52 protein-coding genes, 2 tRNA genes, 2 pseudogenes and 1 riboswitch (2 of these 57 only partly in view) are annotated in these 56,512 nt (G+C 70.2%); of the genes and pseudogenes, 29 read left to right on the plus strand and 27 right to left on the minus strand.

Going from position 1 to position 56,512, the window contains the following annotated elements; translation table 11 throughout:
- The 3 genes in view from ASG73_RS09245 to ASG73_RS09255 are tightly spaced (at most 38 nt apart) and all read right to left on the minus strand, a layout consistent with a single transcriptional unit that may run on beyond the window.
- Positions 1 to 455: the 5' portion of a dienelactone hydrolase family protein gene (locus tag ASG73_RS09245; RefSeq protein WP_055993835.1), read on the minus strand. The gene continues 97 nt to the left of window position 1, outside the view; only the first 455 of its 552 coding nucleotides appear in the window; it begins with the start codon at positions 453 to 455; its stop codon lies beyond the left edge, outside the window.
- A 1-nt stretch (position 456) separates the two neighbouring features.
- On the minus strand, positions 457 to 2,130 hold the full coding sequence (locus tag ASG73_RS09250) for a glycoside hydrolase family 13 protein (RefSeq protein ID WP_055994521.1): 1,674 nt from the start codon (positions 2,128 to 2,130) through the stop codon (positions 457 to 459).
- A 38-nt stretch (positions 2,131 to 2,168) separates the two neighbouring features.
- Entirely contained in the window at positions 2,169 to 2,573 is a 405-nt protein-coding gene (locus ASG73_RS09255) for a globin (protein ID WP_055993839.1), read from the minus strand.
- A gap of 231 nt (positions 2,574 to 2,804) precedes the next feature.
- Between ASG73_RS09255 and ASG73_RS18635 the strand changes: the two are divergent.
- A pseudogene (locus ASG73_RS18635) lies at positions 2,805 to 3,162 on the plus strand (hypothetical protein); the annotation flags it as partial.
- Position 3,163: 1 nt separating this feature from the next.
- Positions 3,164 to 3,694, plus strand: a pseudogene (locus tag ASG73_RS18390) (DUF222 domain-containing protein); the annotation flags it as partial.
- Between the two features lie 914 nt (positions 3,695 to 4,608).
- On the opposite strand, the gene ASG73_RS09270 reads toward ASG73_RS18390, so the two are convergent.
- Positions 4,609 to 5,541: a mechanosensitive ion channel family protein gene (locus ASG73_RS09270; RefSeq protein ID WP_055994524.1), complete on the minus strand. Its 933-nt coding sequence runs from the start codon at positions 5,539 to 5,541 to the stop codon at positions 4,609 to 4,611.
- A 154-nt stretch (positions 5,542 to 5,695) separates the two neighbouring features.
- Complete coding sequence (pepN, locus tag ASG73_RS09275; protein ID WP_055993848.1) at positions 5,696 to 8,248, minus strand: aminopeptidase N; 2,553 nt, start codon at positions 8,246 to 8,248, stop codon at positions 5,696 to 5,698.
- Between the two features lie 72 nt (positions 8,249 to 8,320).
- On the opposite strand from pepN, the gene ASG73_RS09280 reads away from it, so the two are divergent.
- From ASG73_RS09280 to trmB, 4 genes are all read left to right on the plus strand, one after another.
- Positions 8,321 to 8,926 (plus strand): mycothiol-dependent nitroreductase Rv2466c family protein, encoded by a 606-nt coding sequence (locus ASG73_RS09280; protein ID WP_055993851.1) that lies wholly within the window; start codon positions 8,321 to 8,323, stop codon positions 8,924 to 8,926.
- Between the two features lie 17 nt (positions 8,927 to 8,943).
- Positions 8,944 to 9,411 (plus strand): ribose-5-phosphate isomerase, encoded by a 468-nt coding sequence (locus tag ASG73_RS09285; RefSeq protein WP_055993854.1) that lies wholly within the window; start codon positions 8,944 to 8,946, stop codon positions 9,409 to 9,411.
- Between the two features lie 172 nt (positions 9,412 to 9,583).
- Positions 9,584 to 10,669, plus strand: a complete 1,086-nt coding sequence (locus ASG73_RS09290; RefSeq protein ID WP_055993857.1) for a PP2C family protein-serine/threonine phosphatase — start codon at positions 9,584 to 9,586, stop codon at positions 10,667 to 10,669.
- Between the two features lie 32 nt (positions 10,670 to 10,701).
- Complete coding sequence (gene trmB, locus ASG73_RS09295; protein WP_082567118.1) at positions 10,702 to 11,424, plus strand: tRNA (guanine(46)-N(7))-methyltransferase TrmB; 723 nt, start codon at positions 10,702 to 10,704, stop codon at positions 11,422 to 11,424.
- 36 nt (positions 11,425 to 11,460) lie between these two features.
- Here trmB and ASG73_RS09300 read toward each other — a convergent pair whose 3' ends face one another.
- The 5 genes from ASG73_RS09300 to ASG73_RS09320 all read right to left on the minus strand — a co-directional run bounded on the left by ASG73_RS09300 (position 11,461) and on the right by ASG73_RS09320 (position 15,717).
- Positions 11,461 to 12,036 (minus strand): AMIN-like domain-containing (lipo)protein, encoded by a 576-nt coding sequence (locus ASG73_RS09300; protein ID WP_055993860.1) that lies wholly within the window; start codon positions 12,034 to 12,036, stop codon positions 11,461 to 11,463.
- A 122-nt stretch (positions 12,037 to 12,158) separates the two neighbouring features.
- Complete coding sequence (gene efeB, locus ASG73_RS09305; RefSeq protein WP_268766356.1) at positions 12,159 to 13,445, minus strand: iron uptake transporter deferrochelatase/peroxidase subunit; 1,287 nt, start codon at positions 13,443 to 13,445, stop codon at positions 12,159 to 12,161.
- Positions 13,442 to 14,605: an iron uptake system protein EfeO gene (efeO, locus tag ASG73_RS09310; protein WP_055993863.1), complete on the minus strand. Its 1,164-nt coding sequence runs from the start codon at positions 14,603 to 14,605 to the stop codon at positions 13,442 to 13,444. The genes efeB and efeO overlap by 4 nt, the downstream gene beginning before the upstream one ends.
- A gap of 41 nt (positions 14,606 to 14,646) precedes the next feature.
- Positions 14,647 to 15,501, minus strand: coding sequence for an iron uptake transporter permease EfeU (efeU, locus tag ASG73_RS09315; RefSeq protein ID WP_055993866.1), 855 nt, complete (start codon positions 15,499 to 15,501; stop codon positions 14,647 to 14,649).
- Between the two features lie 142 nt (positions 15,502 to 15,643).
- Positions 15,644 to 15,717: transfer RNA gene (locus ASG73_RS09320), tRNA-Gly, on the minus strand.
- Positions 15,718 to 15,807: 90 nt separating this feature from the next.
- Here ASG73_RS09320 and ASG73_RS09325 point away from each other — a divergent pair.
- A tRNA-Pro gene (locus ASG73_RS09325) sits at positions 15,808 to 15,881 on the plus strand.
- Between the two features lie 93 nt (positions 15,882 to 15,974).
- Here ASG73_RS09325 and ASG73_RS09330 read toward each other — a convergent pair.
- The gene (locus ASG73_RS09330) at positions 15,975 to 16,790 is read right to left on the minus strand and encodes a dienelactone hydrolase family protein (protein WP_055993871.1); all 816 of its coding nucleotides are present in this window, start codon (positions 16,788 to 16,790) and stop codon (positions 15,975 to 15,977) included.
- Between the two features lie 9 nt (positions 16,791 to 16,799).
- Positions 16,800 to 17,321 (minus strand): hypothetical protein, encoded by a 522-nt coding sequence (locus tag ASG73_RS09335; protein WP_055993874.1) that lies wholly within the window; start codon positions 17,319 to 17,321, stop codon positions 16,800 to 16,802.
- Positions 17,322 to 17,486: 165 nt separating this feature from the next.
- On the opposite strand from ASG73_RS09335, the gene tig reads away from it, so the two are divergent.
- The 10 genes from tig (at position 17,487) to ASG73_RS09380 (ending at position 27,727) form a co-directional block, all read left to right on the plus strand.
- Positions 17,487 to 18,854 (plus strand): trigger factor, encoded by a 1,368-nt coding sequence (gene tig / locus ASG73_RS09340; RefSeq protein ID WP_055993877.1) that lies wholly within the window; start codon positions 17,487 to 17,489, stop codon positions 18,852 to 18,854.
- Between the two features lie 122 nt (positions 18,855 to 18,976).
- Positions 18,977 to 20,143: an MFS transporter gene (locus ASG73_RS09345; RefSeq protein ID WP_055993880.1), complete on the plus strand. Its 1,167-nt coding sequence runs from the start codon at positions 18,977 to 18,979 to the stop codon at positions 20,141 to 20,143.
- A gap of 96 nt (positions 20,144 to 20,239) precedes the next feature.
- Positions 20,240 to 20,956, plus strand: coding sequence for a PaaI family thioesterase (locus ASG73_RS09350; protein ID WP_055993883.1), 717 nt, complete (start codon positions 20,240 to 20,242; stop codon positions 20,954 to 20,956).
- A gap of 9 nt (positions 20,957 to 20,965) precedes the next feature.
- Positions 20,966 to 23,233 (plus strand): maltose alpha-D-glucosyltransferase, encoded by a 2,268-nt coding sequence (gene treS, locus ASG73_RS09355; protein ID WP_055993886.1) that lies wholly within the window; start codon positions 20,966 to 20,968, stop codon positions 23,231 to 23,233.
- Positions 23,230 to 23,355, plus strand: coding sequence for a hypothetical protein (locus ASG73_RS18500; RefSeq protein ID WP_268766357.1), 126 nt, complete (start codon positions 23,230 to 23,232; stop codon positions 23,353 to 23,355). Before treS ends, ASG73_RS18500 begins: the two co-directional genes overlap by 4 nt.
- A gap of 208 nt (positions 23,356 to 23,563) precedes the next feature.
- A complete protein-coding gene (locus ASG73_RS09360) occupies positions 23,564 to 24,145 on the plus strand; it encodes an ATP-dependent Clp protease proteolytic subunit (protein ID WP_055994531.1) in 582 nt (193 codons plus the stop codon).
- Positions 24,146 to 24,176: 31 nt separating this feature from the next.
- A complete protein-coding gene (locus ASG73_RS09365; protein ID WP_055993889.1) occupies positions 24,177 to 24,851 on the plus strand; it encodes an ATP-dependent Clp protease proteolytic subunit in 675 nt (224 codons plus the stop codon).
- Between the two features lie 98 nt (positions 24,852 to 24,949).
- Positions 24,950 to 25,531, plus strand: coding sequence for a hypothetical protein (locus ASG73_RS09370; protein WP_055993891.1), 582 nt, complete (start codon positions 24,950 to 24,952; stop codon positions 25,529 to 25,531).
- 140 nt (positions 25,532 to 25,671) lie between these two features.
- Complete coding sequence (gene clpX, locus ASG73_RS09375) at positions 25,672 to 26,949, plus strand: ATP-dependent Clp protease ATP-binding subunit ClpX (protein WP_055993894.1); 1,278 nt, start codon at positions 25,672 to 25,674, stop codon at positions 26,947 to 26,949.
- A 40-nt stretch (positions 26,950 to 26,989) separates the two neighbouring features.
- Complete coding sequence (locus tag ASG73_RS09380; RefSeq protein WP_055993897.1) at positions 26,990 to 27,727, plus strand: hypothetical protein; 738 nt, start codon at positions 26,990 to 26,992, stop codon at positions 27,725 to 27,727.
- Here the strand turns inward: ASG73_RS09380 and valS are convergent, their stop codons facing one another.
- Positions 27,728 to 30,358 carry a valine--tRNA ligase gene (gene valS / locus ASG73_RS09385; protein WP_055993900.1) on the minus strand — a complete coding sequence of 877 codons (2,631 nt, stop codon included), beginning with the start codon at positions 30,356 to 30,358 and terminating at the stop codon, positions 27,728 to 27,730.
- Between the two features lie 86 nt (positions 30,359 to 30,444).
- Here valS and ASG73_RS09390 point away from each other — a divergent pair, with 86 nt between their 5' ends.
- Positions 30,445 to 31,209, plus strand: coding sequence for a lysophospholipid acyltransferase family protein (locus ASG73_RS09390; protein ID WP_055993903.1), 765 nt, complete (start codon positions 30,445 to 30,447; stop codon positions 31,207 to 31,209).
- 10 nt (positions 31,210 to 31,219) lie between these two features.
- Here ASG73_RS09390 and ASG73_RS09395 read toward each other — a convergent pair whose 3' ends face one another.
- Positions 31,220 to 33,034, minus strand: coding sequence for an ABC transporter ATP-binding protein (locus ASG73_RS09395; RefSeq protein ID WP_055993905.1), 1,815 nt, complete (start codon positions 33,032 to 33,034; stop codon positions 31,220 to 31,222).
- Between the two features lie 84 nt (positions 33,035 to 33,118).
- Between ASG73_RS09395 and ASG73_RS09400 the strand changes: the two genes are divergently transcribed.
- The gene (locus ASG73_RS09400; RefSeq protein ID WP_055993907.1) at positions 33,119 to 33,580 is read left to right on the plus strand and encodes a MarR family winged helix-turn-helix transcriptional regulator; all 462 of its coding nucleotides are present in this window, start codon (positions 33,119 to 33,121) and stop codon (positions 33,578 to 33,580) included.
- Between the two features lie 10 nt (positions 33,581 to 33,590).
- Here ASG73_RS09400 and ASG73_RS09405 read toward each other — a convergent pair whose 3' ends face one another.
- The 6 genes from ASG73_RS09405 to ASG73_RS09430 are packed head-to-tail and all read right to left on the minus strand — an operon-like array spanning position 33,591 to position 39,961.
- A complete protein-coding gene (locus tag ASG73_RS09405) occupies positions 33,591 to 34,130 on the minus strand; it encodes an NUDIX hydrolase family protein (RefSeq protein ID WP_055994534.1) in 540 nt (179 codons plus the stop codon).
- Between the two features lie 24 nt (positions 34,131 to 34,154).
- Positions 34,155 to 34,943, minus strand: a complete 789-nt coding sequence (locus ASG73_RS09410; RefSeq protein ID WP_055993909.1) for an ECF transporter S component — start codon at positions 34,941 to 34,943, stop codon at positions 34,155 to 34,157.
- Positions 34,940 to 36,565, minus strand: a complete 1,626-nt coding sequence (locus ASG73_RS09415) for an ABC transporter ATP-binding protein (protein WP_055993911.1) — start codon at positions 36,563 to 36,565, stop codon at positions 34,940 to 34,942. Before ASG73_RS09415 ends, ASG73_RS09410 begins: the two co-directional genes overlap by 4 nt.
- A complete protein-coding gene (locus tag ASG73_RS09420; RefSeq protein WP_156466227.1) occupies positions 36,562 to 37,689 on the minus strand; it encodes an energy-coupling factor transporter transmembrane component T in 1,128 nt (375 codons plus the stop codon). The genes ASG73_RS09415 and ASG73_RS09420 overlap by 4 nt, the downstream gene beginning before the upstream one ends.
- Before the next feature lie 8 nt (positions 37,690 to 37,697).
- Positions 37,698 to 38,657: a hypothetical protein gene (locus ASG73_RS18170; protein ID WP_055993915.1), complete on the minus strand. Its 960-nt coding sequence runs from the start codon at positions 38,655 to 38,657 to the stop codon at positions 37,698 to 37,700.
- Positions 38,657 to 39,961, minus strand: coding sequence for a prenyltransferase/squalene oxidase repeat-containing protein (locus ASG73_RS09430; RefSeq protein ID WP_055993917.1), 1,305 nt, complete (start codon positions 39,959 to 39,961; stop codon positions 38,657 to 38,659). Before ASG73_RS09430 ends, ASG73_RS18170 begins: the two co-directional genes overlap by 1 nt.
- Before the next feature lie 106 nt (positions 39,962 to 40,067).
- A riboswitch (cobalamin riboswitch) is annotated at positions 40,068 to 40,133 on the minus strand.
- Positions 40,134 to 40,428: 295 nt separating this feature from the next.
- On the opposite strand from ASG73_RS09430, the gene ileS reads away from it, so the two are divergent.
- From ileS to ASG73_RS09445, 3 genes are read left to right on the plus strand one after another with little or no spacing between them, the layout of a single operon-like run.
- Entirely contained in the window at positions 40,429 to 43,728 is a 3,300-nt protein-coding gene (ileS, locus tag ASG73_RS09435; RefSeq protein WP_055993919.1) for an isoleucine--tRNA ligase, read from the plus strand.
- Positions 43,729 to 44,097 carry a CidA/LrgA family protein gene (locus tag ASG73_RS09440; RefSeq protein ID WP_235499403.1) on the plus strand — a complete coding sequence of 123 codons (369 nt, stop codon included), beginning with the start codon at positions 43,729 to 43,731 and terminating at the stop codon, positions 44,095 to 44,097. It begins immediately after the preceding gene.
- Entirely contained in the window at positions 44,090 to 44,794 is a 705-nt protein-coding gene (locus tag ASG73_RS09445; RefSeq protein WP_055993921.1) for an LrgB family protein, read from the plus strand. Before ASG73_RS09440 ends, ASG73_RS09445 begins: the two co-directional genes overlap by 8 nt.
- Before the next feature lie 140 nt (positions 44,795 to 44,934).
- Here the strand turns inward: ASG73_RS09445 and ASG73_RS09450 are convergent, their stop codons facing one another.
- Entirely contained in the window at positions 44,935 to 45,441 is a 507-nt protein-coding gene (locus ASG73_RS09450) for an SRPBCC domain-containing protein (protein WP_055993923.1), read from the minus strand.
- Positions 45,438 to 45,773 (minus strand): ArsR/SmtB family transcription factor, encoded by a 336-nt coding sequence (locus ASG73_RS09455; protein ID WP_055993925.1) that lies wholly within the window; start codon positions 45,771 to 45,773, stop codon positions 45,438 to 45,440. The genes ASG73_RS09450 and ASG73_RS09455 overlap by 4 nt, the downstream gene beginning before the upstream one ends.
- A gap of 54 nt (positions 45,774 to 45,827) precedes the next feature.
- Between ASG73_RS09455 and ASG73_RS09460 the strand changes: the two genes are divergently transcribed.
- Positions 45,828 to 46,163, plus strand: coding sequence for a cupin domain-containing protein (locus tag ASG73_RS09460; RefSeq protein WP_055993927.1), 336 nt, complete (start codon positions 45,828 to 45,830; stop codon positions 46,161 to 46,163).
- A gap of 27 nt (positions 46,164 to 46,190) precedes the next feature.
- Here the strand turns inward: ASG73_RS09460 and ASG73_RS09465 are convergent, their stop codons facing one another.
- Genes ASG73_RS09465 through ASG73_RS09485 form a run of 5 tightly spaced genes read right to left on the minus strand, consistent with a single transcriptional unit; the run spans position 46,191 to position 50,721 of the window.
- The gene (locus ASG73_RS09465) at positions 46,191 to 47,003 is read right to left on the minus strand and encodes an ABC transporter ATP-binding protein (RefSeq protein ID WP_156466228.1); all 813 of its coding nucleotides are present in this window, start codon (positions 47,001 to 47,003) and stop codon (positions 46,191 to 46,193) included.
- Positions 47,000 to 48,055, minus strand: a complete 1,056-nt coding sequence (locus tag ASG73_RS09470; RefSeq protein ID WP_055993931.1) for a FecCD family ABC transporter permease — start codon at positions 48,053 to 48,055, stop codon at positions 47,000 to 47,002. Before ASG73_RS09470 ends, ASG73_RS09465 begins: the two co-directional genes overlap by 4 nt.
- Entirely contained in the window at positions 48,052 to 49,071 is a 1,020-nt protein-coding gene (locus tag ASG73_RS09475; protein ID WP_200946742.1) for a FecCD family ABC transporter permease, read from the minus strand. The genes ASG73_RS09470 and ASG73_RS09475 overlap by 4 nt, the downstream gene beginning before the upstream one ends.
- 10 nt (positions 49,072 to 49,081) lie before the next feature.
- Positions 49,082 to 50,116 (minus strand): iron-siderophore ABC transporter substrate-binding protein, encoded by a 1,035-nt coding sequence (locus ASG73_RS09480; protein WP_055993935.1) that lies wholly within the window; start codon positions 50,114 to 50,116, stop codon positions 49,082 to 49,084.
- 56 nt (positions 50,117 to 50,172) lie between these two features.
- A complete protein-coding gene (locus tag ASG73_RS09485) occupies positions 50,173 to 50,721 on the minus strand; it encodes a helix-turn-helix domain-containing protein (protein WP_055993937.1) in 549 nt (182 codons plus the stop codon).
- An 88-nt stretch (positions 50,722 to 50,809) separates the two neighbouring features.
- Between ASG73_RS09485 and ASG73_RS09490 the strand changes: the two genes are divergently transcribed.
- The 6 genes in view from ASG73_RS09490 to ASG73_RS09515 are tightly spaced (at most 19 nt apart) and all read left to right on the plus strand, a layout consistent with a single transcriptional unit that may run on beyond the window.
- Positions 50,810 to 52,408 carry a bifunctional NAD(P)/FAD-dependent oxidoreductase/class I SAM-dependent methyltransferase gene (locus ASG73_RS09490; protein ID WP_082567120.1) on the plus strand — a complete coding sequence of 533 codons (1,599 nt, stop codon included), beginning with the start codon at positions 50,810 to 50,812 and terminating at the stop codon, positions 52,406 to 52,408.
- Positions 52,409 to 52,427: 19 nt separating this feature from the next.
- The gene (locus ASG73_RS09495) at positions 52,428 to 53,870 is read left to right on the plus strand and encodes a bifunctional folylpolyglutamate synthase/dihydrofolate synthase (protein WP_055993939.1); all 1,443 of its coding nucleotides are present in this window, start codon (positions 52,428 to 52,430) and stop codon (positions 53,868 to 53,870) included.
- A gap of 16 nt (positions 53,871 to 53,886) precedes the next feature.
- On the plus strand, positions 53,887 to 54,282 hold the full coding sequence (locus tag ASG73_RS09500) for a DUF4233 domain-containing protein (RefSeq protein ID WP_156466229.1): 396 nt from the start codon (positions 53,887 to 53,889) through the stop codon (positions 54,280 to 54,282).
- A 2-nt stretch (positions 54,283 to 54,284) separates the two neighbouring features.
- Positions 54,285 to 55,112, plus strand: coding sequence for an undecaprenyl-diphosphate phosphatase (locus ASG73_RS09505; protein ID WP_055993941.1), 828 nt, complete (start codon positions 54,285 to 54,287; stop codon positions 55,110 to 55,112).
- Positions 55,113 to 55,126: 14 nt separating this feature from the next.
- Positions 55,127 to 55,561, plus strand: a complete 435-nt coding sequence (gene ndk, locus ASG73_RS09510; protein WP_055993944.1) for a nucleoside-diphosphate kinase — start codon at positions 55,127 to 55,129, stop codon at positions 55,559 to 55,561.
- A 1-nt stretch (position 55,562) separates the two neighbouring features.
- On the plus strand, positions 55,563 to 56,512 hold the 5' portion of the coding sequence (locus tag ASG73_RS09515; RefSeq protein WP_442905366.1) for a rod shape-determining protein. 100 nt of this gene lie beyond the right edge of the window; the window shows 950 of its 1,050 coding nt (coding positions 1-950); its start codon is at positions 55,563 to 55,565; the stop codon falls past the right edge of the window.

A 56,512-nucleotide genomic window follows, 5' to 3' on the forward strand; every position in this document is an offset into this window, starting at 1 on the left:
GGTGTGACGTGGTCCTCGAAGGGGGCCCCGCTCGCCTCCACCGCTGCCCCCAGGGTCGTCACGTCGGGCGGCGCGATCCACGGGTCGTCCTCGTGACGGTGCACCTGGACGGGCACGCCGGACCACTCGTGCCGGGGCGCTGCCACCGAGTGCAGCAGGATCGCGGCGCCCGCTCGGGGTCGTCGCGCGGCCAGCCGCTGCGCGAAGAAGGCGCCGAGGGAGAAGCCGGCGAGCACGGTCTCCGGCGGCATCGTGGCCGCGAGCTCGCGCACGGTCTCGAAGTACTCGGGGTGTGCGTCGCGGTGGGCGATGCCCTCGCGCTCGCCGTCGAAGACATGCCCCTCGTAGAAGTCGGGGACCTCCACCTCGTGGCCACGCCCGCGCAGCAGCTCGGCGAAGGAGTGCACGCCCGGCCGCAGCCCGAGCGCCGAGTGGAGCAGCAGGATCGTCGCCATGTCAGTCGACCTGCGCCCACACGCAGGTGTCGGCCGGGACCTGGCCGTCGACGAGCTCACCCGACGCAACGAGCACCTGCGCGCCCGCGGGCAGAGCGCTCGGCGTCGAGGACAGGTTGGCGACCACCAGGGTCCGCGTGCCGTCCGGAGCCGTCGCGAGGTAGCCGAGCACGCCCTCGCCCAGCCCGTCGACCTCCGCCAGGGCGGCGAGGCCGAGACGGCGCTCCCGACGGAGGGCGAGGAGTGACCGGTAGAGCTCGAGGGTCGAGCCCTCGACCCCGGTCTGCACGTCGACCGCGAGGTCGGCGTAGGACGTCGGCTGGGGCAGCCACGCTGCGCCGGTGTCGTTGAATCCGAGGGAGGCGCCCCCCTTCGTCCAGGCGATGGGGACGCGGCAGCCGTCGCGACCGAGCTCGGCGCCGCCGGTCCGGGCGAAGGTCGGGTCCTGACGGGCGTCGGCCGGCAGGCTGGTGTGCTCGGGCAGCCCGAGCTCCTCGCCCTGGTAGACGTAGGCGCCGCCGGGCAGCGCGAGCATCAGCGTCGTGGCCGCGCGGGCGCGTCGCAGGCCGAGCTCGGCATCGGGCTGGGGGTCGCCGGCGCCGATGCCGTTGGGGCGCGGTGCGCCGACGGGAAGCCCGAAGCGGCTAGCGTGGCGCAGCACGTCGTGGTTGCTCAGCACCCAGGTCGCGGGTGCGCCGACGGAGTCGTTGGACGCCAGGGAGCGTTCGATGACCGCACGCAGCGGCTCGGCCTGCCACGGCGTCTCGAGGAAGTCGAAGTTGAAGGCCTGGTGGTACTCGTCCTCGCGCACGTAGCGCGCCAGCCGGTCGGCCGGCGCCACCCACGCCTCGGCGCACATGATCCGCTCGGGTGCGCCGTAGGAGTCGAGCAGCGTCCGCCAGCTGCGATAGATCTCGTGGACACCGTCCTGGTCCCAGTAGGGCGCCGCGTGGGTGACCTCCATGAGCCCGCCGGGGTGCTTGTCGAAGCTCGGGAAGGTCGGGTCCTTGACCAGCCCGTGGGCGACGTCGACGCGGAAGCCGTCGACCCCGCGGTCGAGCCAGAAGCGCAGCGTCGTCTCGAAGTCGGCGCGCACCTCGCTGTTGTCCCAGTTGAGGTCCGGCTGCGTGGGGTCGAAGAGGTGCAGGTACCACTGGCCCGGTGTGCCGTCGGGCTCGGTGATGCGGGTCCACGCGCCGCCACCGAAGTTGGCCAGCCAGTCCGTCGGCGGCTGCGACCCGTCCTCGCCGAGACCGTCGCGAAACACGTAGCGCTCGCGCTCGGGACTGCCGGGTCCGGCGGCCAGCGCCTCCTGGAACCACGGGTGGTCCGACGAGCTGTGGTTGGGGACGATGTCGACGATGATCCTCAAGGCCAGCTCGTGGGCCCGCCCGATGAGCGCGTCGGCGTCGGCGAGCGTGCCGAAGAGCGGGTCGACGTCGCGATGGTCCGAGACGTCGTAGCCGGCGTCGCGCTGCGGTGATCGGTAGAAGGGGGAGAGCCACACGGCGTCGACGCCGAGGTCGCGCAGGTGCTCCAGCCGCGAGGTGATGCCGGGCAGGTCACCGATGCCGTCGCCGTCGGCGTCGGCCCAGGACCGTGGGTAGATCTGGTAGATCACGGCATCGCGCCACCACGGGACGCCCGCGGAGCTCGCCGGGTGGAGCTGGCGCATGGCGAAGGGGGTGGGCTGGCTGGTCGTGGCGCGCTCCCTCACAGCCGGTTCCCGTCGTCGTCGGCGTTGACCAGCATGTCCGCGGCGCGGACGAAGTAGTCGCGCATCGCGGCGTCGTGGGACTCCGGCAGGTCGAGCGAGTCCATGGCGGCCAGCATGTGCTGCATCCACCGGTCGCGCTGGTCGGGTGTCACCGCGTAGTTGACGTGCCGCATCCGCAGACGGGGGTGGCCCCGCTCCTGGCTGTAGGTGCCGGGGCCCCCGAAGTACTGCTCGAGGAACATCCGCAGTCGGATCTCGGCAGCGCCGAGGTCCTCCTCCGGGTACAGGGCGCGCAGGGTCGGGTCCGTCGCCACCCCCTCGTAGAAGGCGTGGACGAGGCGCACGAAGGTCTCGTGCCCACCCACCTGCTCGTAGAAGGTCTCACCGGGCTGCGCAAACATGTCGGCCAGTCTGGCAGGCGTTCTCGTCGACCTGCCGGCGGCCCGACGGTGGTCGAGGTGGGAGTCGGCAGGGTTGGCCAACCTCGGGTCCGGGATCCGTTGTCGGCGGTGGGTGGCAGGGTGGTCTTGAGGCGACAGCAGGGGTGGTGGGGCGGCGGAGAAGTTGTCCCCACCCCCTCTTGATTCATTCGAACACATGTACTAATTTTGAAAGCAGCGAAGGGGGGCGCGATGACCGATCAGGGGACGACCAGCACGGCGGGTGAGTCTGTGGTCGGTGGCGCGCTGCCTGATCGCCTGGCTGCTGCCTTGGAGGCATTGAGTTCGGCTCGCGCGGAGGGGTTGTCGGAGGCCGAGCTGCTGGAGGTCGTCACGGTGTGCGAGGCGACGAAGGGGGCGGCTGCGGCGTTGCAGGCTCGCGCGACCGCGGTGTTTGTCGAGGGTCGTGACGAGCAGGTCGCTCGTGATCGTGTGGATGGGGTGGTCTCGGCGCGTGAGGCGTCGTGTCGTCGTCGGGGTGCGCGGGCGGAGCTGGCGTTGGCGCGGCGGTGCGCGCCGGGTCAGGCGGATCGGCATGTGGGGTTGGCGANGGTCTCGGCGCGTGAGGCGTCGTGTCGTCGTCGGGGTGCGCGGGCGGAGCTGGCGTTGGCGCGGCGGTGCGCGCCGGGTCAGGCGGATCGGCATGTGGGGTTGGCGAGGGCGCTGGTGCACGATCTGCCGCACACGATGGCGGCGTTGACCAGCGGTGAGTTGAGTGAGTGGCGGGCGACGATCGTGGCCCGTGAGACTGCGTGCTTGTCGCACGAGGATCGGGTCGAGGCCGACCGGCGACTTTCTGGGTGCTTGACGTCGGTGGGGGATCGGGAGCTGGCTGCGGCGGCTCATCGGGCGAGTGCGGATCTGGATGCGGAGGCGTTGGTGCGTCGGCGTCGTAAGGCGGTCGCGTCCAGGAATGTGAGTGTGCGGCCGGCGGCGGATGGGATGGCGTGGTTGAGCGTGCTGGGCCCGTTGCAGGATGTGGTCGGTGCGTTTGCGGCGTTGAAGAAGGCCGAGCAGTCCCGCTACGTCGCCACCGGTGACCCTCAGGTTGATGCGGCGCGTGCGGCGGACGAGCGGGGGCGNGGGATGGCGTGGTTGAGCGTGCTGGGCCCGTTGCAGGATGTGGTCGGTGCGTTTGCGGCGTTGAAGAAGGCCGAGCAGTCCCGCTACGTCGCCACCGGTGACCCGGCCGTGGATGCGGCACGGGCGGCGGACGAGCGGGGGCGTGGGGCGTGGATGGTCGACACCGCCTTGGAGCTGATGTCTGGTCGGTCCGAAGGTCAGGTGCAGCCGGTCGAGGTGGCTCTGGTGATGCGTGAGGAAGCGATCGTGCGCACCGGTGAAGGCCCCGACGACGATGCTGGCTCGGTGTTCTTCCGCAACGGCACGACCGGCGACTCTACCGATGCTGACGTTGCTGGTGACCGGGACGAGGTCGAGGTCCCGGGCTGGGGTGCGATGCCCGGCGCGATGGCTCGTGAGCATCTGCTGCGTCTGTGCGATGCCGACGTGGTTGCGCCGGTTGTGGACTGCACCTGGTGGGAGCGACCTGGTCGCGATGGACTCGAAGCGGCGGCTGTTCAGCGGGGTGCTGCGCCAGTTGGTCGAGTTGCGTGACGCGACGTGCCGGGTGCCGTTCTGCGACGCGCCGATCCGCGACATCGACCACGTCAGCCCGCACGCTGCTGGGGGTGGGACCTCGGCGGCCAATGCGTTGGGTGGGTGTCAGGGACACAACCTGGTCAAGGAAGCGCCCGGTTGGCGAGCAGAGGTCACCTCGACCGGCCTGGATCCCGGCGGCGGCCCCCACGAAGTCACCCTCACGACACCGACCGGCAACGAGTACACCTGCACCGCACCACCGTTGCTGGGGCATGGACGTCCACCCGCACCCGCACCCGCACCCGCCCGGGAGCGCCGGCGTCCATTCGACACCACGAGGTCACCGATCGAGGTGCACTTCGAGGGTCTGATCGACGCAGCGTGATCTGTGTCGTCAGATCTGGTGTTGCCCGGTGCCACCCACCGCAAGCGGCGGCCCGGCGATGCCCTCGCGGTCGAAGGCCTCCTTCACCCGGCGCCGGATCTCGCGCTGGATGCCCCAGTTCTCGTTGGGGGTGCACGTGGCGAAGACACGCACCGTCACCGTGCCGGCCGTGATCGTCTCGACGCCGAGCACCGAAGGCGTCTCGCGCAATACCTCGCTCCAGTGCCCGTCGTCCTTCATGCGGGAGACGGCGGCGGTGATGATCCCGATGACTCGGTCGACGTCCTCCTTGTACGAGAAGGGCAGGTCCACCATCACTGTGGACCAGCCCTGGCTGCGGTTGCCGATCCGGATGATCTCGCCATTGCGCACATACCAGACGACTCCGTCGAGGTCGCGCAGCCGGGTGACCCGCAGCGTGACCTCTTCGACGGTGCCGACGGCCTCACCGGTGTCGATGAAGTCGCCCACGCCGTACTGGTCCTCGAGGATCATGAAGATCCCCGAGAGGTAGTCGCGCACGAGCGCCTGGGCACCGAACCCGAGCGCGACACCGCCGACCCCGGCGGATGCCAGCAGCGGTGCCAGCGGGATCCCGAGCAGCGCCAGCACCGTCAGCGTCGAGACGGTCGCGATGACGATCGTCGCGATGCTGCGCAGCAGCGAGCCCATCGTCAGGGTGCGCTGCCGGTACCGCTCGCTGGCGACGAGCGAGGGCTTGCCCTGGACGCGCTTGTGGTCACGCTTCTCCCGAGAGGCCTCGCTGCGGGCGATCGAGGCCTCGACGGCCTTGGTGATCGCCCGGTGCGCGAGCCACCTGGCCACGACGGCCAGGACGATGGTGACGAGGATCTTCAGCGGCGCACCCAGGAGCCAGTCCGCCGCGGACTCCCACGTCAGGTCGACGGCCGCCGCACCGAGCTGGTTCAAGAAGGAAGTCATCGCCGCAACGCTACCGTCGGCGCACTCGGCTGGCGTGACCGGTCGGGCGGGGGACGAGGCGCGGCCGGCACTCTGCCCCGCCACGGTGCGCAGGGCCCCGACGTGACGGAGGGTGGGCAGCCGTGCCGCCCACCCTCCGTCGTGCCGTCCGTGATCAGGCCTGCGCGTCACGCTCCTGAGCGGCAACTGCACGCGCGACGGCGTCCCGGCTCTCGGCGACGGTGCGCCGCAGACCCGCCGGGGCCTGCTCGTGCTCGTCGAGCCAGGTCTGGGTCGCGGCGAGCAGGTCGGGTCCGGCCAGAGCCATCGGGTAGAAGCCGATGACGATGCCCTCGGCGATGGCGTGCGTCCGTGAGGACCACACCTCCTCGAGGACGTCGTGGTACCGCTGGACGAAGGGGGTGAGCAGCGCCGGGTCGCTCGTCCGGCCGAAGCCCAGCCCGTGTGCGTCGACGACCGAGTTGGGCGTCTCGGTGGAGACGACCCCCGCCTGCCAGGCGGCCTCCTTGGCCTCCGGCGTGGGGATGCTCGCGGCAGCGCGGGCGGCGCGCTCTCGACCAGTGGCGGTGTTGTCCCCCTTCGCCTCTGCGGCAACGGCGCCCGCGTCGACCTCACCGGCTGCTGCCAGGCCGGTGAGCAGTGTCCAGCGCATGTCGGTGTCGACGGCCAGGCCCTCGAGGGAGGCACTGCCGTCGAGCAGGCCGGCCACCAGGGACACGTCGTCGCCGGGGGCGATCAGGCCGGCGTGGCCGGTGACGAGCTGCAGCTGGGCGTCGCTGCCCGGGGCCGCCGCGCGGGCCAGCTCGGAGAGGTGCGTCACGACCTGCTGACGGACCTGCTCGCGGTGAGCAGGAGCACCATAGGTGAGCACCGCGGTCGAGATCTGACCGATGAGCGAGCGCAGCAGCACCGAGTCGGAGAGCCCGTCGAGCACCGGCAGGACCAGCTCGACATAGGCGCGGGCGGCCATCTCGCCGTCGCGAGTCATGTCCCATGCGGAGGCGAGTGCCAGCGACGCCGGCAGGGACTCGGCGAAGGCCGTTGGGTGAGCCAGCAGCGTTGCGAGGGAACGCTCGTCGAGACGCAGCTTGGCGTAGCCCAGGTCGTCGTCGTTGAGCAGCAGCAGATCGGGCTGACGCTGACCCACGAGCTGCGGCAGGGGAGTGTGCTCGCCATCGACGTCGACCTCGATGCGCTCACGACGCTGCAGCGTGCCGTCCACAAGGTCGTAGAGACCGACCGCGAGACGGTGCGGACGCAGCGTCTCGAAGCCCTCGGCGAAGGTCTGCTCGATGACGGCGTCGACGTAGTGACCGCGGTCATCGACCTCGACCAGCGGGCGCAGGGTGTTGACCCCGGCCGTCTCGAGCCACAGCGTGGACCAGGCGCGCAGGTCGCGACCCGAGGTCGCCTCGAGCTCGTCGAGCAGGTCGTCGAGGGTCGTGTTGCCCCATGCGTGCTTGGCGAAGTAGGCGCGCAGCCCGTCACGGAAGGGCTCCCGGCCGACATAGGCCACGAGCTGCTTGATGACGGAGGCGCCCTTGGCATAGGTGATGCCGTCGAAGTTGACCTCGACGTCGGCCAGGTCACGGATCGGCGCGACGATCGGGTGGGTCGAGCTGAGCTGGTCCTGACGGTAGGCCCAGGCCTTCTCGTGCGTGCAGAAGGTCGTCCAGGCGTCGGCCCACTCGGTGGCCTCGGCCTGGCAGGTGGTCGAGGCCCACTCGGCGAAGGACTCGTTGAGCCACAGGTCGTTCCACCACTTCATCGTCACGAGGTTGCCGAACCACATGTGCGCCAGCTCGTGCAGCACGGTGAGGGCGCGGCGCTCGACGAGCGCATCGGGCACCTTGGAGCGGAAGACGTACATCTCGTGGAAGGTCACGCACCCGGCATTCTCCATCGCGCCCATGTTGTACTCCGGCGTGAAGACCTGGTCGTACTTGGTGAAGGGGTACGCGCGGTCGAACTCCTCCTCGAAGAAGGCGAAGCCCGCCTTGGTGAGGGCGAAGAGGTTGTCGGCGTCGAGGTACTGCGTCAGCGACTTCCGGCAGAAGATGCCCAGGGGCACCTCCTTGTCCCGCGAGGTCAGGGAGTCGCGCACGACGTCGTACGGACCGGCCACGAGCGCGGTGATGTAGCTGCTCATCCGCTCGGTGGGGGCGAAGGCCCAGGTCGCCGCAGCATCGGTGCCCTCGACCGGTGTGGGCTCCGGAGTGGGGGAGTTGCCGATGACCTGCCAGTGCGCGGGCGCGGTGACGGTCAGGGTGAAGCTCGCCTTGAGGTCTGGCTGCTCGAAGACCGGGTACATCCGGCGGCTGTCGGGCACCTCGAACTGCGTGTAGAGGTAGACCTCGCCGTCGACCGGGTCGACGAAGCGGTGCAGGCCCTCGCCGGTGTTCATGTACCGACCCGTCGCGCGGATGGTCACCGTGTTGTCGTCGGCGAGTCCGTCGAGCTGGATGCGGTGGTCGGCGAAGATCGCCGCGGCATCGAGCTCGGTGCCGTTGAGCTCGACGGACTCCACGGACTCACCGATGAAGTCGACGAACGTGGCGCTTCCCCCCTTCGCCGCGAAGTGGATGGTGCTGGTCGTCGCGAAGGTCGTCTCCGACGTCGTCAGGTCCAGGGTGATCTCGTGGCTGTCGACGGTGACGACGGCCGCCCTCGCGGCGGCCTCCTCACGGGTGAGGTTCTTGCCGGGCACGTGGTGCTCCTTCGCGATAGACGTTTTCGTCACTCTGTCACAGCCCACGGACACGTCTGAGACGATTGGGCCATGACGTCTACTCCCGTTGAGATGTGGTTCGACCCGCTGTGCCCCTGGGCCTGGATGACCAGCCGCTGGCTGATGGAGGTCGAGAAGGTCCGCGACATCGAGGTCACCTGGTCGCAGATGAGCCTGTCCGTCCTCAACGAAGGGCGGGACCTCCCCGACGAGTACCTCGATCTGATGCAGCGCGGCTGGACCCCCGTGCGGGTCATCGCCGCGGCGCGCAAGGCACACGGTGACGAGGTCACCAAGCCGCTCTACGACGCGATCGGTACGCGCATCCACCTGGAGGGCGAGAAGGACTTCCGCGCCGTGACCGCGGCCGCGCTCGCCGAGGCCGGCCTGCCGGCCGAGCTCATCGAGGCAACGGACACCGACGAGCACGACGCCTTCCTGCGTGAGAGCCACGACCGAGCCATCGATCTCGTCGGCGACGACGTGGGTACCCCCGTGATCTCCGTGGAGGGCATCGCCTTCTTCGGTCCCGTCGTCTCCCCGGCCCCGAAGGGGGAGGCCGCCGGTCGCCTCTTCGACGGCTGCGTCCTCGTCGCCGGCACGGACGGATTCTTCGAGCTCAAGCGCACTCGCACCCGCGACCCGATCTTCGACTGAGAGAGAGCACAGACCACATGCGCGTCCACATCGGTGGCGACCACGCCGCCTTCGAGCTCCACCAGGAGCTGCTGACCTTCCTCGCCGACGAGGGCCACGAGGTCACCGACCATGGCCCCTTCGAGTACGACGCCGTCGACGACTACCCGGTCTTCGTCATCCGCACCGCCCAGGCGGTCGCGGCCGACCCGGGTAGCCGCGGCATCGTCCTCGGAGGGTCCGGCAACGGCGAGCAGATGGCGGCCAACAAGGTCGCCGGGATCCGAGCAGCCCTGTGCTACAACGCTGATCTGGCCAAGCTTGCCCGCGAGCACAACGACGCCCAGGTCCTGTCCATGGGCGGACGCATGCAGCCCGTCGAGGAGTCCAAGGAGATGGTGCGGGTCTTCCTCGCCACCGACTTCACCGGCGAGGAGCGTCACCAGCGCCGGATCGACATGGTCAGCGCCTTCGAGGCGGACGGTACGGTCCCGCCGCTGCCCTGAGCGGGTACCGGCAAGTAACCAAAAGCCGGATCAATACCACCGAGAGACCCGCCGTGAGGGAGTACGGCGGGTCTCTCTTTCGTTACAACCCTTCCCCCACGGGCGAATTGGTGCTTATGGTGCGGCTACGTCACCACACGGTGACGGTGACGACGGACCGGGGAGATCGAGCTTGTCAGCCATCCTGCCCAGCCGGTTCCCCTCGTGGGCCGAGCGACGCTGGTTGCCGCGGACCCTTCCCGTCGTCGAGGGCCTGCCTCTCCTGGTCATCGTGCTCGTGGCCACTGTCGCCATCACCTCCGCCCACCACGCGTGGCCCCTGAGCGTCCCGCTCGTGGCGCTCATCCCTCCGTGCCTCGTGGTGACCATGCTGTGCCCCATCCGCGAGGTGTGGGTCGTCTTCGGGCTCGTCCTGTCCTATGTGGCCTTTGTCGCGCTGACCTCGAGCGACGGGATCGCCCGGCAGCTGCCGCTCCTGGTCTCGATGGGGCTCATGTACGCGCTGGCGGCCTCGCGCGCCCGACACGGTGCCGCAGCCTTCGCGGGCAACCGGATGCTGGGCGACCTGCGCACCCGGCTGCTCAAGATGGGTGAGATCCCGACACTGCCGACCGGGTGGCACGCGGAGCGGTCCTTCGCCACGGCCCACGGCAATGCCTTCGCCGGGGACTTCAACGTCACCTCCCGCAGTCGCTGCGGCCGCACCCTCGAGATGGTGCTCGCCGATGTCAGCGGCAAGGGGCAGGAGGCGGGCACCCGCGCGCTCGTGCTGGCCGGGGCGATCGGTGGCGTCATCGGGTCGACCGAGCCGGAGCAGGTGCTCCCGATGGCCAACGACTTCCTCGAGCGCGACGGCTGGGACGAGGGCTTCGCCACCGCGGTCCACGTCTGCCTCGACATGACCACGGGGGAGGCCGCCGTCTCCTCGGCCGGTCACCCGCCGGCCATGCACTACGACGCGGGCTGCGGTCGCTGGTCGGCTCTGGACGAGGTCCGTGGCCCCGCCCTCGGCTTCGTCGCCGGCGCCGCCTACCCCACGGCTCGCACGGTGCTGCACCGCGGCGATGCGCTGCTCATCTACACGGACGGCATCATCGAGTCCCGAGCCCGTGACCTCGACGACGGGATCGACTGGATGCTCGGGGAGGCCGAGTCCCGCGTCTCGCAGGGTTTCTCCGGGTTGGTCAAGCGCCTGGTGGCCGGCGGACGAGCCGGTGACGGGGACGATCGCGCGGCCGTCCTCATCTGGCGCGACTGAGGCACGAGCAGGGTCGCCGTATCCTGTCGGCCGTGAGCACCTCCGAGCCTGACCCGCACAAGCAGCCCCTGAACGACACCCCCCTGACCGCTGACGGTCGCCGTCACCGGGCGACCGTGCGCACCTTCACCCCGCGCTGGCGCAACTCTCCTCGTGTCGACGAGCTGATGGAGCGGTTGCTGCCCCGCTACGGCGTGCCGACGACCCGACTGGACCCCGCAGCGCTCTTCGGCTCCGACGTGCCGGTCGTCCTCGAGATCGGTTCCGGCTACGGGGAGTCCGCCATCGCCTACGCGCGCGAGCACCCGGATCACGGCATCATCGCCGCGGAGGTGCACGTGCCGGGAGTCGCCACCCTGATGGCCAAGGCCGAGGGACAGGGTCTGGACAACCTGCGCACCCACCGCGGCGATGCCATCGAGTACCTCCTCGAGTGCGTCGGACCGGACCAGCTCGAGGCGGTCCACCTCTTCTTCCCCGACCCGTGGCCCAAGGTCAAGCACGCCAAGCGGCGCTTCGTCCAGCAGGACACCCTCGACATGCTCCTGGAGCGGTTGCGTCCCGGCGGCCACCTGCTCATCGCGACCGACCACGCGGCCTATGCGGGCCACGTGCGCAGTCAGCTGGCCCAGCACCCGCGCGTCGCGGTGGTGGAGGGCGAGCGGCCCGCGTGGCGTCCGAGCGCCGGCTTCGAGGACAAGGGCAAGGCCGTCGGTCGAGAGATCCACGAGTTCCGGGTCACCGAGAAGGCCTGACCCCGACCTCGTGACACTCCCGACCGACGGCGGTGCTCACCACCGGTGCGCGACGTCGATGACGAGGCGTGAGTGGTCTCCGGGGCCGGCGAGTGCGAAGGCGCGCATCGGCAGCCGGGCACGCACGCCCAGACCGATCGTGCTCTGACCCTCGAAGCTGCCCGCCCACGCCACCTGGCGGAAGGTTGCGTAGCCCGCGGTGTTGGTGAGCTCTCGACTGTTGGCCGGCCGGTAGGTGGCCCGACCCGCGGAGTCGTAGGCGGGGACCCGCACGATGATCTGCACATCGGCGGCTCCTCGCAGGGGCACGGCGATGCCGCTGCCGTCCTGACGGACGGTGCTGACGTACCGCACGTCGTACTTGAGCCCGTGCGTCGCGTCGTCGACGTCGAGGACGAGCCGGTCGAAGCACGCGTGGCGACCCGACCTCACGTTCTCGAGGTGTCCCGAGCTGTAGCCCGAGCTGGTGTAGTCAGGCGTGGACCCCCACGTGATCCCGCAGTAGGGCGTGGCCGTGGCGGCCGGTGCCGCGGCCGGTGCGCCGAGCAGCAGGGCCCCGGCAGCAGCGACGGTACCGATGCCGGCCCGTCCCCAGATCCGATTGGTCTTCATGATGTCGTTCCCTCCGTGCCGGGCCTGCGCCCGATGCGATGTGACCTGTTTCACATCTCACGGGTTCAGACGCGCGAAGGGGGACCCGGGTTGCGTCGTTCGGCGGTCGAGTGCAGCTCGTCTCAGGTGAAGAGGGCCTGGCCGATGTACTCGCCCTCGCCGGCTCCCGGGGGGACGGCGAAGAGGGCGGACCCGGTGAACTTCAGGTACTCCATCATGGCGTCGTTCTTGGCCATGGCGTTCTGCATCGGGATGAACTGCGTGGCCGGGTCGCGCACGTAGGCGAGGAAGAACAGACCAGCGTCCAGCGTCCCGAGGTCGGTCGACCCGTCCACGAAGTTGTAGCCGCGGCGCAGGATGCGCGCTCCGTGGTTGTGGTCGGGGTGGACGACGGCGACGTGCGAGTCCTTGGGCACGACCGGTCCGCCCCGCCCGGGCATCGCGAAGTCCGGGTCGTCGTGCTCCTGCCCTCCGGACAGGGGGGCGCCGCTGTCCTTGGTGCGGCCGATGAGCGACTCCTGCTCGCCGAGCCCCTGCCGGTCCCAGGTCTCGATGACCATGTTGATCCGGCGCACGGCGAGGTAGGACCCGCCGGCGAGCCAGTCGCCACCGTGGTCGTCGGGCTGGACCCAGACGTGCTCGTCCAGTGCCTTCGCCTCCTCCACCAAGATGTTCTTGGTGCCGTCCTTGAAGCCGAAGAGGTTGCGCGGGGTGGCCTGGCCCGCTGTGGTGCTGGAGGTGCGGCCGAAGCCCAGCTGGGACCACCGCACCGACACCGTGCCGAAGCCGATGCGCGCGAGGTTGCGGATGGCGTGGACCGCCACCTGGGGGTCGTCGGCGCAGGCCTGGATGCACAGGTCACCCCGGCTGCGGGCCTGGTCGAGCTGGTCGCCGGGGAAGTGCGGCAGGTCCTTGAGGACGTCGGGCTGACGGCCCCCCAGGCCGAAGCGGTCCTTGCCCTCCTCGTCGGCGAACAGTCCGGGGCCGAACCCGAAGGTGATCGTCAACCGTGACGGAGGCAGGCCGATGGCCTCGCCGGTGTCGTCCGGCGGCAGTCGGTAGTCGCCCTCCACGGGCCCGATCGGTCCGGCCGGTCCGCCGTCCATGAGCCGCTCGGCGGCGAGGGTCCACTCCTTCAGCAGGGAGATCAGCCGTGCCCGCGATGTCGTGGTGACGTCGAAGGCCGCGAAGTGCAGCCGGTCCTGGACCGGCGTCGTGATCCCCGGCTGGTGGGCACCACGCAGCGCGAAGGGGGAGGGGGGCGCCCCCTTCGTCGGTTCGGCAGCCGTGGCCCGACCGGCGGTGAATCCACCGGCGATGCCGATGGCCGAGGCCACCGCCCCGGTCCCGATCATCGCGCGTCGCGACGGGCCGAAGGAGGTGCTCTCGCTGGTCTCGTCCTCGGTCACACGACCGCCGCCGTCAGCTTGGACAGGGGCTCGGACAGCGCGTTGACCGCGTCGGAGAGGGCCTTGACCTCGTCCTTGGTCAGGTCGGTGTAGGAGACGAAGCCGTCGCCCTCCTTGTGCTGGTCGAGCAGCTTCTGCAGCGCGGCGAAGCGGGTGTCGAGCTGCGTGGCCAGCTCCTTGTCGCCCTTGGCCACGAGGATCGGTCGCACGCCGTCGTAGCCGACCTTGGCGCCGTCGACATTGGCCTGGAAGTCCCACAGGTCGGTGTGCGACCAGATCTCCTCCTCGCCGGTGACCTTGCCCGTGGCGACCTCCTCGAGCAGGCCGCGGGAGCCGTTGGCGATCTGGTCGATGGTGAAGGTCATCTTCTGGATGCGCGTGTCCAGGGTCGTGGTGTTCTTCAGCAGGTCCTGGCCGTAGGTCTTGCGCTCCGTGTCGGTGAGCGCGGTGTAGTCCTTGGCCTCCTGCGGCCACAGGTCCTTCTCGATGCGGTGCCAGCCGGTCCACTTCTGCCCGGGCTCGAGGTCGGCCTCGCGGGCGTCCATCTTGGGGTCGAGGTCGCCGAAGGACTCGGCGACGGTCTCGATCCGCTCCCAGTGCACCCGGGCCTTGGCGTAGAGGTCGCGGGCCTCCTCGTCCTTGCCGGCCTCGTAGAGCTGGACGAACTTCGTGGTCTTGGTGAGCAGCTGGTCGGACTGGTCCTTGACGTACGCGGCGTAGTTGGTCTGGGCCTGCTCGACGCTGGCCTGGTCGCCGGCGTCGACGGGGGTGTCGGACTTCGCGACGGTGAAGTCGGCGCGGATGCCCTCGCCCTTCATGCCGGGCTTGCAGGCCGTCGAGTAGGACCCGGCGGGCACGTTGACGACGAGGTCCCGGGAGAGCTGGGGCCCGATGTTCTCCACCTCGCCGACGATGCGCAGCCCGTCCTCGCCCAAGAGGTAGAACTCCGTGACCTTGCTCCCGGAGTTGGTGACCGTGAAGGTCACCGGACCCGCAGGGACCTCGGTGCTCGAGACCTCGCAGGCGTCGTCGGTGGAGGTGACGGTGACCGTCCCGTCACTGCCGTCGGCTCCCGTGCTGGGGGAGTTGCTCGTGCACGCGGCCATCGCGGGTACGAGCAGGGCGAGGCTGGCGGCGGTGGCGAGGTGTCGCAGGTTCATCGGGGTCCTTGGTGTGTGGCGGATCGGGCGAAGGGGGGTGCTCACGCCGACGCGATGGTCTGGCGGGGAGCGGTGGGTTGGGTCCGCAGGCGGCTGCCGCGGATGAAGAGGGTGAGGACCGGGACGACGTAGGCGACCCAGGCGACCGCCTGCAGCAGCGTGGTCCGCGGTGTGAAGTTGAAGATGCCCTTGAGCAGGGTGGCGTACCAGGACGTCGGGTCGATGACGTGCGAGACGTCGAAGGCGAGGGTGTTCAGCCCCGGCAGGAAGCGCGCCTCCTGCAGGTCGTGGATGCCGTAGGCGAGGACGCCCGCAGCGACGAGCACGAGGAAGGCTCCGGTCCACGTGAAGAAGGTCGACAGGTTGATCGAGATCGCGCCTCGGTAGATGAGCCAGCCGAGGACGACCGCGGTGGCCAGCCCGAGGGTGGCGCCCAGTACGGGAGTCCACGTCGAGCCTCCGTCACCGCTCACTGCGCGTGAGGTGGCCCAGAGGAAGAGGGCGGTCTCCAGCCCCTCGCGGCCGACGGCGAGGACGGCGACGACGACCAGGCCCCAGGCGCTCCCTTCGGCTGCCGCGTCGATGCGGCCGCGCAGCTCGCCGCCGAGGCCCCGCGCGGTGCGTGCCATCCAGAAGACCATCCAGGTGACGAAGCCGACGGCGATGATCGACAGGGTGCCGCCGATGAGCTCCTGAGCCTCGAAGGTCAGGCCGCGGGGCCCGAAGGTGAGCAGCGCACCGAAGGCGAGGCTGATCGCGATGGCCACACCGACGCCGGTCCAGATGCGGGGGAGCAGGTGACGACGCTCGCTCTTGACGAGGTAGGCGACGAGGATGCTCACGACGAGGGCCGCTTCGAGGCCTTCGCGCAGACCGATGAGGTAGTTGGCGAGCACACTGAGGAATGTACTCCTACTTTGGGCAGCCTCACCTAAGTGTCGATGGATGTCTCGCGACTCAGGACTGTGGACCCGCGCGAACCCACAAAAAAAGTCCTGAGTCGCGACACCGTGTCAACGATGTCGCGACTCAGGACAGTGGAGCGGGCGACGGGAATCGAACCCGCGTAGCCAGTTTGGAAGACTGGGGCTCTACCATTGAGCTACGCCCGCGCGCTCGCCCACCAACTGGCCTGTGCCAGCGGGCGGTTGAGCAGGGGCTAGCCTAGACCCCGCTCGTGACTCGATCACAATCGGGGCACGCGGGGTATGGCGCAGGTTGGTAGCGCGTCCGCTTTGGGAGCGGAAGGTCGTCGGTTCGAATCCGGCTACCCCGACACGATGTTCGACCCGCTGGGTGGTCGATCGGATGGCAGGCCGACGTCCGTGACCTCAGCCCCGACCAGGGAATGATCCGCGAGGCCGCGGCCTCAGGCCAGGAGGCGGACGCTGAAGAGGTCCAGGACCTCGTCCAGCGCGGCCCGGGTCGGCGAGCCGGCGCGATCGACGAGGTGCTCGGTGAGCACCGAGTGGGGCGCCCCGATGCCCTCGGGGTTGGCCGCGTCGTCGTCGAGCTCGATCGCCACGAAGGCATCACCCAGCCGTCGGCGCAGCCCCTCGAAGCGGGCGTCGGGGCAGACCTTGTCGCTGCGGAAGCGCAGCCCCAGCACCTGCAGGCCTGCGGCGCAACGCTGCTCGACGACGGCGAGGTCCTCCTCGGAGATGTCGGTGACGGCCTCCCTTCGTCGGCCGATCGCGAGGGGGAGGGAGGGCTGGGACAGCACGGGGGCGACCACGACATCGTCGGTCGCCATGGCGAGGGCGAAGCCACCGGTCAGGCACATGCCGACGACGCCGATGCCGGGCCCGCCGCAGCGCTCGTGCTCGTGCCGGGCCAGCGCGCGCAGCCACGGGATGACCGGTGAGGTCCGCCCGACGGCGAAGAGAGCGAACTCGCGACTGACGCAGACCTGCCCGATCGCGCGGGCGGCGGCGGTGATCGCCCCGAGGCGTCCGTGGGCGTCCGGGTGGAGGTCACGGCCGGCCGTCCCGAAGAGCACCGGCAGGACCACGGTGCATCCGAGGGCGCGCACTCGTCGGGCGAAGCCGGCGACCGCTGGGGTGACGCCGGGGAACTCCGCGATGACCAGGACGGCCGGTCCGGAGCCCGACCTCAGGATCTGGTGGTCGGTGCCGCCATGCCGGAAGGACTCGGACGTGAAGTCGTCGAGCAGGTCGTCGCTCACGTCGACCTCTCAGTACTGCTGGTAGCCGGGGGAGGACACGCCACCGAAGAGCTCGGTGAGATGGGCGCGGCCGCCGTCGCGCTCCAGGCTGCGCTCGAGCTTGGCCGCGATACGCCGTGAGGGCCACACGTGCCAGACCATCGACAGCAGCGCCCAGAAGCCACCGACGAGGTAGACCCACGCGGAGCCGGTCACCGCGGCGCCCGCGAAGGCGAGGATCGCAGGGGCCTCGGTGACGGCGAAGCGCAGGATCATCGACTGCTGCATGGCCGTCACCGACTGGCGCTGCGCGGCATCGGGCTCGGTGCCCGGCGCGATGGCCGGGGTCTTGTACCCGATGACCTCGGCCAGGCCGAAGGCCGCGACATTGAGCAGGAAGAGCCCGCCCGCCAGGAGGGGGGAGGGGTACTCGTGCAGGTCGAAGACCAGGGCGGAGACGACCCCGAGGATCGGCACCATCCCGATGACGGACATGGCCAGGATGCGCTGCGCCTGAAGGCTCTCGGACGGGCTGGCTGCCGGGGTGCTCATGCCGTCAACCTAGCCGCGCATTCGTCCCCGAGGGTGCCAACGGATACAGTGACTCTTCGTGTCCCGGTCCGCCGGGACGGTGCGTGCGCGCCCGACCGTCTTCACGACGGCTCGAGGGCCTGCGCCCAATCCCCTTCGTCGTCCAGATCGTGTGGAGTGCCTGCAGTGAAGAGTGCCGTAGAGAACCTCAGCCCGACCCGGGTCAAGCTGACCGTCGAGGTCCCGAGCGAGGAGCTCCAGCCGCACGTCGACGCGGCCTTGAAGACCATCGGGTCCCAGATCCAGGTGCCCGGTTTCCGCGCCGGCCATGTGCCCGCTCGCATCATCGAGCAGCGCGTCGGCAAGGGCGCCGTGATCCAGGAGGCCGTCAACGAGGCCCTCCCCGAGTTCTTCGGCAAGGCCGTCGAGGAGACCGGTGTCAGCCCGATCGGTCAGCCCGAGGTCGACGTCACCGATGTCCCGATGACCGATGGCGAGGCGCTGAAGTTCACCGTCGAGGTCGACGTGCGTCCCGAGATCACCCTCCCGGACTACGACGGTCTGGAGATCCAGGTCGACAACCTCGAGGTCACCGACGCTGACGTCGACGACAAGCTGACCGAGCTGCGGGAGCGCTTCGGCACCCTCGTCGGTGTCGAGCGTGCCGTCGAGACCGGTGACTTCGTGTCCATCGACCTCAAGGCCGAGCTCGACGGCGAGCCCGTCGACTCCGTCGAGGGCGTCTCCTACGAGGTCGGCTCGGGCAACATGCTCGAGGGCATCGACGAGGCCCTCGTCGGCATGACCCAGGGCGAGACCAAGGAGTTCTCCGCTCCTCTCGCCGGTGGCGACCAGGCCGGCCAGTCCGCCGACTGCACCGTGACCGTCCAGTCGGTCAAGGTCCGCGAGTTGCCCGAGGTCGACGACGACTTCGCCCAGATGGCCAGCGAGTTCGACACCGCCGACGAGCTGCGTGCCGACCTGACCAAGCAGGCCGAGCAGGCCAAGAAGTTCGAGCAGGGCATCCAGGCCCGCGACAAGGTCCTGGCCCACCTGCTCGACAACACCGAGATCCCGCTGCCCGAGGGCATCGTCGAGGCCGAGATCCACCAGCACCTGGAGCAGGAGGACCGCCTCGAGGACGAGACCCACCGCGCCGAGGTGGACGAGTCGACCCGCTCCACGCTCAAGACGCAGTTCCTCCTCGACGCTCTCGCCGAGACCGAAGAGGTCGAGGTCGGCCAGCCCGAGCTCATCGAGTACCTCGTCATGCAGTCGCAGCAGTACGGGATGGACCCCAACCAGTTCGCCCAGCTGCTCGACCAGCAGGGTCAGGTCCAGTCGATGGTCGCCGAGGTCGCCCGCCGCAAGGCGCTGGCCGCGGCCCTCGACAAGGCCAAGATCGTCGACGCTGACGGCAACGCCATCGACCTCGACGACATCGTCCCCGAGGGCGAGCGCGCCTCCGGTGACGTCGAGGACCTCGCCGGTGACGACGAGGCCCCCGAGACCGTCGAGTCCGACGCGACCGAGACCGTGGACGAGAAGGCCTGAGCCACGCTCCACCCCGACGAAGGGGGGTCACCGCCGGTCCGGCGGTGACCCCCCTTCGTCATGGCCGCCCTTCGAGACGCTTGCTGCGCAAGCTCCTCAGGAACCGAGGAGGACGAGACGAGATGCAGACCACGACCGCACGCAATGCCGTGCTGGCGACCTTCGCGGTGAGCGGTTTCGCCTTTGCCTCGTGGGCCTCGCGCATCCCGACCATCCGCGCGCAGCTCGACCTCACGCCCGGGGAGCTCGGGCGCACCCTGCTCGTCGGGGCGCTCGGCTCGGTGCTCGCGCTGCCCTTCGCCGGCCGGGTCATCACCGCGGTCGGCGCGGCGCGCACGGTGATGATCGGGGTCGTCACCGTCGCGGTGGGCCTCGTGGGGCTAGGTCTGGCGGTCGACGTCCTTGGCGATGTCGCGGTGACGGCAGCCGCGATCTTCGTCGTCGCGGTCGGGATCTCGCTGTGGGACGTCTCGATGAACCACGAGGGCGCGGCCGTCGAGCAGCGACTCGGACGCACCGTGATGCCGATCTTCCACGCCTTCTTCTCCGGTGGGACGGTCGTGGGCGCCCTGCTGGCCGCCGCACTCGTCCGGCTGGACGTGCCGGTGATCGCGCACCTGTCGGCAGCGGGCGTCGTCGCCCTGGCCGTCGGGCTGTGGGTCCCTCGTCGCTTCCTCGCCCGCGGGCTCGAGATGGGGGAGGCCGACGCCACCGAAGAGCGGCCCGGCAGCGCGTGGCTCGAGCCGCGCACCCTGGTCATCGGCCTCGTCGTCCTCGTCGCTGCGCTCACGGAGGGCACGGCCAACGACTGGATCGCCCTCGCTGTGACGGAGGGGCACCAGCAGCCGGAGGAGGTCGGGGTGCTCGCCTTCGCGACCTTCCTCGCGGCGATGACCGCTGGCCGGCTGCTCGGAGTCAGGCTGCTCGACCGCTACGGCCGGGTGCCGGTCCTGCGGGTGCTCTTCGTCCTGGCGATCGTGGGCTCGCTGCTCGTCGTCCTGGGCAACACCGCGACCGCGTTCGCCGGTGTCGTGCTGTGGGGGATCGGGGCCAGCCTGGGCTTCCCGACGGGGATGAGTGCCGCCGCGGACGACCCCGCCCGGGCTGCGGCGCGCCTGTCCGTCGTCTCGACGATCGGGTACCTCGCCTTCATCGTCGGGCCGCCGCTGCTCGGCATGATCGGCGACCACACCGGGGTCCTGCGTTCCCTCCTCGTGGTCGGGCTGCTGGCGCTGCCAGCTCTCATCGCGGTCCCGGCCGTGCGAGAGCGTGGGCCACGGGGGCGCTGACCCAGAGCGCGCTGATCCGACCCGACCTGAATCCGCATTACCCTATGGCAATGTGGTTGGACAGATGTTCAATCGCGTTCGCCCGAGGAGAGAGACATGACCGACGGAGCCTTCGCCTCCCCCTTCCCCGTCGAGGACCCCGCTGCTCTCGCGGTCCTCGAGGAGGCACAGTCGGGCCTCGCCCAGGCCGTGCGCGCCCTCGCAGACGTCACCGTGCGCACCCGGGTCGAGGCTCTCGAGCTCGCCGCCGTGACCGAGCAGGTCGAGGCGCTCACCGCCCGGCTCCTCACGGATGCGCAGGACGAGCCGCTGGGTCTGGAGACCGACAGTGCCGGCCGTCTGCGCGACCACGGCAATGCCATGGTCGGCATGCGCAACCCCGTCGCCCCGCCGCTGCGCGTCACCGGCGACGACACCGGCAGCACCACCTGCAGGATGACGCTCGGCGCGGGCTACGAGGGGCCTCCCGGTCACGTCCACGGCGGGATCATCGCGGCAGTCCTCGACCAGGTCCTCGGGTCGGTCCCTGCCCACCTCGGCCTGCCCGGCATGACCGCCTACCTCAACACGACCTACCGTCGCCCCACCCCGCTCGGTGCGCAGCTCCACTGCCGGGGTTGGGTCGAGCGGGTCGACGGGTGGAAGGTCTACGCGCGGGGGGAGATCCGCGATGCGCAGGACCAGGTCACCGCAGAGGCCGAGGCGCTCTTCGTCGTGCCCCGGTGGGCCCGCGAGCACCTCGACCGCCCGACGGGCGATGCGGCGGGGGCTGCTCCCGACGGCGAGGCCGCGCAGGAGCCGGCCACGTCGTAGCGTGGGTGCATGACTGACTCCGACGAGGTCGTGCCCGACGCCATCCCGGGTGGGGACCACCCCGAGGCGCTCGAGGTCGAGCAGCCGGGGGCGCCCAACTTCGCCGACGTCTTCTTCCCCGCCCGACCAAAGGCCCTGCGACCGCGGGCGCGGCTGCGACCACAGGGCGCTCCCTCGGCGGCACAGGTCCGCTCGGGCGAGCCTGTCGGGTCCAACCCGGTCTACGTGGAGTGGCTGCGTGGGCAGTCGATGCTCCAGGACGCCAAGACGATCGCCGGGCAGTTCAGCGGGATCGGCGCCATGTGGCAGAACCCCTATGCCCAGCCCGACCCGCGTGCGGCGGTGCAGACCGCCTCGGTGTGGTTCACCGCCTACCCCATCTCGATGATCACCAGGCCGGGGTGCTCCTTCCTGGCCTCGCTCGCCGACCCGCAGCTGTGGGAGACCTTCCAGCGCATCGGGATCCAGGCGCTGCACACCGGGCCGGTCAAGCGGGCCGGTGGCCTGTCGGGGTGGCAGCCCACACCGAGCGTCGACGGACACTTCGACCGCGTCGCCACGCACATCGACGAGCTCTTCGGCAGCGAGGAGGACTACCGCGAGATGTGCCGGGTGGCCGCCGACCACGAGGGCACGGTCCTGGACGACATCGTCCCGGGTCACACGGGCAAGGGTGCCGACTTCCGCCTCGCCGAGCTGGGGGTCGACGACTACCCGGGGATTTACCACATGGTCGCCATCCCGCCGGACGAGTGGCACCTGCTGCCCGATGTCCCCGAGGGCCGCGACTCGGTCAACCTCGACGAGGGGGACGAGATGGCGCTGGCCGAGGCCGGTCACATCATCGGTGAGCTGCAACGGGTGATCTTCCACGTCCCCGGTCTGAAGGACACCAACTGGTCGGTGACCGCCCCCGTGACCGGCCCCGACGGGGTCACCCGCCGTTGGGTCTACCTGCACTACTTCAAGGAGGGTCAGCCGTCGATCAACTGGCTCGACCCCACCTTCGCCGGGATGCGCCTGGTCATCGGTGACGCGCTGCACAGCCTCGGCGACCTCGGGTCCGGCGGTCTGCGACTGGACGCCAACGGCTTCCTGGGGGTCGAACGCACCCTCGACATCGGTCCGGCGTGGTCGGAGGGGCACCCGCTCTCGCAGGCCGCCAACCAGCTCATCGGGTCGATGGTGCGCAAGGTCGGCGGCTTCACCTTCCAGGAGCTCAACCTGTCGATCGAGGACATCCGCGACACGGCGGTCGGGGGAGCGGACCTGTCCTACGACTTCGTCAACCGGCCCGCCTACCACCACGCGCTCGCGACCGGGGACACCGAGTTCCTGCGGCTGACCCTGCGTGAGGCGATGGAGCTGGGCGTCGACGCTGCCGGGCTGGTCCACGCCCTGCAGAACCACGACGAGATGACCTACGAGCTCGTCCACTTCGCCAGCCGGCACCGCGACGACGAGTACACCTTCCGCGGGCAGGCGACGAAGGGGGAGGATCTCGCCGCGACCATCCGGCAGGAGCTCACCGACGCCCTCACGGGCGACGCCGCGCCGTACAACCTCGTCTTCACGACCAACGGGATCGCCTCGACGACCGCGTCCGTGGTGACCGCCGCCCTCGGGCTGCGCGACCTCGACGCGCTCACCGACACCGACATCGACCGGGTGCGCCGCGCCCATCTCCTGCTGGCGATGTTCAACGCCCTGCAACCCGGTGTCTTCGCGCTGTCAGGGTGGGACCTCGTGGGTGCGCTGCCCATCCCGGCGGAAGAGATCGAGGACCTGCTGCGCGAGGGGGACACGCGGTGGATCCACCGGCCGGCCTACGACCTGCTCGACGTCGACCCGTCAGCGACGGGGTCCTCGTCGGGCATCCCGCGCTCGCGGGTGCTCTACGGGCCACTCGACACCCAGCTCGAGGACCCCGACTCCTTCGCCTCCGGTCTGCGGGACCTGCTGCACCTGCGGGGCTACTTCGGCATCGCGACGACGCGGCAGGTCGACGTGCCCGACGTCGCCCACCCCTCGATGCTCGTCATGGTGCACGAGTACGAGCAGGTCCCCGGACAGCTGCAGGTGACGGTGCTCAACTTCGGCGAGGAGCCGGTCGCCGGCACCGTCATCAGCGAGGTGCTCGAGCCGGGGTCGCGACTGATGGACATGGGCGACGGGTCGGACTTCGGTGAGGTCGACCAGCTGCGGGGGTTCCACGTGGAGATGGAGGGGTATGGCGGTCTTGCCCTCCTCGCCACCCCACCCACGGAGCCGTCATGAGTGACCGACCACGCGTCCGCATCAGACCCCTCGGCGGAGCCATGGGCTGCCTCATGATGATCCTCTGCTCGATCATCGCCTCGGTGCTCCTCACCCTCGTCCTCAACCTGCTCGTCCGCTGACCTGCCCGCCCGGCGGCCGGGCGGTCTCCCCCCTTCGTCCTCGGGTTGCGCTCAGGGCGAACACATGCGGGAGGCGGGAAACATGCTGGGGGAGCGGACGTTAGGGTCAATGAAAGTCGTGAACCACGAGAGCAACCGCCAGAGGGCGGAGAAGCGAGTGAGCGTGAGCAACAGCAGCGAGATTGTCGCGGCCGGCCCGCAGGGCGGAATGGGTCTCGACGACCACATCTACCAGCGTCTCCTCAAGGAGCGCATCATCTTCCTCGGCTCGGATGTGCGTGACGACAACGCCAACGCCATCTGCGCCCAGATGCTCCTCCTGGCAGCCGAGGACCCCGAGGCCGACATCTGGCTGTACATCAACAGCCCCGGTGGCTCGATCTCGGCCGGCATGGCGATCTACGACACGATGAAGTGGATCCCCAACGATGTCGCGACCGTGGCGATGGGGCTCGCCGCCTCGATGGGGCAGTTCCTGCTCTCGTCCGGCACCCACGGCAAGCGCTACGCGACGCCGCACGCTCGCGTGATGATGCACCAGCCCTCCGGCGGCATCGGCGGTACGGCCTCGGACATCAAGATCCAGGCCGAGCAGATGCTCTTCGTCAAGGACCAGATGGCCGAGCTCATCGCCGAGCACACCGGTCAGACGATCGAGCAGATCCACAAGGACTCCGACCGTGACCGCTGGTTCGGTGCGGCGGAGGCCAAGGAGTACGGCTTCGTCGACCATGTCTTCGAGCGCTCCGACCAGGCCGGCCGCGGGGACGACAACCCCATCAGCGACTGAGCCCCGACCCGAGAGCCTCTGAGGAGAACCCATGAACTTCGACGCACAGCTGCGCACCCACCAGCCGGGCTCGGCGGCACAGCGCCCCGGCCCCTCCAACCGCTATGTCCTGCCGCAGTTCGAGGAGCGCACCTCGTACGGCATGAAGCGCACGGACCCGTACACCAAGCTCTTCGAGGACCGGATCATCTTCCTCGGGGTGCAGGTGGACGACGCCTCCGCCGACGACGTCATCGCCCAGCTCCTCGTGCTGGAGTCGATGGAGCCCGAGCGCGACATCCTGATGTACATCAACAGCCCTGGTGGCTCGTTCACCGCCATGACGGCGATCTACGACACCATGCAGTACATCCGTCCCGACATCCAGACCTTCGTCATCGGTCAGGCTGCCTCGGCGGCGGCGGTGCTCCTGGCCGCCGGTGCCCCCGGCAAGCGCTTCGCGCTGCCCAACGCCCGCGTCCTGATCCACCAGCCGGCACTCGCCGGTGGCGAGTACGGCCAGGCCTCGGACATCGAGATCCAGGCCAACGAGGTGCTGCGCATGCGCACCTGGCTCGAGGAGACCTGGGCCTCGCACTCGGGCAAGACCGCCGACGAGGTCCGCGAGGACATCGAGCGCGACAAGATCCTCTCCGCGGCCGAGGCCAAGGAGTACGGACTCATCGACGAGGTGCTCACCCCGCGCAAGGCCTCGATCGAGGACTGAGCGAAGTCGGCGACGACGCAGGGCCCCGGGACTTCCCGGGGCCCTTCGTCGTGCTGGAACCGAATCCCACCCGGTTGCGTCCCACCTGCATGAGACGTGTGCTGCGAGTCATCCTGGTTGCGCTCCTCGGCCTGCCCGTCCTCGTGGTGACGGCACCGGCGGCCCACGCCTGCTCCTGCGCCCGCACCACGCCGGCGTCGCTGCTGCGGGCCGCGGACCTCGTGGCCGAGGTCCGGGTGCAGACCACGAGGTCGGACGGCGGGCGGGTCGTCCACAGGGCCGATGTGTGGCGGGCGTGGAAGGGGCCGACGGGCCCGTCACTCGAGGTACGCACCGCCAAGAACGGCGCGGCGTGCGGCATGCACCTCGAGCCCGGGAGGAGGTACGTCCTCATCGCCACCGGGAGCGAGGAGCAGGGGTGGCAGGTCGGCTCGTGCGGGGGCACCTTCCCGTACGACGAAGGGGGGTCCCTCGTGACCTGGGAGGACGTCGTCGCGGAGTACGGGGTGGGGACGGTGACCGAGGCCGCCTCGGACGAGGTCTCGACGCATGACCTGCTCCCCGACGCCGCAGCGGAGGCCGCGCCGTGGGTGATCCTCTCCGCGGTGCTCGTGGCGCTCGCCATGACCGGGCTCGGGCTGGGCCTGTGGTCGGTGCGGGTACGACGCCGGGGTCGGTGACGTCTGCGTTCCGCTGACAGCGGAACAGGGCGACGCGCCCCCTTCGGGCGGTGTCCAATGGAGGAGGAGGCCGACCCCGTTGGGTACGGTCGAGGGAACGCGACCACAGCGGTCGACCCGGGATGAGAGGACACCCTGACGTGGCACGAGTCGGCGAGAGTGGCGATCTGCTGAAGTGCTCCTTCTGCGGCAAGTCGCAGAAGCAGGTCAAGAAGCTCATCGCTGGTCCCGGTGTGTACATCTGCGACGAGTGCATCGACCTGTGCAACGAGATCATCGAGGAGGAGCTCACCGACGGCGGTGACCTCGGCCTCGACGAGCTGCCCAAGCCGCGCGAGATCTACGACTTCCTCGAGACCTACATCGTGGGACAGGACAAGGCGAAGAAGGCCCTTGCCGTCGCCGTGTACAACCACTACAAGCGCATCCAGGCCGATGAGGGCGCCGTCGCCAAGCGCGACGAGGACCATGTCGACATCGCCAAGTCCAACATCCTGCTCGTGGGCCCGACCGGCTGCGGCAAGACCTACCTCGCGCAGACGCTCGCCCGGATGCTCAATGTCCCCTTCGCCATCGCCGACGCGACGGCGTTGACCGAGGCCGGCTATGTCGGCGAGGACGTCGAGAACATCCTCCTCAAGCTCATCCAGGCGGCCGACTACGACACCAAGAAGGCCGAGCAGGGGATCATCTACATCGACGAGATCGACAAGGTGGCCCGCAAGTCGGAGAACCCGTCGATCACGCGTGACGTCTCTGGCGAGGGAGTCCAGCAGGCCCTGCTGAAGATCCTCGAGGGGACGACCGCGTCGGTGCCGCCGCAGGGCGGACGCAAGCACCCGCACCAGGAGTTCATCCAGATCGACACGACCAATGTCCTCTTCATCGTCGGTGGTGCCTTCGCCGGGTTGGAGAAGATCATCGAGTCGCGCGTGGGCAAGAAGGGGCTGGGCTTCGGCTCCCAGCTGCACAAGGCGAGCGACCTCGCCGAGTCGATCACCGAGGTCATGCCCGAGGACCTGATGAAGTTCGGCCTCATCCCCGAGTTCATCGGCCGGCTGCCGATCATCACGACCGTCACACCCCTGGACCGCGACGCGCTGGTCCAGATCCTGTCCGAGCCCAAGAACGCCTTGGTCAAGCAGTACCGCAAGATGTTCGCCATCGACGGCGTCGAGCTGGAGTTCACCGACGACGCCCTCCAGGCGATCGCCGACTCGGCCATCGCCCGCGCCACGGGTGCCCGTGGTCTGCGCGCGATCCTCGAGGAGGTCCTCATGCCGGTCATGTTCGATGCCCCGAGCGACGAAGGCATCAAGCAGATCGTCGTGACGTCCGAGGTGGTGCGCGACAACGTCCTGCCAACCATCGTGCGCCACGAGGAGAGCGGCAAGCGCAAGCACAAGCGCTCTGCCTGACCCACTGTCGCCGCCCAGCCACGCCTGACAGGATGTTGTGGTGAGCACGCCCTTCCGTCTCGTACAGGGTGCATCGGGTCCGCGACAGCAGAGCCCGACGACCTGTGGCTCCGCGTGCGCGACGGTCGCCCGGATGCTCGTGGACCCTCCCTTCGCCCGCTGGGTCACCGCCGGTGAGGGGCAGCCCGTCCCGGGTGCCGAGGGCACGACCACCGCCGAGCGCTTCGCCGCCTGGGAGCGGACCGTGCACGAGCGCACCAACGGCTGGCGCGGTCCGGGGGGTGCCCTCTCGCTCGGCTGGCCGCAGGCCCTCGGCACCCCACCGTGGGGGATGAAGCACGAGCTCGAGCACGGCGCCTCGCGCACCGGCACCCGCTATCGGATGCTCTCGGTGCGGGCCCACTCGCAGGAGTCGCTGCGGGCTCGATACCGCCGACTGCTCGACCTCGTCGTCGAGGGTGAGCCGGCGGTGCTCTACGTCGGCAACCGCCTGCTGCCGAGACACGTGGTCCTCGTGCTTCCCGGCGATCGACCGGACACGCTCGTCGTCTACGAACCCGCCAGCGGCACGGTCCAGCCGCTCGAGCAGGAAGCCTTCGTCCACCGCCGGCTGAGCCTGGGGGGCTGGTCGGTGCCGTGGATCCTCGTACAACCCACCGGACACCGTCGGGTCGCCGCGCGGGCCACGGTCAAGAGCGCGTGGGCGCTCCCTTCGCTGCCTCGAGAGGCCTCGCCGGAGATGTTCCGCGAGGCGCCCTCGATCAGCTCTTCGCCCTGATCAGTTCTTCGGCGGCTTGACGAAGGGGATCAGCTCGACGTCGGTGAGCGACACCTCGTCGCCCTCGACGTGGTCGAAGCCACCGGTGAGCCGGCCCGCGGCCCGCAGGTCGGCCTCGCCCACACGCACCAGCACGGCGGTGGCCGTCGGTGCGACGAGGGTCGCGGACGTGATCTCGCTGCGCATGCCGACCTTGGCGTCCGACTTGGCCTTGCGCACCTGGCTCAGGGCCTCACCAACGGCACCCAGGACGGCCGGGTCGCCGCCGGTCGGCAGCTCCTCGACGGTGGGCCAGGAGGCGCGGTGCACCGAGCCGCTCTTCCACCAGGACCAGACCTCCTCGGTGGCGTAGGGCAGCACCGGAGCGAGCAGGCGCAGCAGGGCATCGAGAGCCAACCGAAGGGCGGCCCGAGCCGAGGCGGTGTCCTGCGGGTCCTGACCCTGACTGCCGTGGGCGCGGTCCTTGATGAGCTCGATGTAGTCGTCGCAGAAGGTCCAGAAGAAGGACTCGGTGACGGACAGGCTGCGGGTGTAGTCCCAGGCCTCGAAGCCAGCGGTCGCCTCGGCGATCACCTGACGCAGGGCGGCGAGCATCGACTGGTCGAGGGGGTTGGTGACGGAGCTCGCCAGATCACCGTCGACCTCACCGAAGCCGAGGGCGAACTTGCTCGCGTTGAGCAGCTTGATGGCCAACCGGCGACCGATCTTCATCTGGCCGGTGTCGTAGGCGGCGTCGGTGCCCAGGCGGCTCGACGCAGCCCAGTAGCGCACGGCGTCCGCGCTGTGCTCGACGACCACGTCCTCGGGGGTGACGACATTGCCCTTGGACTTGCTCATCTTCTTGCGGTCGGGATCGAGGATCCACCCCGAGATCGCGGCGTTCTTCCACGGTGCGACACCGTGCTCGTGGTGCGCGCGCACCACGGTCGCGAAGAGCCAGGTGCGGATGATGTCGTGGCCCTGCGGACGCACGTCCATCGGGAAGATCTTGCCGAAGAGGTCGCTCTCGCCGCGCTCCGAGGCCAGCCAGTCGCCAGCGATCTGCGGCGACAGGGATGACGTGGCCCACGTGTCCATGACATCGGGGTCGCCGGTGAAGCCACCGGGCTGGTCGCGCTGGCCCTGCGTGTAGCCCGCCGGGACCTGCGCCATCGGGTCGATCGGCAGCTGGTCCTCGGTGGGGACCAAGGGGGTCTCGTACTGCGGCTGACCGTCAGCGTCGAGGGGGTACCAGACGGGGAGCGGGATGCCGAAGAAGCGCTGGCGCGAGATGAGCCAGTCGCCGTTGAGGCCGGCCACCCAGTTCTTGTAGCGCGACTTCATGAAGGTGGGGTGGAAGTCGATCTCGTCGCCGCGGGCCTGCAGCGCCTCGTTGAGCCCGGCGTCGCGGCCACCGTTGCGGATGTACCACTGGCGCGAGGTGACGATCTCCAACGGCTTCTCGCCGCGCTCGTAGAAGTTGGCCTTGCGCTGGGTCTTCTGCGGCTCACCGTCGAGGTCACCGCTGGCGCGCAATGCCTCGACGACGACCTCACGGGCGGAGTGCACGGTCTTGCCCGACATCTGAGCGAAGACCTCGGGCCCCTGCGCACTTGCGGAGGTGCTGACCCACTCCGGAGTCTCACCGAGGATGCGTCCGGCACGGGTGACGATCGAGCGGGTGGGCAGCTGCAGCTCGCGCCACCAGATGACGTCGGTGAGGTCACCGAAGGTGCAGCACATCGCGATGCCGGCGCCCTTGTCCATCTCGGCGCCGCGGTGGGCCACGACGGGCACCTCGACCCCGAAGATCGGGGAGGTCACGGTGGTGCCGAAGAGCCCCTGGTAGCGCTCGTCGTCCGGGTGGGCGATGAGTGCGACGCAGGCCGGCAGCAGCTCGGGGCGGGTCGTCTCGATGTGGATCGGGCCGTCGGCGCCGTGGAAGGCGACGCGGTGGTAGGCGCCCGGGTAGTCGCGTGCCTCGAGCTCGGCCTGGGCGACGGCGGTCTGGAAGGTGACATCCCACAGGCCCGGTGCCTCGGCCGTGTAGGCCTCGCCGCGGGCGAGGTTGCGCAGGAAGGCGGTCTGCGCCGTCGCACGCGAGCGCTCGTCGATGGTGCGGTACTGGATCCGCCAGTCGAGGCTGAAACCGAGACGGCGGAAGAGGGACTCGAAGGCCTCCTCGTCGCGCACGGTCAGCTCGTCGCACAGCTCGATGAAGTTCTGTCGGCTGACCGGGACCTGGTCAGCGGCCTTGATCGTCTTGGTCGTGCCCTCGAAGGGGGGAGTGAAGTCCGGGTCGTAGGGCAGCGAGGAGTCGCCGCGCACGCCGTAGTAGTTCTGCACCCGCTTCTCGGTGGGCAGGCCGTTGTCGTCCCACCCGATGGGGTAGAAGACGTTGAAACCCTGCATCCGCTTGTAGCGGGCCATGCAGTCGGTGTGGGTGTAGCTGAAGACGTGCCCCATGTGCAGCGACCCGCTGGCCGTCGGCGGCGGGGTGTCGATGGAGAAGACCTGCTCGCGGCCCCCGGCGCGGTCGAAGGCGTAGGTGTCCTGCTCGCGCCATACCGAGCCCCACGTGTCCTCGAGGCCGTCCAGCGAGGGACGGTCCGGGATTCGGGTGGCGTCAGGGGCAGGGGAGTGCTCGGTCATGGGCCCGATCTTCCCATTGCCGCGGGCATGCCCACCAATCGGGCAAGCTCCTGCCACGGCGCCCTGCCAGACCGTAGTCTGTGGCCATGCGCCGCCCAGAGCCCTTGTATCGAGCAATCATCATCATCGCCCGGATCATCTTCCTCGTGAACGGCTATCGCTTCACCATCAAGGGTGAGCGCCATGTCCCCAAGCAGGGTGGTGCCGTGATGGCGATCAACCACACCGGGTACATCGACTTCGTCCTGGCCGGTCTGGGCGCCCGCAAGAGCGGCCGGTGGGTGCGCTTCATGGCCAAGAAGTCGATCTGGCAGCACAATGTCGCGGGCTTCATCATGCGCGGGCTGAAGCACATCCCGGTGGATCGGCGTGCGGGCGGGGCGGCCTTCAAGGAGGCCGTGGCCAAGCTCAGTGACGGCGAGGTCGTCGGCGTCTACCCCGAGGCCACCATGTCACGCTCCTTCGAGATCAAGGAGCTGAAGAACGGCACCGCCCGGATGGCGCAGGACTCGGGGACGCCGATCCTGCCGACGATCGTCTGGGGTGCCCACCGCATCTGGACCAAGGACGTGCCCAAGCGACTGGGCCGCACCAAGTTCCCGATCCACATCACCATCGGGGAACCGATCCACGTCGGTCCCGACGATGACATCAACGTGGTCACCGAGCGCCTGCGCGGGGTCATGAAGCAGCTGCTCGACGAGACCATCGCGGCCTACCCGAAGCTCACGGGTGACGAGCTGCGCTTCTTGCCGGCTCGGCTCGGCGGCACGGCGCCCTCCTACGAGGACGCCTATGCCAAGGACCACAAGGACATGACGCGGGTCAAGGACCAGTTCACCAAGGAGTGAGCGACGTCCGTCAGGCGGTCAGCGCGAGGTCCCCGACGCCACCTGCCAGTCGGGCGTAGGCCCCGCCGGCCGCGACCAGGCCGGTGTGCTCCCCCCGCTCGACGATCCGTCCACCCGCGAGGACGAGGATCTCGTCCGCGGAGGCGATGGTGCTCAGCCGGTGGGCGATGGTGATCGTCGTGCGTCCTCGGGCCAGCGCGTCGAGCGCCGTCTGCAGCTCACGCTCGGTGTCGTTGTCCAGCGCGCTGGTCGCCTCGTCGAGGACGAGGACCGCCGGGTCGCGCAGCAGGGTGCGGGCGATGGCGATGCGCTGCTTCTCGCCGCCGGAGAAGCGGTGCCCGCGTGCACCGACGACCGTGTCCATCCCGTCGGGCAGGCCGGCCACGAGGTCGGCCGCCTGGGCGGTTGCGAGCGCCTGCCACAGCTTCGCCTCGGTGGCCTCGGGGTCGGCGAGCAGGAGGTTGGCCCGGATCGTGTCGTGGGCGAGGTAGGTCTCCTGGGTGACGATGCCGATGATCTGGGTGAGCGTCTGCGGGTCGATGTCGCGCAGGTCGATCCCGTCGACGGTGATCCGTCCCGTGGTCGGGTCGGCGAGGCGGACGAGTAGCGACGCGAGGGTCGACTTCCCGCTGCCGGTGGCGCCGACGAGCGCCAGGTGCGCGCCAGCAGGCACGCTCGCCGAGATCTCGTCGAGCGCCAGCCGGTCGCTGCCGGGGTAGCCGTAGGCGACCCCCTCGATCTGCAGGTCGCCGCGCACGGTGGTCGGGTCGAGCGCCACCGGGTCGGCAGGAGGTGTGACCTCGGGCTCGAGGTCGAGGTAGCCGAAGACCCGGCTGAAGAGGGCCATCGAGGCGACCCAGGAGGCGCCGACGTTGAGCAGGCCCATGATCGGGCGGAAGATGCCCGCCTGCAGGGTGGTGAAGGCGATGATCGTGCCGATCGTCATGCCACCTCGCGTCGCGGGCAGTCCGGCGGCCAGGTAGATCAGCGCGGGGATCGCGGCGAAGACGATCGACATCGTGGCCATCCGCCAGCGGCCGGCGAGCTCGGAGCGCACCTCGAGGTCGACCAGGTCGGTCGAGGTCTCGGCGAAGCCGGTCGCGCCGCGTTGTGCGGTGCCGAGGGTCTTGGACAGCAGAGCGCCGCTGACGGAGAGCTCCTCGGTGACCTGCGCCTGCAGATCGGCCAGGCGGCGCTGGCGCTCGGCGGTGATCTGCCGGCGGGTCAGTGCGACCTTGCGCGTGGTCCAGATGGCCGGGGGGAGCACGAGAAGCGAGACCAGCGACAGCCGCCAGCTGAGAGCCGCCATGGCGACGGCCGTGGCGACCGCCGTGGTGAGGTTGGACGCGATCGAGACGGCAGTGCTCGTCACGATCGACTGCATGCCGGCGACGTCCTGGGTGATGCGGGACTGGATCTCGCCGGAGCGGGTCCGGGTGAAGAAGCTCATCGCCTGCCGCTGCAGGTGGGTGAAGACGTCGGTGCGCAGACGGTGCATGACCGCCTGCCCGATGCGCGTGGAGATCCACGTCTGCTGCACGCCGATGAGCGCGGTCGCGATGGTCACGACCAGCATCCCACCGACGGCGAGCAGCAGCAGCCGCACGTCCTGGTGGGGGAGGGCGTCGTCGATGATGGCGCGCAGGAGGAAGGGGGAGGCCATCGAGATCAGTGAGCTGGCCACGATCAGGGCCACGACCACGGCGACCTGCCAGCGGTAGGGACGGAAGTAGGCGATGACCCGGCGGGCGCTCACGGGGCTCTCGGCGAGCTGGGCGCGATCACGAGGGTCGATGCGGTGGGCTCTGCTCTTCGGGGTGTCCATACGGGCCCCTTTCGGTTGTCTCAGTTCGTGATGCTGAGGTTACCTCACTATGAGGCAAGGGGGCAATATGGTTATCGTGGTCGCATGACGACGCGGACGCCCGGGCACGGCTCGCAGGACCTTGGTGAGCAGCTCCTGCGGGTGGCACGCGGGCTGCGCCGGGCGTGGATGGTCGACCTGTCGGAGCACGACCTGTCGCCGCACGAGGCCCGCGCACTGCGGGTGGCAGCAGACCGTGCTGAGTCACCCCGTCTACGGGACCTGGCCGACGCCCTGCGCATCGCGCCACGCTCGGTGACCGATGTCGTCGATGCGCTCGAGGCCAAGGGCTATGTCGTTCGTCAGCCCGACCCCGGGGATCGTCGAGCCAGCGTGGTCGTCGTGACGGACGAGGGGCAGGCGGTCCGCGCGGCCGTGCACGACGCGAGACGACGCACCATGGGCGACCAGATGGGCGCGCTGAGCGCCGCGCAGCATGACGCTCTCGCGGATGCGCTCACGACGCTCGAGGAGAGTCTCGAGCGCCCCCCTTCCGCATCTCCTTGAGGTCGTGCGGTCAGAAGGAGCTGAGGCCCAGGTGGGCCAGCGCCTGACGCAGCAGCGCGCCGTGACCGCCGGACATCTCCGCCTGCAGACCGGTCTCGCTCGCCTCGTCGGGGGTCAGCCAGGCGAGGTCGAGGGCGTCCTGCTGCGGGGCGCAGTCACCGCGCACCGGCACGATGTAGCTCAGCGCCACGGCGTGCTGGCGCGGGTCGTGGAAGGGAGTGACCCCGGGCGTCGGGAAGAACTCGGCCACGGTGAAGGGGACCGGCGAGGCCGGGACGGACGGCAGGGCCATCGGTCCGAGGTCCTTCTCGAGGTGGCGCACGAGGGCATCGCGCACCCGCTCGTGGTAGTTGACCCGGCCGGCGATGAGCTCGCGGTCCATCGTGCCGGAGTCGGAGGCTCGTAGGAGCAGCCCGACGGCGACGACGTCGCCGTTCTCCGCGACCCGTACGGGCACGGCGGCCACGTAGAGGATCGGCACGCGTCCGCGGACACCGTCGAGCTCCTCGTGGCTCAGCCACGCTTCCTGTCGGTCCAGATCCGCCTGCATGTTCGTCATCCTCGCAGACCTCCTTCAGGCCGACGAGAACGAGGCCCGCCGTGCCGCGCGGCGCAGCGAGGCGAGGATCGGGCGGCCGGTCACCGCGATGAGCACGACATTGGTCACGGCGCGCACGAGGTCCCAGCCGAGCGAGGTCGCCAGGTCGAAGGCGAGGAAGCGCGTGAGGTTCTCCGCGATCGGTGCCCCCGCGACGAAGCTCAGCGCCTGCTCGCCCTGGACGGTGAAGGGCCAGAAGGAGAAGTTGAGTGCCGCGCCGTAGAGCAACCCGCTCACTGCGCCGTAGGCGCACAGCAAGACGATCTCGGTGGCGCCCTTCGTCCGGGGGAGCAGGCCGGCGCCGAGGCCGACCCATGCCGCCGCCAGCATCTGGAACGGGAGCCACGGGCCCACCCCTGCCGTGATGAGCGCGCTCGAGGCGAGAGTCGTCGCACCCAGCACGAAGCCGAAGCCGGGACCGAAGACCCGGCCGGAGAGGATGAGCAGGAAGAAGACCGTCTCCATCCCCGCGGTCCCCGCACCAAGGGGCCGAAGGGCGGCGCCCACCGCCGAGAGCACGCCCAGCATCGCCACCGCCTTGGTGTCCAACCCGCCGTCACTCACCTCGGCGAGCACGACGGCGAGCACGCCGATGAGGATCGCCGCGAAGACGAGCGGGGCGTCGCCGGAGTGGGACAGGCCGCTGTCCGGCGAGACGAAGAGGGGCCACAGGAAGGCGAAGAGACCCGCGATGCTCGTGATCGCGATGGCCACGACGGCACGCGGCCGCAGCTCGATCGCCGTCCGCCGGGGGCTGACGCTCATGCGGTCGGCCTCCCGACGGCAGCCCTGACGGCGGCGACCGTCAGCAGCGGTGCGGGTGCGAGGACCTTGGCGACCTGCGGTGCGAAGGCCGGCGAGGAGGTGACGACGTCGGCCGTCGGTCCGTCGGCGATGACCTCGCCGTCGGCCATGACGACCACCCGGTCGGCGGCCTCCGCGACGAACTCGACGTCGTGCGTCGACAGCAGAACCGTCCGCCCGCGCTCCACCAGAGCACGGAGTGCGCGGGTGAGTGCCGACTTCGCGGTGTAGTCCAGGCCCCGCGTGGGCTCGTCGAGAAGGAGGACCGGGGGGTCGGCCGTCAGCTGGATGGCCAGCACGAGAGCGAGGCGCTGCCCCTCGGACAGGTCACGGGGGTGGCGATCAGCAGGGACGCCGGGCGCGATCTCCTGGAGCAGCGCCGCACAGGTCCCGGCACTCACATCGGCGTCGACGTCCGCGCGCTCGCACTCGCCACCGACCGTCTCGAGATAGAGCAGGTCGCCGGGGGTCTGCGGGACGAGCCCGACGACCGTGCGTCGCACCGCGGGCCCGAGCTCGGCGGGGTCGGCGCCGTCGACGGACACGCTGCCGGCTGCCCGCTGACCCGAACCCTGGAGTGCCCACATCAGTGAGGACTTGCCGGCGCCGTTACGGCCCATGAGGGCGGAGATGGTCCCCGGCCGAAGGGTGAGGTCCACGTCGTCCACGGCGACCAGCCGGCCGTGGCGGACGCTCACTCCCTTCGCCTCGAGGCCACCCGGCTGCCCCGGCGGCACTGTGGGAGGGGGGACCTCACCGATCTCCCGGCGAAGGGGGCCCGCCGCGCGTCGTGCGTCGCGCACCGACAGCGGCAGGGGGGACCACCCGGCCCACCGGCCGAGCTCGACCACCGGCGGCGCCACGCTCGAGGTGACCATCATCTGCGCGGGAGGTCCGTGCTCGACCCGCCCGTCGACGACGTGGATGACGGAGTCTGCGTGGTGGATGACCCGCTCGATGCGGTGCTCGGCGACGATGACGGTCGTCGAGAGGTCGTGGACGAGCCGGGAGATGGCGGCGAGGACGTCCTCGGCAGCCGTCGGGTCGAGCGCGGACGTGGGTTCGTCCAGGACGATGACCTGCGGGTGCTGGGTGAGCACGGCGCCGATCGCCACGCGTTGCTGCTGCCCACCGGACAGGTCACGCAGCGGGGCATCGCGCAGATCGGCGATGTCCATGACGTCGAGGACCTCCTCGACGCGACGGCGCATGGTCTCCGGGGGCAGCCCGAGCTGCTCCATGCCGTAGGCGAGCTCGGCCTCGACCGTCTCGGTGACGAACCCGGCCAGCGGGTCCTGACCGACGACGCCGACGACATCGGCCAGGTCCCGCGGACGGTGGGTGGCGATGTCGCGGCCTGCGACGAGGACCCGTCCCCGGAGGTGGCCGCCGGTGAAGTGGGGGACGAGACCGTTGATCGCGCCCAGCAGCGTGGACTTGCCCGAGCCGGTGCGCCCGACGACGAGGGCCAGCTCACCCTCCTCGATGCTGAGGTCGACATGTGCCAGCGCGGGGGAGTCGTTGCCGTCGTAGGTGATCGTGACGTCCTCGAAGAGGACGGTGGGTGCGGACGCCCAGCTCACGGGTGGCTCCCTTCGGTCGTGGTGATGCGTCGCGCCCGGTCGCGCTCGCGGGTGAGCGGGGGCGCCGGGGTGAGGACGGCGGGCAGGATCGCGACGAGCAGGCCCAGCGTGAGCAGCCACGGCAGCGGCGGCGGGCCGATGGGTGACAAGGGCATGGTGAGCGTGCTCGGCTCCCAGTGTGCGCTGGCGAAGGCAGCCAGGGCGGCGAGTACCCCGCACAGGGCGGTGATCGTCTCCGGCAGCCGCCAGGGGGAGGGGCGGTAGGTCGTCCGCGAGACGGCGCTCGACCCGCTGGCCAGACCGAGGGCGCCCAGGAGCACGCCGAGCAGCAGCAGGGGGAGGCCGACCCACTCGGGGCTCGAGGTGTCGAGGATCCCGTAGCTGCCGACGGCCATGCCGAGCAGCCCCCCGAGGGTGAGCGCGCCGGTCGTGCGGTGCCGGGCAGGGGAGGTCTCGCCGCGCCGGCCGTAGCCTCGAGAGTCCATCGAGGCGGCCAGCGCCATCGACCGCTCGAGAGTGTCCTCGAGGACCGGCATCGCCACCCGTGCGACGGCGCGCAGCCCTCGGGCGCCGTCGCCGCGCAGGAGCCGTGCCCGGTGCACGCGACGGGCGGACTCGGCCAGCTGCGGGGCGACGCTGATGGCGACGACGATCGCGGTCCCGATCTCCTGCAGGGCTCCCGGGAGGGCGGCCAGCAGCCGCTTGGGGTCGGCCAGTGCATTGGCAGCGCCGACGCACAGGATCATCGCCGCGAGACGCATCCCCTCGAAGAGCGCGGCCAGCAGACCCTCGAGCCGCAGGTCACCGAGCAGGTTGATCCCGGCCGCCCAGCTCGGCAGATCGATCTCGGGCAGCGGCAGCAGGAGCACCTCACCCCACTTGAGCCCGACGAGCACGTGCAGGACGAGCCGCAGGGCGATGATGAAGCCGCCGAGCACCGCGTAGAGCGTGAAGGCGCGCGCCCACGGTGAGTCGGATCGCCGAGCCATGACGACGAAGGTCACCGCTGCTGCCGCGAGCAGCAGCACGAGCGGGTTGGTCGTCTGCGAGACCGCCACCGCGAGTCCGATGGCCCAGAGCCACCAGGCCCCGGGGTGCACGGCTCGCGGTGTCGAGGAGGGCACGAAGGGGGTCAGTGTCCCCGGCGTCGTGCCATGGCCAGGGCGCCGCCGCCGAGGACGACGAGCAGACCGCCGCCGATGGCGGTGGGCACGAGCGCCCCACTGCCGGAGTCGGACTCGGCTCCCGCCGCACGGGTGGTCTCGCCCGCGGGGGCCGAGGTCGAGGTGCTGGAGACCGTGGGTGAGGAGGAGGACTTCCTCTCCCTCTCGGCATCGGTCCTCTCGGCCTTCGCCTTGCGTGCCGCGGACTGCTTCGCCGCGGCCGACTTCTCCTCGGCCTTCTTGGCTTCCGCCTTCTTCTCGGCTGCCCTCGTGGCCGTGGCCCGCTGCGCTGCCGACGGCTTCGCAGAGTTCTTCGCCGTGCTGGTGGTCGAGGGCGCGCTGCTGGCCGTCGCGTCCGCACCCGTCCGCGGGGCCGTGGCGCCGGCGCCCGTCGAAGCCTTCGGCGCAGCGGTGCGGCTGGCGCTCGGGCGGGGGGTGGCGCTGGCGGTGGGCCCGGCCGTCGGCTTCGGCGCGGCAGAGGTGGGCGCGGGGGCCGGGGGCGGCGCCACGCTCGGTGAGGCTTGGGACCCCAGTCGGAAACCCACTGCGCTGCCCGGTGCCGGGTCATACAGGTAGATGCCCGAGCTGGAGTACTGCCACGTGCCACCCGCAGCCGCGTGGTGGAAGGCCCAGTAGTTGTCGGCCGGAGGCATGCGACCACAGGAGATGTTGGGCAGCCCGTTGATCTTGCAGACGGCGCCGGGCTGGTTCTGCACCCGCTCGACGGAGAATCCGGCGGACTCCAGAGCGGCGCCAGCCGTGGAGGGATCCCCCGGGGCGCAGCGCACGTCGGTCGACGAGGCACTCTGCACCACGACGGTCACCCCGCTCGTGCCGCTGCATCCTGCTGCTTGGGCGGGGGTGGACTGGACCAGCGCGCTCCCCGCGAGGAGCGCGCCGAGGCCCAGGCCGGCGAGCAGTCGCCGCATCAGCGCACCCGCACGGCAGCCCGGCGACGGGCCACGAGGGTCAGACCGAAGGCGAGCAGGCCGGTGCCCGTCCCCAGGACCCAGAACGGGGTGCGCGACGTGACGCCGTCGGTCTGGACGACCGCGGGGATCTCGGGCTGTGCGACCGGCTGGTCCGTGACCGCGTCGCCGCTGTCACCGGAGTCGGTGCCGGCGTCCGTGTCGGAGCCGGCGTCCGTGCCGGTGTCGGCGTCCGTGCCGGTGTCGCCGCCCGGGGCGGGCGCGGCGCAGTCGGTGGTGGGCGTGGCCGCGCCCTGGCCCGCAGAGGTGACCGTGGCATAGGACTGATCGGTCCGGCCGAGCAGGGCCTGGGTCGTCGAGCGGGTGATGGTGCCATCGGGCGCTGCCTCGGCCCCCTTCGCCACGGCAGCGTCGAAGTCGGCCTGGTTGTAGGCGACTGCCCCGACGAGCGCGGGGGTGTCGCACCCGAAGGTCAGCGCCTCGAGGTAGGCGAGGGCCTGCGTCCTGGCGCCGTCGCGCCCGGCGATGCGCAGCGCGGTCGCCGCCAGCCCGGTGCTGTTGGCATTGGTGCCCTCGGTGGTCGCACCGCCGCCGATGCCGCCGCTGCCGTCCTGACGACCCTCGAGGTAGTCGGCAGCGGACTGGACCTGCGCGTCGTGGCCGCCGACGAGGTCGAGGGCCTGGACCGCGGTCGAGGTGGCATCGGGGTCGGAGACGCACCCGTCCTTGAAGTCGAGGCTGAAGCCGCCGTCGTCGCACTGCTGCGCGAGCAGGAAGTCGACGGACGCCGGCGTGGGGTTGGTGCCGGCCCGCTCGAGACCGATGATCCCGAAGGACTGGCCCAGGGTGTTGGAGTAGTCCCCGTACTGGGACTGGTCGACGAACTGGCCGTTGTCGGCCTCGAGCGAGCGCTGCTGCGCGACGAGGTCGACGCCGCCGACCGAGTGGGGGTCCAGACCGCGGGCGCTGGCGAAGGTCAGCAGCTTGCCGGTGGCCGCGGAGTAGATCTCGTCGCCGGAGCCGTGGTAGGAGCCGGCGTTGGCGACGATGTAGTCGGTGGCCGCAGCCGAGACGTCGCCCGCCGTGCCGGTGGCCGACATGGCCAGGACCGCGTCGATGGTCAGGCCGAGGTCGTCATAGGACTGTCCGCCGGAGGAGACGACGAGTCGGTTGCCGCCCGCGTCGAGCTGGCTGGCGAGGTAGGCGACGGAGTCGTCGGGGCTGGCGGCCGAGGCGGCGGGAGCCAGGACGAGCCCGGCGACGCCGACCGTGGCGGTAAGGGCGAGCGAAGGCAGGGAACGCATCTGTGGCGACCTTTCGGGTGGACCGTTGGTCTTGACCCGGGCGCGGAGTGCGTCGGGCTCGACCCGTTGTCCTCGACGGGTTGTGGTGGAGCCTCGCGATGTCTCAGGTGCTCCGGCTTGCCGACGAGCGGCTCACGGTTGCGGGACAGCGCCGGAATTGCACCGGCTTCCCCTGAGGATCGCGACTGCCTCGCGGCAGTGCTGTCGTCATGCTACCCCGGGGCTACACTGGGCCAACAGGCGTTCGAGCCGTCATCAGCGGCGAGCCTCCGGAAGAACGGGATCGGCCCCATGCAGGGGCGTTGGTCCTCACTAGACCCGGACGGATGGTCACGTGACGGCCGATCGACCAAGAGCGGTCCTCTCCCTTCGCTCGCGTTGGGGGTGGACAAGCGGGGTGGTACCGCGGTGGCCCAGCCATCGTCCTCGTGGCAATGACCACGCCGAGTACCCCCGGAGCCGCAGCGATGACCTACCCCAAGGTCTCCACCACTGACGCGACCACCGTCGTCACGTCCCCCAGCTTTCCCGACCTCGAGAAGCAGGTCCTGAGCTACTGGGAGGCCGACGGGACCTTCCAGGCGTCCATCGACGCTCGCGAGACCGGCACGGACGGGGCCAACGAGTTCGTCTTCTACGACGGACCGCCCTTCGCCAACGGACTGCCGCACTACGGCCACCTGCTCACCGGCTACGTCAAGGACGTCGTCCCGCGCTACCAGACGATGCGCGGCAAGCGGGTCGAGCGCCGCTTCGGCTGGGACACCCACGGTCTGCCGGCCGAGCTCGAGGCGATGCGCCAGCTCGGGCTGAAGACGACCGACGAGATCCGCGAGCTCGGCATCGAGAAGTTCAACGAGGTCTGCCGCGAGTCCGTGCTGAAGTACACCGGTGACTGGCGCGACTACGTCACCCGTCAGGCCCGCTGGGTCGACTTCGACAACGACTACAAGACGCTCAACCCCGGCTTCATGGAGTCGGTCATCTGGGCCTTCAAGTCGATGTACGACAAGGGCCTGGTCTACGAGGGCTTCCGCGTGCTGCCGTACTGCTGGCAGGACGAGACGCCGCTGTCCAACCACGAGCTGCGGATGGACGACGACGTCTACCAGCAGCGTCAGGACCCGGCGGTCACCGTCGGTCTGCAGATGGACACGACCGGCGAGGACCCGGTGCTCGACGGAGCCCACCTGCTCGTGTGGACGACGACCCCGTGGACCCTCCCGAGCCACCTCGCCGTCATGGTCGGCTCCGAGATCGACTACGTCGTCGTCGAGGCTGCGATCCCCGGTGTCGAAGGGGGGTCTGCTCGCTATGTCCTCGCGGAGGCCCGGCTCGGTCACTACGCCCGTGAGCTGGGGGAGGAGCCGACGATCGTCGGCCGCTACACCGGCGCCCAGCTGCTGGGCCGCACCTACACCCCTCCGATGTCGTACTACGCCGGGCACGCGGGCGCCTTCCGCGTCGTCGCCGCCGACGACGCCGTGACGACGACCGACGGTACGGGCATGGTCCACACCGCCGGCGCCTTCGGTGAGGTCGACAAGGAGGTCACCGACCGCGAGGGCATCGAGGCCGTCATGCCGGTGGCCAAGGACGGCACCTTCACCGTGCCCGTCACCGACTACGCCGGTCTGCTCGTCTTCGACGCCAATGGCCCGATCATCGACGCGCTCAAGGCGACCACGCGAGGGGAGCAGGCCGACTCGGTCAGCCCCGGCACGATCCTGCTGCGCCGCGAGAGCTACGAGCACTCCTACCCGCACTGCTGGCGCTGCCGTCAGCCGCTGATCTACAAGGGCGTCGAGTCCTGGTTCGTCGAGGTCACGGCGATCAAGGACAGGATGCTCGCCAACAACGAGCAGATCACCTGGACGCCCGACCACGTCAAGCACGGGCAGTTCGGCAAGTGGCTGGAGAATGCGCGCGACTGGTCGATCACCCGCAACCGCTTCTGGGGCAGCCCGGTGCCGGTGTGGAAGTCCGACGACCCGGCCTACCCGCGCCTGGACGTCTACGGCTCCTTCGAGGAGATCGAGCGCGACTTCGGCAGGCTCCCGATCGGCGCCGACGGCGAGCCTGACCTGCACCGCCCCTTCGTCGACGACCTGACCCGGCCCAACCCCGATGACCCGACCGGCAAGAGCACGATGCGCCGCGTCGAGGACGTGCTGGACGTGTGGTTCGACTCCGGGTCGATGAGCTACGCCCAGGTGCACTACCCCTTCGAGAACGCCGACTGGTTCGAGCACCACTTCCCGGGCGACTTCATCGTCGAGTACATCGGCCAGACCCGCGGCTGGTTCTACACGCTGCACATCCTGGCCACGGCGCTCTTCGACCGACCGGCCTTCAAGTCGGTCATCAGCCACGGCATCGTCCTGGGCAACGACGGGCAGAAGATGAGCAAGTCCCTGCGCAACTACCCGGACGTCTCCGAGGTCTTCGACCGCGACGGCGCCGACGCGATGCGCTGGTTCCTCATGTCCAGCCCGATCCTGCGCGGCGGCAACCTCGTCGTCACCGAGCAGGGCATCCGCGAGGGCATGCGGCAGGTCCTGCTCCCGCTGTGGAGCTCGTGGTCCTTCTTCTCCCTGTACGCCAACGCGTTGGGTGAGGGCTACGAGGCGAAGTGGTCGACGGACTCCACCGACCCGCTCGACCGGTACCTGCTGGCCAAGCTGCGCGAGTTCGTCGAGGACGCCACGGCGCGCATGGACGCCTACGACATCGCCGGCGTCTGCGACTCGACGCGCAGCTTCACCGACGTGCTGACCAACTGGTACATCCGGCGCAGCCGCGAGCGGTTCTGGGCCACCGGTGCTGATCGGGCCGACGCGGAGGCTGCCTGCGACACCCTCTACACGGCGCTCGAGGTGCTCTGCCGCGTCGCCGCCCCCCTTCTCCCGCTGACGACCGAGGAGGTCTGGCGCGGGCTGACGGGGGAGCGCTCCGTGCACCTCGCGGACTGGCCGGACGCCGAGCAGCTGCCCGCCGACCACGACCTCGTCGTGGCGATGGACACCGCCCGCGCCGTCTGCAGCTCCGCGAGCGGTCTGCGCAAGGCCAACAAGCTGCGCAACCGTCTGCCGCTGCGCGACCTCACGGTCGTCGTGCCCGATGCCCAGCGTCTCGCGGACTTCGGCGCGATCATCGCCGACGAGGTCAACGTGCGTCAGGTGAGCCTGCTCGACATCGACGACTCTGCCGCACAGGAGTTCGGCGTGAGCCAGAAGCTCGCGGTCAACGCCCGCGCCGCCGGCCCGCGTCTGGGCAAGCAGGTGCAGGTCGCGATCAAGGGCTCCAAGTCCGGTGACTGGTCCGTCGCCGACGACGGCACCGTGACCGCCGGCGGCATCGACCTGGTCGAGGGCGAGTACACGCTCGAGACCATCGCGGCCGATGACGAAGGGAGCCAGCGGGCGACCGCGATGCTCCCCGGGTCCGTGGGCGGCTTCATCGTCCTCGACACCGAGGTCACCGACGAGCTCGCCGCAGAAGGCCTGGCCCGCGATGTCGTGCGCGCCGTGCAGGAGGCCCGCAAGCAGGCCGGCCTGGAGGTCTCCGACCGGATCAGCCTGACGATCACCGGGTCGCAGCGAGTGTGGGAGGCGACCGTCGCCCACCAGGGCCTCATCGTCGACGAGACCCTGGCCGGTCAGTTCGGCTCCGCTCCCACGCTCGAGGCCTTGCCGCTGAAGGACGGCGTCATCGAGACCGAGCTCTCCGGGAGCGAGCAGGTGCGGATCAAGGTCAGCAGGATCTGAGTGGGCGTGTTGGGCGGGCTGCTCTGGCTCTTGGGCTGCCAGCTCGTCGGCGAGGTCCTCGTGCGCTTGCTCGGGCTCTCGATCCCCGGTCCCGTCGTGGGGATGGTGCTCCTCTTCGGGGTGCTGTCCCTGCGCCGGCCGGGTCCCGAGTCAGGGACTCTGCGCTTCTCCGACGGGCTGCTGCGCCATCTGCAGCTGTTCTTCGTGCCCGTCTCGGTGGGGATCATGGTCCACGTCTCCGACCTCGGTCGTCAGTGGCTGCCGATCAGCGGTGGCCTCGTGCTCTCCTGGGCGGCGGGTCTGGTGACCGTGGCGGTGCTGGCCTCGCGGATGACCCGACGGACGACGGGGGGCGAGGTCGGTGACTGAGGCGCTCGACTTCCTGCGGGACTCGCCGCTCACGTGGGTCTTCGTGACCCTGCTGGCCTACCGGGCGGGACTGTGGGTGCGTGCCCGCACGCAAGGCCACCCGGTCGCGCAACCGGTGCTGGTCGCCGCGGCGCTCATCATCGCGCTGCTCTCGGTGCTCGGCATCGACTACGACGTGTACATGAGCGGGGGGTCGCTGATCCACCTCGTGCTCGGACCGGCGACGGTCGCGTTGGCGGTCCCGCTGCACCGACAGGCACACCACCTGCGGGAGATGGCCCTGCCCCTGGCCGTCGCCCTGCCCGCGGGTGCCCTCGTCTCGATCGGGTCTGCGGTCCTCACCGTGCGTGCCCTCGGGGGAGGGGAGGCGCTGGAGAACACCATCGCCCCCAAGGCCGCGACGACACCGGTCGCGATCGGCATCGCGGAAAACATCGGTGGGGTGCCCGCCCTCGTCGCGGTCTTCACCATGCTCGCCGGGATGCTCGGGGCGGTCTTCGGACCGTGGGTCCTCGACCGTCTCGGGGTGCAGGACCGACGCGTCCGCGGGCTGGCGATGGGCGCGGCCTCCCATGGCGTCGGCACCTCGCGCTCGCTGCACGACAGCATCGTCGAGGGCGCCTTCGCGGGACTGGCCATGGGTCTGACCGCACTCCTGACGAGCCTGCTCGTACCGGTGGTCGTGGCCCTGATCTGACGTCTGCATTGCCCTATGGCAATGCAGGTTTGCTGGCCGTTCGTCTGCATTGCCATAGGGCAATGCAGACGGGCGGCAGTGCATGCAGGCGGGCGAAGGGGGTCGGTCACCGCGATGGCGACCGACCCCCTTCGTCGTGGTCAGACGGCGTCGGCCTGCCGCTCCCAGACCCCGTCCTCCATCGGCTGGCCGGTCTCGAGGACCGACTTGATGCCGGAGAGGACCCATGGCCAGCCGCCGCCACCGGCGCCCATCGGGTCGGGGTTGCCGGCGACCTGCTCGGCGGTCGTCGGGCGACCGGTGAGGTCGTGCGTGAGGGTGAGTCTGGTGGCGCCGTCCGCGGTGGGTTCGATGTCCCAGGTGACGGTGCCCGGCTCCTCGTCCTGGATCCAGACCGGACCCCAGGTCTGCACGAGCCGGCGCGGCGGGTCGGACTCGAGCACCTCGCCCGTGACGACGACATCGGGCATGTTCATCGACCTCATCTCCTCGCTGGCTCGGTGCTCGAAGTGGCCGCCGGGGGAGAGGTCGTAGGAGACGTCGCCGGTGTATCCGTAGAGCCGGCTGAACTCCGGGGTCGTGATCGCCTCCCACACGCGCTCCGGCGTCGCGTTGATGAAGATGCGGTGGATCTGGGTCTCGCTCATGACTCGTCCTCTTCCAGTGCTCGCTTCAGATCGAGCAGCGCGGAGACCCGCGCCGCCGTGTACTTGCCGATCCACCGGTCGTGGATCGCCCTGATGGGGACGGCGTTGAGGTGGTGCAGCTTGCTCCGTCCCTCCTTGCGGGTGACGACGAGGTTCGCTTCCTCGAGCAGCCGCAGGTGCTTGGCCACCCCGAACCTCGTCATCTCCACGTGCTCGCGCACGACGGCCTCGAGCTGCGACTGGGTCCGCCCGTCCTGCTCGAAGAGTGCGTCCAGCAGGATCCGGCGGACGGGGTCCGCCAGAGCCTTGAACACGAGGTCGTCATCGGTCACGCCATCGACATTAGGTGACCATATGGTCACCTGTCAATGGATAGCCTGAGGGGTATGGACACCACCTTGTACTCCGCGGACGGACTGCTGGAGCTTGCTCCCGAGGGCAAGGGGGACCGGCCCGGTGTGAAGAAGGCCCTCATCGGCCACGGCGCGCGCGTGGTGATGATGCGCTTCGCCGCTGGGCAGGTGCTGGCCGAGCACACGGCCGCCTTCCCGATTCTCGTCCAGTGCCTCTCCGGCACGGTCGAGTTCGTCGCGGGGGAGCAGTCGGTCACGCTGACGGCCGGCGTCGCCGCAAACCTGGACGCCGGGGTGCCGCACGAGGTCCGTGGTGTCACCGACGCGATCTTCCAGCTCGTGATGCTTGACCCGGCCGCACGACCTTGAGGAGATGCGCACCGCGGGCGCACGACCTCAACGAGATGCGGTCTGGGTGGCGCCGGGACGCACGTGGGGGATGATCATCGGAGTGCCGGACTGCGGGTCGGCGACGACGTCTGCGGCGAGGCCGAAGACGTCGCGCACGAGCTCGGCCGTAAGGACCGTGGCCGGGTCGCCGTCACCCCGGATCCTCCCCGTGCTCATGACGACCAGACGTGAGGCGAAGCGAGCCGCCTGATTGAGGTCGTGCAGCACTGCGACGATCGTGCGGCCCTCGCGGTTGAGCTCGCCGAAGAGCTCGAGCAGCTCGTACTGGTGGGCGATGTCGAGGAAGGTCGTCGGCTCGTCGAGCAGGATCACCTCGGTGTCCTGCGCGAGCACCATCGCGACCCAGGCGCGCTGTCGCTGCCCGCCGGAGAGTGAGTCGACAGCAGTGTCAGCGAGATCGGTCAGGTGGGTGCGTTCCAGCGCCGCGGCGATGGCGCTCTCGTCGTCGGGCGACCACTGCCGCAGCAGCGAGTGGTGCGGGTGTCGACCTCTGGCGACGAGCTCGGCCACCGTGATCCCCTCTGGCGCGACGGCGCTCTGCGGCAGCAGCGAGACCCGCCTGGCAACAGCGCGACCGCGCATCCTGTGCACGTCCTCGCCGTCCAGCCGGACCTGCCCGGTCGATGGCGTGTTGACCCGGGCGAGGGTCTTGAGCAGTGTCGACTTGCCGCATCCGTTGGGACCGACGATGACCATGAAGTCGCCTTGCCGGACGTCGAGGTCGAGGTCGTGGATGACCGGGTCACCGCCGTAGCCGACGGTGATCTGCTCGGCCGCGAGGGGCGAAGGGGGTGTCATGACTTTCTCCATTCACCGACCAGCAGGACGCCGAGGTAGACGCCGCCGATCGCGAGGGTGAGGATGCCCACGGGCAGCCCGTCGAAGAGCGGGACCTGCTGGGTGGCCAGGTCGGCCAGGACGAGCAGGAGGGCGCCCGTGACGGCCGACAGGCCGAGCAGAGGTCGGGCGCTGTGGGCCAGCCGGCGGGTGATGTGGGGTGCGGTCAGGGCAACGAAGGAGATCGGTCCCGCGACCGCGACGGCGCCGCCGGCAAGCAGGACCGAGAGGAGGACGGCCCAGCGCCGGACGGCGCCTGCCTCCACGCCGAGGGCGGCCGCGACCTCGGCGCCCATCTCGGTCATCCCCAGGGGCACCGACAGCAGCGCCAAGGGCACCGCGGTCAGGGCGAGGATGATCCAGATCGTCGCCGCCTGATCCCAGCCGCGCGCATTCAGGCTGCCGTTGATGTAGGCCGCCAGCACCGAGGCCTTGTCCCGGGCCACGACGTAGACGACGTACTGGGTGAAGGCGTAGGCCATCGCCGAGACACCGATACCGGCGAGGATCATCCGCATCGGGTTGGACAGGCCGGTCCCGGTGCTCACGGCCACCAGCCCCACGGCGAGCGCGGCGCCGGCCACGGAGCCGAGGACGATGGACGTGGCGCTCGGCATGAGCAGGCCGACGAAGGCCGCCCCGGCCCCGGCGCCGGCGCTCACCCCGATGACATCGGGGCTGCCGAGGGGATTGCGCGTCACCGACTGGAAGAGCGCGCCGGAGGCTCCCAGGGCCGCGCCCGCACCGAGAGCGACGACCAGCCGCGGCCCACGCAGGTTGCCCAGGACGAAGTTGGCCTTGCCCTGCGCGTCCCCGCCGAGGACATCGACGATGCTCGCCGGGAGCTCGATGACAGGGATGCCCAGGCGACCCAACGACAACGTGGCGAGGACGGCGCCGACGACGAGGGTGAGGAGGACGAGGCCCAGGAGGACCGCCCTTCGCCGCACGGGCAGCTGCACATGGCGACCCAGGCGAACGACCGGCTCGGAGATGGTCCACGGGGTGCTCACGCGGCCCGCTTCCCGAGGCGTCGGACGGCCAGCAGGAGCACCGGGGCGCCCACGAACGCGGTCACGACGCCCACCATCAGCTCCTGAGGTCGCAGCACGACCCGACCGATGATGTCCGCCCCGAGCAGGACGATCGGTCCGACGAGCAGGCAGGTGAGGAGCTGTCGGCGCACGTCGAGACCGACCAGGGAGCGCACGATGTGGGGCACGGCCAGGCCGACGAAGGCGATCGGTCCCACGGCCGCGGTGGCCGCCGCACAGAGCAGGGTCGCCGCACCGAGTGCCGTGACGCGCAGCAGGGTCGTGTTGACGCCCAGCCCGGTCGCGGTCTCCGAGCCCAGGGCCAGGGCGTTGAGGCCGCTCGCCGAGAGGAGAGCCAGGACCAGCCCCACGACGAGGAAGGGGCCCACGGACCTCAGGTGGTCGAGGCCGCCGTCGCCCAGGGAGCCGACGACCCAGAAGCGGTAGCTGTCGAAGTGTTGCGGCATCGACAGGGCGAGCCCTTGGACATAGGCATTGAGCACGGCCGCGACGACCGCGCCGGCGAGGACGAGGCGCACGAGGCTCGCGCCTGCGCCACCCACGGTGCCGATCGTGTGGACGACGACGGCTGCGATCCCACCGCCGAGCAGGGCCACCCACGCCGAGGCGGGCGAGCCCGTGGCGATCCCGAAGAAGGCGCTGGCGGTGACCATCGCGGCAGCCGCGCCGGCATTGATGCCCAGCAGCCCCGGGTCGGCGAGCGGGTTGGACGTCACCCCTTGCATCAGGGCCCCGGACAGCGCCAGTGCAGCCCCCACCCCGAGGGCCAGGAGGGTGCGCTCGATGCGCGAGTCGAGGACCGTCGCCAGGTAGGTGTCGGGGCGCCCGGTGAGCGCGCCGATCACCTCGGGCAGCGAGGTGGATTTCGAGCCGACGGCGAGGGAGAGCAGGCAGACGAGGGCGAGCACCACGACGCACCCCGCGAGGACCAGGACGGTCCGCGGGGTGCGTCGGGCGGTGGTTCTGCTCGTCACCAGCGCAGGATCACTTCTTGTCGGCCTTGGCGATGGCCTTGTCGATCATCTCGGGGTAGCGCTCGAGCGTGTACGGCACGGTGAGCGGGTTGATCATCGAGGAGGCCGTGACGAAGGCGTTGTCGTCGCTGGAGACGACGGCGCCCTGCTTGATCGCCGGGATCGAGGCGTAGAGGTCGTTGTCCAGCGCCTGCTTCTTGGCCTTCGGGTCGCTGTAGAAGGTGAAGATCAGGTCGCTGTCATTGAGCTTGTCGGCGTTCTCGTACCCGATGACCGCAGAGTCGGTGCCCTCGGTCTCCTTCAGCTTCTTGATGGCCGGGTCGCTCTTGAGGCCGAGCTTGCGCACGATGTCGGCGCGCTGCTCGGTCGGCAGGAAGACACCGAGGGTGTCGGGCGTGGTGTAGACGTACGAGAAGGAGTAGTCGGCCCACTCGGGGTGCTTCTTGGCCTCGTCGGCCAGCTGCGTGTCGAGATCGGTGATCAGGCCCTTGGCGGCATCCTGCTCACCCAGTGCCTTGCCGATGATCTCGATCTGCTGGTCCCAGTCGATGCTCCACGCCTTGTCCGGGTAGGCGACCGTCGGGGCGATGGCGTCCAGCGCGTCGTACTGCTCCTGGGTGATGCCCGACCAGGGCGCGAGGATGACGTCGGGGTCGAGCTCGACGATCTTTTCCAGGTCGAGCTCCTCACCGGCGCCGACGAACTGGGGCAGCTTGCCCCCTTCGTCCGTGACGGCCTCGTGGACCCACGGGGTGTAGCCCGTCTTGTCGGCGGCCCACGCGTACTCCTCCATGCCCACCGGGATGGCGCCCAGGGCGATCGAGGTCTCGGTCGAACCCTGACCGAGGGTGACGACCTTCTCGGGCTTCTCGGTGATCTCGGCGGTGCCGAGGGTGGACTTGATGCTCACGGGGAAGGCGCCGTCACCAGAGCCGCCGGATGTCGCAGCGGCATCGGGGGCGTCGGAGCTGCCGCAGGCACTGAGGGCGAGGGCGGCGGTCATGAGGGTGGCGGCACCGGCGGTGCGCAGGCGGGGCAGGGGCATAGCGGAACCTCTGGTCGATCGATGGATGGTTAGGCGAGGCTAACCTACTACTTCCATCAGTCGTGACGATGCACCCGGTGTCCGTCCCGGTCGAAGATCATGATCACCTCGGCCGGCCCGCCGGTGGCGACGAAGGAGTGTGGGGTCATCGTCTCGAACTCGGCGGCCTCTCCCGTCTCGACCATGACGACCCGGTCGCCGAGGAAGAGCTGGACGCGGCCCTCGAGGACGAAGAACCAGTCGTGCCCGGGGTGGACCTGCTGCTCGGGCCTGCGGCTACTCGGCTCCAGACGCACCTTCATCGCGGTCGTGGTGCCCGTGGCCTTGGTGAGCATCCAGGTGGTGCGACCCTCCTCGCGCGTCGGTGTCGGGCGGATGACGACGTCCTCGTCGATGTCCTCGGCGAGCAGGGTCTCGACGTCCGTGCGCAGGGCCCGGGCCAGCGGCAGGAGCACGTCCAGGCTGATGGCCCGCTTGCCGGTCTCGATGCGGCTGATCGTCGACGGGCTGAGGTGGGAGCGCCCGGCCAGGTCGTCGAGGGAGAGCGACTGCGCCCGTCGCAGGCCACGCAGGCGGGTGCGGACGGTCTGCTCGATCTCGCTCATGGGTCCTCCGTGCGGTCAGGGCACCGCGGTGTTTGCGAATAGTGCAAGGAAGTATGCACTATACGCCAGATCGATCTACGGTGAAGTCATGAGCACCCACCACCACAGCACCCCGTCCGTCATCGAGCGTCACGTCGACGTGGCCGTTGTCGGCGGCTCCGCCGCCGGCCTCGCCGCGACCCTGCAGCTCTCCCGGCAGCGCCGGTCCGTGATCGTCATCGACTCCGGTGAGCCGCGCAATGCCCCTGCCGACCAGATGCACAGCTACCTCGGCCACGAGGGGCGCTCGCCCGCCGACTTCCTGCGGATCGGGCGCGAGGAGGTGCGCTCCTACGGCGCCGAGGTCCTCACCGGCCGGGCCAGCGCCGTCACACGTGAGGATGGCGGCTTCCGCATCGAGCTCAGCGGCGGCCACGTCGTGCACGCCCGCCGCGTCATCGCCGCGACCGGCCTGACCGACGAGCTGCCCGATGTGCCCGGGCTGGCGCAGCACTGGGGCGGCGCGGTCATCCACTGCCCCTTCTGCCACGGCTACGAGGCCCGCGACCAACGGATCGTCTCGCTCGTGACCTCGCCCATGGGGCTGCACCCGATCCCGTTGCTCCGTCAGCTCACCGACGACCTCACCGTGATCGTGCACGACGGCGTCGCGGCCGACGAGCCGCAGCTGCAGACTCTCCGGGATGCCGGGGTGCGCGTCGTCGTGGCCCGGGCCGCCGAGGTCGTCAGCGACGAGGGCGGGGCGCTGCGCGGCATCCGGCTCGAGGACGGCAGCCTGGTCGATGCCGACACCATCCTCATCGGGACCCGCCTGCACGCCCGGGTCGCCCCCTTCGTCGGGGTGGGTCTGGTCGCCAGCGACCACCCGAGCGGGGTCGCCACGTACGTCGAGGCCGACCCGATGACCGGCGCGACCGCCATCGCCGGGGTCTACGCCGCGGGGAGCATCGCGGAGCCCATGCTCCAGGTCCTGCCGACCGCCGCCGCCGGCTCCAGGGTGGGCAGCATGGTCAGCTTCGACCTGGCCCACGAGGACCTGGAGGCCGCGGCCCGGCCCAGCGCCCACGCGGCGGACTGGGACGGGCGCTACTCCGGCGACCTGCAGTGGAGTGGCAACCCCAACGGGTCGCTCGTCGCCGAGGTCGAGGGTCTGACGCCCGGCTCCGCCCTCGACGTCGGTGCCGGCGAAGGGGGCGACGCCGTCTGGCTGGCGCAGCAAGGCTGGCAGGTGACGGCCAGCGACATCTCCACCCTCGCGTTGGAGCGGGTCGGTGCGGCCGCTCGCGACCGCGGGCTCGAGATCGCGCTGCGGCAGGCCGACGCCAACGCCTGCGACCCCTTCGGCGGCGTGCAGCACGACCTGGTCACCGCGGCCTACGCCTCCTTCCCACGCACCCCGGACGGGCGCGGTGTGGCCAACGTGCTCGACGCCGTCGCACCGGGCGGTCGCCTCGTGGTCATCAACCACGACACGCAGGACATGGACGCGGCCGCCGACCGGGGCGACGTCGAGCAGACCCGGCCCTTCGACCACAAGGCCTTCGTCCGCACCGAGGAGCTGGTGGCAGCCATCGTCGAGCGGCCGGGCTGGACCATCGAGGTCGACGATCGTCGGGAGCGCCCGGCCGGCGCGGCCTCCACCCAGCACGTGCACGACGTCGTCCTGCATGCGCGGCGGACGGTGTGACGATGGGACAATCGCCCGTATGAGTCCCGCCCCCGATGCCGCCCAGCGGCAGGCCACCGCCGATCTCGAGCTGCGCAAGCGGATGCGTCAGGTCGAGGACAACATCCTCGAGCGCGCGCCCGAGCACGACCTGGAGCCCAGCCTCGACCGCATCCGTGCGGTCATGGACCTGCTCGGCGAGCCGCAGCGCACCTTCCCCGTCATCCACGTCACGGGGACCAACGGCAAGACGTCCACGGCACGGATCATCGAGTCGATCCTGCGCGAGTCGGGCCTGAAGACCGGGCGGTTCACCTCCCCGCACCTGCAGGACATCCGCGAGCGGATCACCATCGGCGGCGAGCTGATCACCCGCGAGGCCTTCCTCGACGCGTGGGCGGACATCGCCCCCTTCGTCGACGCGGTCGACACCCGCTCGGCGTCCGAGGACGGCCCGCGGATGACCTACTTCGAGGTGCTCGTCGCGCTCGCCTACGCCGCCTTCGCCGACGCGCCGGTGGACGTCGCGATCGTCGAGGTCGGCATGGGCGGCTCGTGGGACGCCACCAATGTCGTCGAGGCCGACGTCGCGGTCATCACGCCGATCGGCATCGACCACCAGCACTTCCTCGGCGACACGGTCGAGGAGATCGCCACCGAGAAGTCCGGGATCATCCACCCCGACGCCATCGCCGTGAGCGCACCCCAGGACCAGGAGGTCCTCGACATCCTGCGCGAGCGGGCCGAGGAGGTCGGCGCCCAGCTCAAGGTGGAGGGCGTCGACTTCGGCGTGCTCACCCGCGAGGTGGCCGTCGGCGGTCAGCTGATCTCCTTGCGGGGCATCGCCGGCGAGCACCCGGACCTGCTGCTCAACCTGCACGGCGCCCACCAGGCGAGCAATGCCGCGCTCGCGGTCGCTGCCGTCGAGGCCTTCATCGGCGGGGGAGAGCAACCCCTCGCCGAGGAGGTCCTCGCCGCCGGACTGGCCTCGGCCACCTCCCCGGGACGTCTGGAGATCGTGCGCCGCAGCCCCACCGTCATCCTCGACGCGGCCCACAACCCGCACGGTGCAGCGGTCCTCGCCGAGGCGCTCGGGGACTCCTTCACCTTCAGCCACCTCGTCGGTGTGGTCTCGATCTTCAAGGACAAGGACGTCGTCGGCATCCTCGAGGCGCTCGAGCCCGCCCTCGACGAGGTCGTCGTCACCCGCTCCACCTCGCCGCGCGCGATGCGCCCGGACCGTCTCGGTGAGATCGCCGCCGAGGTCTTCGGCGACCACCGCGTCACCGTCATCGCCGAGCTGCCCGACGCGCTGGACCATGCGGCCCAGCTGGCGGACGAAGGGGGAGTCGCCGGTGGTGTCGTCGCGACCGGCTCGATCGTCACCGTCGCCGAGGTGCGCCTGCTCCTGGGCGTCACCGACGTCGAGCAGCCCACGCGGCGTCCCCTCGAGGTGCCCGTCGAGGTCGAGGACGAGGACTGACCTACCCTTGACCCCCGTGACTCCACAGACCCGCCCGCGCCCCCAGGGCAAGTTCATGTGGCGGATGCTCGCCACCGTCCTCGGTGGCCAGGGGCTGGTCATCTTCTTCGGTGCCCTGACCAGCCGAGGGCTCCACCCGGACCAGGGTGCAGTGGTCGCGGGACTGACCCCCTTCGTCCTGCTGTGCATCCTGGCGGTCCTCGCGATCGTCGCTGCCGGACTCATGCGTCGCCCCTTCGGCCCGGCGCTCGGATGGGTCGTTCAGGTTCTTTCCATCTTGTCCGGGTTCTTCGTCGGCATGATGTTCGTCGTCGGCCTCGTCTTCGCCCTGCTCTACGGCTACTGCCAGCGAGTCGGTCGACGTGTCGATCGTGAACAGGCCGCCCGCGCCATGACCCAGCAGGAGAACTGACCTTGGACCTCATCACCGCCGCGATCCTCGGACTCGTCCAGGGACTCACCGAGTTCCTCCCCGTGAGCTCCAGCGCGCACGTCTCGATCGTCGGCCAGCTGCTCGGCCAGGGTGACCCCGGCGCCGCCTTCACCGCCATCACCCAGCTCGGGACCGAGGCCGCGGTCGTCATCTACTTCTGGCGCGACATCACCACGATCATCCGCAAGTGGTTCCTCGCGCTCGCGGGCAAGGTCGCCAAGGACGACCCCGACGTGCGCATGGGCTGGCTGGTCATCATCGGCACCATCCCCATCGGCCTGCTCGGCGTCCTGTTCCAGGACCAGATCGAGACCTCGCTGCGCAGCCTGTGGATCACCGCGACCATGCTGCTCGTCTTCGCGATCGTGATCATGGTCGCCGAGCGGGTCGGCACGCAGCGCCGTGAGCTGACCGACCTGACGTGGAAGCACGGCATCTTCTACGGCCTGTGGCAGGCCCTGGCGCTCATCCCGGGCGTCTCCCGCAGCGGCGGCACCATCGCCGGTGGTCTCTTCATGGGCTACACCCGTGTGACGGCCGCCCGCTACAGCTTCCTGCTCGCCATCCCTGCCGTCATCGCCTCGGGCGGCCTGCAGGTCGTCAAGATCGCCGGTGGCGAGGGCACGGGGGAGACCGGCTGGGGGCCGATCATCGTCGCGACCGTCATCGCCTTCCTCGTCGGCTACGCGGTCATCGCGTGGTTCATGCGGTACATCACGACGCACACCTTCACCCCCTTCATGATCTACCGGATCCTGCTGGCACTCGGCCTCTTCGCCCTGCTGGGTACGGGCACGATCGCCGCGTGACTACGCTGGGCCCCGTGACCGAGACTGCGCAGACCGAACGTTCCCTCATCCTCGTCAAGCCCGACGGCTTCCGTCGTGGGCTCACCGGCGAGGTGATCCGCCGGATCGAGGCGAAGGGGTACACCCTCGCCGCCCTGTCCGTCCTCACCCCGACCCGTGAGCAGCTGGCAGCGCACTACGCCGAGCACGAGGGCAAGCCCTTCTACGAGCCGCTCCTGGACTTCATGGCCTCCGGCCCCGTCGCGGCCGTCGTCATCGAGGGCCAGGAGTGCATCAAGGGCTTCCGCTCCCTCGCCGGCGCGACCAAGCCGACCGAGGCCGCCCCCGGCACCATCCGTGGTGACCTCGGGCGCAAGTGGGCCGGCACCGTGGACGAGAACATCGTCCACGGCTCTGACTCCCCGGAGTCCGCTGCCCGCGAGATCGGCATCTGGTTCCCGAGCCTCTGACGTGCTGACAGGGGTCGGCAGGGCACGGGGAGCGCGACCGTGGCTGGGACGCGACCTGGCCATCGACCTGGGCACGGCCAACACCCTGATCCACCAGCAGGGTCGTGGTGTCGTCCTCGACGAGCCGAGCGTCGTCGCGCTGAGCGTCGAGACCGGTGAGCTCGTGGCGGCCGGCGCGCGGGCCAGGGAGATGCTCGGACGCACCCCGGGTGCCCTGCGGGCGGTGCGCCCGCTGCGGGCCGGGGTCATCAACGAGCCCGACGCCACCGAGCAGATGCTGCGGTGGTTCACCGACCGCGTCGGGATCTCGAGCGTCTTTCGTCCCCGGGTCGTCGTGTGCATCCCGAGCGACATCACCGGCGTCGAGCGGCGAGCGGTCGAGGAGGCGGCCCTGCGGGTCGGTGCCCGCCGCGTCTACCTCGTCGAGGAGCCCATGGTCGCTGCCATCGGCGCCGGGCTGCCGGTGACGGACACCGAGGCCTCGATGGTCATCGACATCGGTGGTGGGTCGACGGATGTCGCTGTCATCGCTCTCGGCGGCATCGTCGCCTCGCGCAGCACGCGCACCGCCGGCGACGCCGTCGACGACGCGATCGCCGAGCACGTGCGGCGCAACTTCTCCCTGCTGCTGGGGGAGCGCAGCGCCGAGCACATCAAGGTCGAGGTGGGTTCCGCCTTCCCCCTCGCGCGTGAAGTGAGCACCCGGGTGCGTGGCCGTGACCTCGTGACCGGCCTGCCCAAGACCGTCGATGTCGGCTCTGCCGAGATCCGCCGGGCCATCTCTGCGCCTGTCGGGGAGATCGTCGCCCTCGTGCGGGACGTCCTCGACCGGTGCCCGCCCGAGCTGGCCGGCGATGTCCTCGAGCGCGGCATCACCCTCACCGGTGGCGGCGCGTTGCTGCGCGGTCTCGATGCCCGGCTGCGCCACGAGCTCGGGGTCCCGGTCCGTGT

The organism is Janibacter sp. Soil728, from assembly GCF_001428305.1.
Taxonomy (GTDB): domain Bacteria; phylum Actinomycetota; class Actinomycetes; order Actinomycetales; family Dermatophilaceae; genus Janibacter.

Excerpts from the sequence above, each read along its gene's own strand:
- ASG73_RS09250 (WP_055994521.1), bottom strand. The coding sequence starts at position 2,130 with ATGCGCCAGCTCCACCCGGCGAGCTCCGCGGGCGTCCCGTGGTGGCGC.
- ASG73_RS09255 (WP_055993839.1), bottom strand. The coding sequence starts at position 2,573 with ATGTTTGCGCAGCCCGGTGAGACCTTCTACGAGCAGGTGGGTGGGCAC.
- ASG73_RS09270 (WP_055994524.1), bottom strand. The coding sequence starts at position 5,541 with ATGACTTCCTTCTTGAACCAGCTCGGTGCGGCGGCCGTCGACCTGACG.
- ASG73_RS09280 (WP_055993851.1), top strand. The coding sequence starts at position 8,321 with ATGACGTCTACTCCCGTTGAGATGTGGTTCGACCCGCTGTGCCCCTGG.
- ASG73_RS09285 (WP_055993854.1), top strand. The coding sequence starts at position 8,944 with ATGCGCGTCCACATCGGTGGCGACCACGCCGCCTTCGAGCTCCACCAG.
- ASG73_RS09300 (WP_055993860.1), bottom strand. The coding sequence starts at position 12,036 with ATGAAGACCAATCGGATCTGGGGACGGGCCGGCATCGGTACCGTCGCT.
- efeO (WP_055993863.1), bottom strand. The coding sequence starts at position 14,605 with ATGAACCTGCGACACCTCGCCACCGCCGCCAGCCTCGCCCTGCTCGTA.
- ASG73_RS09335 (WP_055993874.1), bottom strand. The coding sequence starts at position 17,321 with ATGAGCACCCCGGCAGCCAGCCCGTCCGAGAGCCTTCAGGCGCAGCGC.
- ASG73_RS09345 (WP_055993880.1), top strand. The coding sequence starts at position 18,977 with ATGCAGACCACGACCGCACGCAATGCCGTGCTGGCGACCTTCGCGGTG.
- ASG73_RS09350 (WP_055993883.1), top strand. The coding sequence starts at position 20,240 with ATGACCGACGGAGCCTTCGCCTCCCCCTTCCCCGTCGAGGACCCCGCT.
- treS (WP_055993886.1), top strand. The coding sequence starts at position 20,966 with ATGACTGACTCCGACGAGGTCGTGCCCGACGCCATCCCGGGTGGGGAC.
- ASG73_RS18500 (WP_268766357.1), top strand. The coding sequence starts at position 23,230 with ATGAGTGACCGACCACGCGTCCGCATCAGACCCCTCGGCGGAGCCATG.
- ASG73_RS09360 (WP_055994531.1), top strand. The coding sequence starts at position 23,564 with ATGGGTCTCGACGACCACATCTACCAGCGTCTCCTCAAGGAGCGCATC.
- ASG73_RS09365 (WP_055993889.1), top strand. The coding sequence starts at position 24,177 with ATGAACTTCGACGCACAGCTGCGCACCCACCAGCCGGGCTCGGCGGCA.
- valS (WP_055993900.1), bottom strand. The coding sequence starts at position 30,358 with ATGACCGAGCACTCCCCTGCCCCTGACGCCACCCGAATCCCGGACCGT.
- ASG73_RS09390 (WP_055993903.1), top strand. The coding sequence starts at position 30,445 with ATGCGCCGCCCAGAGCCCTTGTATCGAGCAATCATCATCATCGCCCGG.
- ASG73_RS09395 (WP_055993905.1), bottom strand. The coding sequence starts at position 33,034 with ATGGACACCCCGAAGAGCAGAGCCCACCGCATCGACCCTCGTGATCGC.
- ASG73_RS09400 (WP_055993907.1), top strand. The coding sequence starts at position 33,119 with ATGACGACGCGGACGCCCGGGCACGGCTCGCAGGACCTTGGTGAGCAG.
- ASG73_RS09405 (WP_055994534.1), bottom strand. The coding sequence starts at position 34,130 with ATGCAGGCGGATCTGGACCGACAGGAAGCGTGGCTGAGCCACGAGGAG.
- ASG73_RS09410 (WP_055993909.1), bottom strand. The coding sequence starts at position 34,943 with ATGAGCGTCAGCCCCCGGCGGACGGCGATCGAGCTGCGGCCGCGTGCC.
- ASG73_RS18170 (WP_055993915.1), bottom strand. The coding sequence starts at position 38,657 with ATGCGGCGACTGCTCGCCGGCCTGGGCCTCGGCGCGCTCCTCGCGGGG.
- ASG73_RS09430 (WP_055993917.1), bottom strand. The coding sequence starts at position 39,961 with ATGCGTTCCCTGCCTTCGCTCGCCCTTACCGCCACGGTCGGCGTCGCC.
- ileS (WP_055993919.1), top strand. The coding sequence starts at position 40,429 with ATGACCTACCCCAAGGTCTCCACCACTGACGCGACCACCGTCGTCACG.
- ASG73_RS09450 (WP_055993923.1), bottom strand. The coding sequence starts at position 45,441 with ATGAGCGAGACCCAGATCCACCGCATCTTCATCAACGCGACGCCGGAG.
- ASG73_RS09460 (WP_055993927.1), top strand. The coding sequence starts at position 45,828 with ATGGACACCACCTTGTACTCCGCGGACGGACTGCTGGAGCTTGCTCCC.
- ASG73_RS09465 (WP_156466228.1), bottom strand. The coding sequence starts at position 47,003 with ATGACACCCCCTTCGCCCCTCGCGGCCGAGCAGATCACCGTCGGCTAC.
- ASG73_RS09480 (WP_055993935.1), bottom strand. The coding sequence starts at position 50,116 with ATGCCCCTGCCCCGCCTGCGCACCGCCGGTGCCGCCACCCTCATGACC.
- ASG73_RS09485 (WP_055993937.1), bottom strand. The coding sequence starts at position 50,721 with ATGAGCGAGATCGAGCAGACCGTCCGCACCCGCCTGCGTGGCCTGCGA.
- ASG73_RS09490 (WP_082567120.1), top strand. The coding sequence starts at position 50,810 with ATGAGCACCCACCACCACAGCACCCCGTCCGTCATCGAGCGTCACGTC.
- ASG73_RS09495 (WP_055993939.1), top strand. The coding sequence starts at position 52,428 with ATGAGTCCCGCCCCCGATGCCGCCCAGCGGCAGGCCACCGCCGATCTC.